This window comes from Streptomyces sp. NPDC052023 (genome assembly GCF_044548465.1).
Lineage (GTDB): Bacteria > Actinomycetota > Actinomycetes > Streptomycetales > Streptomycetaceae > Streptomyces.
In genome coordinates this window covers 171272-228068 of sequence record NZ_JBIUBW010000010.1, presented here as the reverse complement: position 1 = coordinate 228068, position 56797 = coordinate 171272, and the positions used below count along the sequence as shown (strand labels likewise).

The 56797-nt window shown below is 71.4% G+C and carries 51 protein-coding genes, 2 pseudogenes and 1 riboswitch (2 of these 54 cut by a window edge); of the genes and pseudogenes, 12 read left to right on the top strand and 41 right to left on the bottom strand.

Annotated elements, in window-relative coordinates:
- From ACIHCM_RS21735 to ACIHCM_RS21705, 7 genes are all read left to right on the top strand, one after another.
- Nucleotides 1-227, top strand: the end of a protein-coding gene (locus tag ACIHCM_RS21735; RefSeq protein WP_399898214.1) for an Lrp/AsnC family transcriptional regulator. The gene continues 322 nt to the left of window position 1, outside the view; 227 of the gene's 549 nt are visible here — the last part of the coding sequence; the start codon falls outside the window, past its left edge; the stop codon is at nt 225-227.
- Nucleotides 212-1594 carry an aspartate aminotransferase family protein gene (locus ACIHCM_RS21730; protein ID WP_399898212.1) on the top strand — a complete coding sequence of 461 codons (1383 nt, stop codon included), beginning with the start codon at nt 212-214 and terminating at the stop codon, nt 1592-1594. The genes ACIHCM_RS21735 and ACIHCM_RS21730 overlap by 16 nt, the downstream gene beginning before the upstream one ends.
- 216 nt (nt 1595-1810) lie before the next feature.
- Complete coding sequence (locus ACIHCM_RS21725) at nt 1811-2551, top strand: ABC transporter ATP-binding protein (protein WP_399898210.1); 741 nt, start codon at nt 1811-1813, stop codon at nt 2549-2551.
- Nucleotides 2533-3954, top strand: a complete 1422-nt coding sequence (locus tag ACIHCM_RS21720; protein WP_399898208.1) for a hypothetical protein — start codon at nt 2533-2535, stop codon at nt 3952-3954. The genes ACIHCM_RS21725 and ACIHCM_RS21720 overlap by 19 nt, the downstream gene beginning before the upstream one ends.
- A 120-nt stretch (nt 3955-4074) precedes the next feature.
- Nucleotides 4075-4482 (top strand): VOC family protein, encoded by a 408-nt coding sequence (locus ACIHCM_RS21715; protein WP_399898206.1) that lies wholly within the window; start codon nt 4075-4077, stop codon nt 4480-4482.
- 26 nt (nt 4483-4508) lie between these two features.
- Nucleotides 4509-5639, top strand: a complete 1131-nt coding sequence (locus ACIHCM_RS21710; protein ID WP_399898204.1) for an LOG family protein — start codon at nt 4509-4511, stop codon at nt 5637-5639.
- Nucleotides 5640-5800: 161 nt separating this feature from the next.
- Nucleotides 5801-6502 (top strand): LAETG motif-containing sortase-dependent surface protein, encoded by a 702-nt coding sequence (locus ACIHCM_RS21705; RefSeq protein WP_399898202.1) that lies wholly within the window; start codon nt 5801-5803, stop codon nt 6500-6502.
- 105 nt (nt 6503-6607) lie between these two features.
- Here ACIHCM_RS21705 and ACIHCM_RS21700 read toward each other — a convergent pair.
- The 13 genes and pseudogenes from ACIHCM_RS21700 to rpsB all read right to left on the bottom strand — a co-directional run bounded on the left by ACIHCM_RS21700 (nt 6608) and on the right by rpsB (nt 20022).
- Nucleotides 6608-7406: pseudogene (locus tag ACIHCM_RS21700) on the bottom strand (maleylpyruvate isomerase family mycothiol-dependent enzyme).
- Nucleotides 7407-7421: 15 nt separating this feature from the next.
- A complete protein-coding gene (locus ACIHCM_RS21695) occupies nt 7422-8453 on the bottom strand; it encodes an ABC transporter ATP-binding protein (protein ID WP_399898200.1) in 1032 nt (343 codons plus the stop codon).
- Nucleotides 8453-10117: an ABC transporter permease gene (locus ACIHCM_RS21690; RefSeq protein ID WP_399898198.1), complete on the bottom strand. Its 1665-nt coding sequence runs from the start codon at nt 10115-10117 to the stop codon at nt 8453-8455. Before ACIHCM_RS21690 ends, ACIHCM_RS21695 begins: the two co-directional genes overlap by 1 nt.
- Nucleotides 10093-11208: a thiamine ABC transporter substrate binding subunit gene (locus ACIHCM_RS21685; RefSeq protein WP_399898196.1), complete on the bottom strand. Its 1116-nt coding sequence runs from the start codon at nt 11206-11208 to the stop codon at nt 10093-10095. Before ACIHCM_RS21685 ends, ACIHCM_RS21690 begins: the two co-directional genes overlap by 25 nt.
- 78 nt (nt 11209-11286) lie before the next feature.
- Nucleotides 11287-11405, bottom strand: a riboswitch (TPP riboswitch).
- A gap of 21 nt (nt 11406-11426) precedes the next feature.
- Nucleotides 11427-12533 (bottom strand): 23S rRNA (adenine(2503)-C(2))-methyltransferase RlmN, encoded by a 1107-nt coding sequence (gene rlmN, locus ACIHCM_RS21680; protein ID WP_399898194.1) that lies wholly within the window; start codon nt 12531-12533, stop codon nt 11427-11429.
- Between the two features lie 209 nt (nt 12534-12742).
- Nucleotides 12743-13177 (bottom strand): VOC family protein, encoded by a 435-nt coding sequence (locus tag ACIHCM_RS21675; RefSeq protein ID WP_399898191.1) that lies wholly within the window; start codon nt 13175-13177, stop codon nt 12743-12745.
- A 254-nt stretch (nt 13178-13431) separates the two neighbouring features.
- Entirely contained in the window at nt 13432-13896 is a 465-nt protein-coding gene (locus tag ACIHCM_RS21670) for a pyridoxamine 5'-phosphate oxidase family protein (RefSeq protein ID WP_399898189.1), read from the bottom strand.
- 112 nt (nt 13897-14008) lie between these two features.
- Nucleotides 14009-15211, bottom strand: a pseudogene (locus ACIHCM_RS21665) (FAD-dependent monooxygenase); the annotation flags it as partial.
- 66 nt (nt 15212-15277) lie between these two features.
- Nucleotides 15278-16402 (bottom strand): phosphatidate cytidylyltransferase, encoded by a 1125-nt coding sequence (locus ACIHCM_RS21660; protein WP_399898187.1) that lies wholly within the window; start codon nt 16400-16402, stop codon nt 15278-15280.
- Entirely contained in the window at nt 16402-16959 is a 558-nt protein-coding gene (gene frr / locus ACIHCM_RS21655; protein ID WP_014675285.1) for a ribosome recycling factor, read from the bottom strand. The genes ACIHCM_RS21660 and frr overlap by 1 nt, the downstream gene beginning before the upstream one ends.
- A gap of 184 nt (nt 16960-17143) precedes the next feature.
- Nucleotides 17144-17902 carry a UMP kinase gene (gene pyrH, locus ACIHCM_RS21650; protein ID WP_399898185.1) on the bottom strand — a complete coding sequence of 253 codons (759 nt, stop codon included), beginning with the start codon at nt 17900-17902 and terminating at the stop codon, nt 17144-17146.
- Nucleotides 17903-18111: 209 nt separating this feature from the next.
- Nucleotides 18112-18948, bottom strand: coding sequence for a translation elongation factor Ts (tsf, locus tag ACIHCM_RS21645; RefSeq protein WP_399898183.1), 837 nt, complete (start codon nt 18946-18948; stop codon nt 18112-18114).
- A gap of 168 nt (nt 18949-19116) precedes the next feature.
- Complete coding sequence (gene rpsB / locus ACIHCM_RS21640) at nt 19117-20022, bottom strand: 30S ribosomal protein S2 (RefSeq protein WP_393105884.1); 906 nt, start codon at nt 20020-20022, stop codon at nt 19117-19119.
- Between the two features lie 272 nt (nt 20023-20294).
- On the opposite strand from rpsB, the gene ACIHCM_RS21635 reads away from it, so the two are divergent.
- On the top strand, nt 20295-20894 hold the full coding sequence (locus ACIHCM_RS21635; RefSeq protein ID WP_399898181.1) for a murein hydrolase activator EnvC family protein: 600 nt from the start codon (nt 20295-20297) through the stop codon (nt 20892-20894).
- Between the two features lie 366 nt (nt 20895-21260).
- On the opposite strand, the gene ACIHCM_RS21630 is transcribed toward ACIHCM_RS21635, so the two are convergent.
- The 17 genes from ACIHCM_RS21630 to ACIHCM_RS21550 all read right to left on the bottom strand — a co-directional run bounded on the left by ACIHCM_RS21630 (nt 21261) and on the right by ACIHCM_RS21550 (nt 34357).
- Nucleotides 21261-21815 carry a TetR/AcrR family transcriptional regulator gene (locus tag ACIHCM_RS21630; protein WP_399898285.1) on the bottom strand — a complete coding sequence of 185 codons (555 nt, stop codon included), beginning with the start codon at nt 21813-21815 and terminating at the stop codon, nt 21261-21263.
- Between the two features lie 94 nt (nt 21816-21909).
- Nucleotides 21910-22752, bottom strand: coding sequence for an RNA polymerase sigma factor WhiG (gene whiG, locus ACIHCM_RS21625; protein WP_189700809.1), 843 nt, complete (start codon nt 22750-22752; stop codon nt 21910-21912).
- 271 nt (nt 22753-23023) lie between these two features.
- A complete protein-coding gene (gene dprA, locus ACIHCM_RS21620; RefSeq protein ID WP_399898178.1) occupies nt 23024-24181 on the bottom strand; it encodes a DNA-processing protein DprA in 1158 nt (385 codons plus the stop codon).
- On the bottom strand, nt 24178-25803 hold the full coding sequence (locus tag ACIHCM_RS21615) for a YifB family Mg chelatase-like AAA ATPase (RefSeq protein ID WP_399898176.1): 1626 nt from the start codon (nt 25801-25803) through the stop codon (nt 24178-24180). Before ACIHCM_RS21615 ends, dprA begins: the two co-directional genes overlap by 4 nt.
- A gap of 1 nt (nt 25804) precedes the next feature.
- Nucleotides 25805-26167: a YraN family protein gene (locus ACIHCM_RS21610; RefSeq protein WP_399898174.1), complete on the bottom strand. Its 363-nt coding sequence runs from the start codon at nt 26165-26167 to the stop codon at nt 25805-25807.
- 169 nt (nt 26168-26336) lie between these two features.
- A complete protein-coding gene (locus ACIHCM_RS21605; RefSeq protein ID WP_003965949.1) occupies nt 26337-26645 on the bottom strand; it encodes a DUF2469 domain-containing protein in 309 nt (102 codons plus the stop codon).
- A gap of 56 nt (nt 26646-26701) precedes the next feature.
- Nucleotides 26702-27223: an NUDIX hydrolase gene (locus ACIHCM_RS21600; protein WP_399898172.1), complete on the bottom strand. Its 522-nt coding sequence runs from the start codon at nt 27221-27223 to the stop codon at nt 26702-26704.
- Nucleotides 27213-27980, bottom strand: coding sequence for a signal peptidase I (gene lepB, locus ACIHCM_RS21595; protein ID WP_399898170.1), 768 nt, complete (start codon nt 27978-27980; stop codon nt 27213-27215). The genes ACIHCM_RS21600 and lepB (ACIHCM_RS21595) overlap by 11 nt, the downstream gene beginning before the upstream one ends.
- Nucleotides 27981-28104: 124 nt before the next feature.
- Nucleotides 28105-29073: a signal peptidase I gene (gene lepB, locus ACIHCM_RS21590; protein WP_399898168.1), complete on the bottom strand. Its 969-nt coding sequence runs from the start codon at nt 29071-29073 to the stop codon at nt 28105-28107.
- Complete coding sequence (gene lepB, locus ACIHCM_RS21585; RefSeq protein WP_399898166.1) at nt 28961-30055, bottom strand: signal peptidase I; 1095 nt, start codon at nt 30053-30055, stop codon at nt 28961-28963. Before lepB (ACIHCM_RS21585) ends, lepB (ACIHCM_RS21590) begins: the two co-directional genes overlap by 113 nt.
- The gene (gene lepB, locus ACIHCM_RS21580; protein WP_399898164.1) at nt 30048-30764 is read right to left on the bottom strand and encodes a signal peptidase I; all 717 of its coding nucleotides are present in this window, start codon (nt 30762-30764) and stop codon (nt 30048-30050) included. The genes lepB (ACIHCM_RS21585) and lepB (ACIHCM_RS21580) overlap by 8 nt, the downstream gene beginning before the upstream one ends.
- A 45-nt stretch (nt 30765-30809) precedes the next feature.
- The gene (rplS, locus tag ACIHCM_RS21575) at nt 30810-31160 is read right to left on the bottom strand and encodes a 50S ribosomal protein L19 (RefSeq protein WP_393105904.1); all 351 of its coding nucleotides are present in this window, start codon (nt 31158-31160) and stop codon (nt 30810-30812) included.
- Nucleotides 31161-31295: 135 nt separating this feature from the next.
- A complete protein-coding gene (gene trmD / locus ACIHCM_RS21570; RefSeq protein ID WP_399898162.1) occupies nt 31296-32129 on the bottom strand; it encodes a tRNA (guanosine(37)-N1)-methyltransferase TrmD in 834 nt (277 codons plus the stop codon).
- The gene (gene rimM / locus ACIHCM_RS21565) at nt 32129-32671 is read right to left on the bottom strand and encodes a ribosome maturation factor RimM (protein WP_399898160.1); all 543 of its coding nucleotides are present in this window, start codon (nt 32669-32671) and stop codon (nt 32129-32131) included. The genes trmD and rimM overlap by 1 nt, the downstream gene beginning before the upstream one ends.
- Nucleotides 32672-32757: 86 nt before the next feature.
- Nucleotides 32758-32997 carry an RNA-binding protein gene (locus ACIHCM_RS21560; protein ID WP_003973401.1) on the bottom strand — a complete coding sequence of 80 codons (240 nt, stop codon included), beginning with the start codon at nt 32995-32997 and terminating at the stop codon, nt 32758-32760.
- Between the two features lie 2 nt (nt 32998-32999).
- Nucleotides 33000-33425, bottom strand: a complete 426-nt coding sequence (gene rpsP / locus ACIHCM_RS21555) for a 30S ribosomal protein S16 (RefSeq protein ID WP_393105911.1) — start codon at nt 33423-33425, stop codon at nt 33000-33002.
- A 335-nt stretch (nt 33426-33760) separates the two neighbouring features.
- Nucleotides 33761-34357 carry a hypothetical protein gene (locus ACIHCM_RS21550; protein ID WP_365458061.1) on the bottom strand — a complete coding sequence of 199 codons (597 nt, stop codon included), beginning with the start codon at nt 34355-34357 and terminating at the stop codon, nt 33761-33763.
- Between the two features lie 658 nt (nt 34358-35015).
- Here ACIHCM_RS21550 and ACIHCM_RS21545 point away from each other — a divergent pair.
- Complete coding sequence (locus ACIHCM_RS21545; protein WP_399898157.1) at nt 35016-35900, top strand: SAM-dependent methyltransferase; 885 nt, start codon at nt 35016-35018, stop codon at nt 35898-35900.
- Nucleotides 35901-36250: 350 nt separating this feature from the next.
- On the opposite strand, the gene ftsH is transcribed toward ACIHCM_RS21545, so the two are convergent.
- From ftsH to ACIHCM_RS21515, 6 genes are all read right to left on the bottom strand, one after another.
- Entirely contained in the window at nt 36251-38191 is a 1941-nt protein-coding gene (gene ftsH / locus ACIHCM_RS21540; RefSeq protein WP_399898155.1) for an ATP-dependent zinc metalloprotease FtsH, read from the bottom strand.
- Between the two features lie 91 nt (nt 38192-38282).
- On the bottom strand, nt 38283-39833 hold the full coding sequence (ffh, locus tag ACIHCM_RS21535) for a signal recognition particle protein (protein WP_399898153.1): 1551 nt from the start codon (nt 39831-39833) through the stop codon (nt 38283-38285).
- A 115-nt stretch (nt 39834-39948) separates the two neighbouring features.
- Entirely contained in the window at nt 39949-42390 is a 2442-nt protein-coding gene (locus tag ACIHCM_RS21530; protein ID WP_399898151.1) for a [protein-PII] uridylyltransferase, read from the bottom strand.
- A gap of 25 nt (nt 42391-42415) precedes the next feature.
- The gene (locus tag ACIHCM_RS21525; RefSeq protein ID WP_393105922.1) at nt 42416-42754 is read right to left on the bottom strand and encodes a P-II family nitrogen regulator; all 339 of its coding nucleotides are present in this window, start codon (nt 42752-42754) and stop codon (nt 42416-42418) included.
- Nucleotides 42751-44094, bottom strand: a complete 1344-nt coding sequence (locus ACIHCM_RS21520; protein ID WP_399898149.1) for an ammonium transporter — start codon at nt 44092-44094, stop codon at nt 42751-42753. Before ACIHCM_RS21520 ends, ACIHCM_RS21525 begins: the two co-directional genes overlap by 4 nt.
- Nucleotides 44095-44445: 351 nt before the next feature.
- Entirely contained in the window at nt 44446-45921 is a 1476-nt protein-coding gene (locus tag ACIHCM_RS21515) for a hypothetical protein (RefSeq protein ID WP_399898147.1), read from the bottom strand.
- 444 nt (nt 45922-46365) lie between these two features.
- Here ACIHCM_RS21515 and ACIHCM_RS21510 point away from each other — a divergent pair, with 444 nt between their 5' ends.
- Nucleotides 46366-47028, top strand: coding sequence for a bifunctional DNA primase/polymerase (locus ACIHCM_RS21510; RefSeq protein ID WP_399898145.1), 663 nt, complete (start codon nt 46366-46368; stop codon nt 47026-47028).
- Nucleotides 47029-47203: 175 nt separating this feature from the next.
- Here the strand turns inward: ACIHCM_RS21510 and ftsY are convergent, their stop codons facing one another.
- Entirely contained in the window at nt 47204-48412 is a 1209-nt protein-coding gene (gene ftsY / locus ACIHCM_RS21505) for a signal recognition particle-docking protein FtsY (RefSeq protein WP_399898143.1), read from the bottom strand.
- A gap of 162 nt (nt 48413-48574) precedes the next feature.
- On the opposite strand from ftsY, the gene ACIHCM_RS21500 reads away from it, so the two are divergent.
- Nucleotides 48575-49546, top strand: a complete 972-nt coding sequence (locus ACIHCM_RS21500; RefSeq protein WP_399898141.1) for an LLM class flavin-dependent oxidoreductase — start codon at nt 48575-48577, stop codon at nt 49544-49546.
- 89 nt (nt 49547-49635) lie between these two features.
- Here the strand turns inward: ACIHCM_RS21500 and ACIHCM_RS21495 are convergent, their stop codons facing one another.
- From ACIHCM_RS21495 to ACIHCM_RS21480, 4 genes are all read right to left on the bottom strand, one after another.
- On the bottom strand, nt 49636-51054 hold the full coding sequence (locus ACIHCM_RS21495) for a sugar porter family MFS transporter (protein ID WP_399898139.1): 1419 nt from the start codon (nt 51052-51054) through the stop codon (nt 49636-49638).
- A 227-nt stretch (nt 51055-51281) separates the two neighbouring features.
- Complete coding sequence (gene smc, locus ACIHCM_RS21490) at nt 51282-54905, bottom strand: chromosome segregation protein SMC (protein WP_399898137.1); 3624 nt, start codon at nt 54903-54905, stop codon at nt 51282-51284.
- Nucleotides 54906-55132: 227 nt separating this feature from the next.
- The gene (locus ACIHCM_RS21485; RefSeq protein WP_189700833.1) at nt 55133-55339 is read right to left on the bottom strand and encodes a hypothetical protein; all 207 of its coding nucleotides are present in this window, start codon (nt 55337-55339) and stop codon (nt 55133-55135) included.
- A 379-nt stretch (nt 55340-55718) separates the two neighbouring features.
- Nucleotides 55719-56000: an acylphosphatase gene (locus ACIHCM_RS21480; RefSeq protein ID WP_399898134.1), complete on the bottom strand. Its 282-nt coding sequence runs from the start codon at nt 55998-56000 to the stop codon at nt 55719-55721.
- A gap of 159 nt (nt 56001-56159) precedes the next feature.
- On the opposite strand from ACIHCM_RS21480, the gene ACIHCM_RS21475 reads away from it, so the two are divergent.
- Nucleotides 56160-56797, top strand: partial view of a CAP domain-containing protein gene (locus tag ACIHCM_RS21475; RefSeq protein WP_399898132.1) — the 5' portion only. The gene runs 535 nt beyond the window's last position; the window shows 638 of its 1173 coding nt (coding positions 1-638); its start codon is at nt 56160-56162; its stop codon lies off the right edge, out of view.

Below are 56797 nucleotides of genomic sequence, written 5' to 3'. Positions count from 1 at the left end.
GCGACACGGAGTCCGTGGCCGACGCGCTGACCGGCATGTCGGAAGTCGAGTACGTGGTGATGACCGCGGGCTCGTTCGACATCCTCGCCGAGATCGTCTGCGAGGACGACGACCAGCTGCTGGACGTCATCAACAAACGCATCCGGGCCCTGCCCGGCGTGCGCTCCACCGAGAGCTTCGTCTACCTCAAGCTCAAGAAGCAGACCTACATGTGGGGAACCCGATAACCGTGAGTACCAAGGACCTCAGCAAATCCGCGTACGACCACCTGTGGATGCACTTCACCCGGATGTCCTCGTACGAGAACTCTCCCGTTCCGACGATCGTGCGCGGTGAGGGCACCTACATCTACGACGACAAGGGCAAGCGCTACCTCGACGGTCTGGCGGGTCTGTTCGTGGTCCAGGCCGGTCACGGCCGCGTCGAGCTCGCCGAGACCGCCTTCAAGCAGGCCCAGGAGCTGGCGTTCTTCCCGGTCTGGTCCTACGCGCACCCCAAGGCCGTCGAGCTGGCCGAGCGCCTCGCCGACTACGCGCCGGGCGACCTGAACAAGGTCTTCTTCACCACCGGCGGCGGCGAGGCCGTCGAGACCGCCTGGAAGCTCGCCAAGCAGTACTGGAAGCTCCAGGGCCAGCCGACCAAGTACAAGGTCATCTCGCGTGCGGTCGCCTACCACGGCACCCCGCAGGGCGCCCTGTCCATCACCGGCCTGCCCGCCCTGAAGGCCCCCTTCGAGCCTCTCGTGCCGGGCGCGCACAAGGTCCCGAACACCAACATCTACCGCGCCCCGATCCACGGCGACGACCCCGAGGCCTTCGGCCGCTGGGCCGCCGACCAGATCGAGCAGCAGATCCTCTTCGAGGGCCCGGAGACGGTCGCCGCCGTCTTCCTGGAGCCGGTGCAGAACGCCGGCGGCTGCTTCCCGCCGCCGCCCGGCTACTTCCAGCGGGTGCGCGAGATCTGCGACCAGTACGACGTGCTGCTCGTCTCGGACGAGGTCATCTGTGCCTTCGGCCGCCTGGGCACGATGTTCGCCTGCGACAAGTTCGGCTACGTACCGGACATGATCACCTGCGCCAAGGGCATGACCTCGGGCTACTCCCCGATCGGCGCGTGCATCATCTCCGACCGTCTCGCCGAGCCGTTCTACAAGGGCGACAACACGTTCCTGCACGGCTACACCTTCGGCGGTCACCCGGTCTCCGCGGCCGTGGGCCTCGCCAACCTCGAGCTGTTCGAACGCGAGAACCTCACCCAGCACGTGCTCGACAACGAGGGCGCGTTCCTGCAGACCCTGCAGAAGCTGCACGACCTGCCGATCGTCGGCGACGTCCGCGGCAACGGCTTCTTCTACGGCATCGAGCTGGTGAAGGACAAGGCGACCAAGGAGTCCTTCAACGACGAGGAGACCGAGCGCGTCCTGTACGGCTTCCTGTCCAAGGCCCTGTTCGACAACGGCCTGTACTGCCGTGCCGACGACCGCGGCGACCCGGTCGTGCAGCTCGCCCCGCCGCTGATCTCCAACCAGGAGACCTTCGACGAGATCGAGCAGATCCTGCGGGCCACGCTGACGGAGGCGTGGACGAAGCTCTGACCGGCCGACGTGATGATCTTCCTTCGGGAAGATCGGGGTGATCGGCCACGGCCCCGGCGCCGTCCGTTCGAGTGAGAACGGCGGCCCGGGGCCGTGTGCTGTCCGGGAGCCCGGTGGCCGCTGCCTAGCGTGCCCAGTGACCGATCGGCCCAGCCTTCGTTCCCCCGCACGAGGGACCTGGCAGGCACATACGGATCCGAACTGAGGTGTACGCCCATGGTGGCTCCGCCGGACAACGACGTCCTCTGGGCACGCGCCCTGCACTTCCAGCACCGCGACGGCTCCCCCGGGCTCAGCGGTGTCTCGCTGGGCGTCCGGGAGGCGGAGATCCTCGCCGTCACCGGCCCGCGCGGCAGCGGCAAGAGCACGCTGCTGGGCTGTCTGTCGGGCCTGCTGCGCCCCCGGGACGGCGAGGTCTGGTTCAACAGCGTCCCCGTGCACACCATGGGCCCCGTCGCCCGCGAACGGCTGCGCCGCGACCGGTTCGGCTGGATCGACCCCGCCCCCGTCCTCGTACCGGAGCTGAACGTCTGGGAGAACGCCGCGCTGCCGCTGATGCTGCGCGGCACCAGCCGGCGCCGCGCCAAGACGGTCGCCCGGGAGTGGCTGGACCGGCTCGACGTCGGCGACTGCGCCCGCAAGCGCCCGCACCAGCTGCGTCAGGCGGAGCGGCAGCGGGTGTGCATCGCCCGCGCGCTGGCGCCCGCGCCGACGGTCCTGTTCGCCGACGAGCCCACCGCCCCGCTGCACCACGCCGACCGCGGGCACGTGCTGCGCACCCTCACCACGGCGGCCCGCTCGCACGGGATCACGGTGGTGCTGGCCACCCACGACCCGACGACCGCGGCCCTCGCCGACCGCACGGTCTCCCTCCTGGACGGGCGGTGCGTCACCACCGTGCACCTGCCGCCGGTCTCCGAGTCGGAAGGCCGGGCCGCGTGCTCGCTCTCCGCCTGACCCGCAGCGCCCACCCGGCCGTCCAGCTGCGCCGCCTGCTCGTCGCTGCGGCCTCGGCCGGCACCGGCTTGCTCCTGCTGTGCACCCTCGGCTACGCGCTGGGCCATCCGGACGACCCTCCCGCCGCCGTACTCCGCCTGGCCTGGTGCACGGTCCCGCTGGCCGCCACGGTCCAGTTCGCCGTCGCCGTCGCCCGCACCGACCCCGGTACCCGCCCCCGTCCCGGCCTGTCGGCGATCGGGCTGGGCCCGGCCCGCCTGATGACCATCTCGGCCACCACGACGGCCCTGTCCACGGCCCTCGGCTCGATGCTGGCCCTGCTCCTCTTCCTGCACCTGCGCGGCACCATCACGGGGATGCCCTTCGACGGAGCGGGAGCCCAGTTCCTGGCGGCGGACCGGCCCCTGCCGGTGCCGGCAGCCCTGACCCTGCTCTCCCTGGTCCCGGCCGCCGCGTCGCTGGCGGTGGCCCTGGTGCTGCGCCCGCGCGAGGCGCGGCCCGCGCGGGCGGACGGCGCGCGGAAGGCGTTCGGCCGCTTCGGGGCGTACGGGACCGGGGCGATGCGGGAGACGTTCGGCGCGTACGGGCGTTTCGGCGCCCATCTGCGCCGGACCGCGGGCCACGACGAGCAGCGGACGGACCCCGCACCGGCGGACGCCGCCCCGCAGGCCGCCGCCGAGCAGCGCCCCCGTACGGCCGGCGCTCCCGTGCCGCGCAGCGGCGACGCCCCGCAGGCGCCGGACAACCCGGCCGGTACCCCGGCCGCCACGCCCGGCATCGCCGCGTCGCCGGGCAAGCGGCCCAACCCCACCGCGGCCCTCCCCTGGGGTGTGTCCACCCTCGCCGCGGGCCTCGCCGTGGAGGCCTACGCGGGTCATGCCACGGCCACCACCGACATGCCCGGCGGCCTGACCAGCGGGCCCGTCGGCGTCCTCCTCGGCTGGCTGCTCACCGCCGCCGGACTCGCCCTGGCCGGGCCCGGGCTCACCCACATCTGCGGCCATCTCCTGCAGAGCGTCCGGCCCGGCGCCCTGCGCCTGCTCGCCGGCCGGGTCCTGATGGAGGAGTCCTCCCGCATCGGCCGTCCCCTGGGCATCGTCTGCGCGGTCGCGTCCGCCGCCTACGCCATGGCCGCCCTGCAGAACCCCCACGGCCCGACCTTCGGTCCCCTCACCACCCTCGGAGCGCTCCTCGTCGCCGGGTGCACCCTCGCCACCCTGCTCACCGCCGCCGTGGAGGCCAAGCACGCCCGCGCCGACACCACCGCCGCCCTGCTCCGTCTCGGTGCCCCCACGACCATGCTGCGCGCCGCAGCCGGCCTGCGCGCCGCCGCCCTGGTCACCATGTTCGCCCCGCTGACCCTGGCGGTCGCCGCGCTCGCCGCGCAGCCGCTGACCCGCTGAGACGGCCGCCGGGACGCTGCTGAAGATGCGTACGAGGAAAATCGCCGACCGGCGATGAGTTCCGCGGCGGCCCCCGGTCTACCCCACCGAACGGCACGACACCGATGGGAGAGACCACCGATGTACCAGCAGATGATCTTCGTGAACCTGCCCGTGAACGACCTCGACGCCTCGAGGAAGTTCTTCACCCGGCTCGGCTACTCGATCAACGCCCAGTTCAGCGACGACTCCACGGCCTCGGTCGTGATCAGCGACACGATCGTGGCCATGCTGCTCACCCGGCAGAAGTACGCGGAGTTCACGAAGAAGGAGATCGTGGACGCGACGAAGTCCAGCCAGGTGCTGCTGTGCCTGAGCGCGGAGAGCCGCGAGAAGGTCGACGAGCTGGTGGACAACGCGATCGCGGCCGGCGGCTCCGCCTCCGGGGAGCCCCAGGACCACGGCTTCATGTACGGGCGTGGCTTCGACGACCTGGACGGCCACACCTGGGAGGTCATGTGGATGGACCCGGCGGCCCTCGAGGGCTGAGCGACACGCGCCCCTAGCATGGGCGGGTGCACTCCACACCACCCGCCCACGCCACCCACACCGCCTCGCACGACCGTGAGATCGAGTCCCTGGCCGAGTTCGACGAGGTCGTCGCCGCCCAGGGCACGCTCGCCCGATTCCGCGTCCAGGCCGTCGATCTGACGTCCCGTACGGAGGCCCTGCTCTCCGTCGAGGTCACCGGCGCCGTCTTCCTCGGCTGCCCCATGGCCGACGCAGCGGCAGCCCGGATCGCCGCCGCCGGCGCCCTGGTCTTCCCGCCGATACCGGACCTGCCCTTCGACCCCTACCGCGGCTTCGTCTACACCCCTGACGAGCTGTTCGAGGGCCTGGCGAAGGGATACGAGGGGACCCCGGACGCCCTGTCCTACGCCTGGTTCCAGCAGACGAAGGCCGACGGCGACGTCTTCGCGTCGATGCTCCGCGCGGTGCACGACGACGCCGTCTCCGACGCGCTGGACGAACTCCTCGCCGGCGACCATGTGGTGGGGGTCATGGGCGGGCACGCGATGGCGCGCGGCACGGAGGCCTACGCCGGTGCCGCGCGCCTCGGTCGTGAGCTGGCGCGCGCCGGGTTCACCGTCGCCACCGGCGGCGGCCCCGGGGCCATGGAGGCGGCTAACCTCGGCGCGTACGCCGCCCCGCACCCCGACGTCATGCTCGACGGGGCGCTCCGACTTCTCGCGAAGACGCCGAAGTTCGTCCCGTCGATCACCGACTGGGCCCGCGCCGCGTTCGAGGTGCGCGAGCGCTGGCCGCACGGCGGGCTGTCGGTCGGCATCCCGACCTGGTTCTACGGCCATGAGCCGCCCAACGCCTTCGCCGCGCACATCGCCAAGTACTTCGCCAACGCCACCCGCGAGGACGGCCTGCTGGCCCGCTGCACCGCGGGCGTGGTGTTCCTGCCGGGCGCCGCCGGCACCGTACAGGAGATCTTCGACAACGCGACCCCGAACTACTACGAGTCCCGTGGCGAGCCCGCCCCCATGGTCCTGGTGAACCGCGAGCACTGGACGGAGCGGCTCCCGGCCTGGCCGCTGCTGCGGGCGCTGGCCCGGGAGCGGTCGATGGAGGTGCGCATCGCCCTGGTCGACCGGATCGAGGAGGCGCCGGCGGCGCTGAAACGTCTGGGTGGTTAATAAGAGCGCAAAGCCAACGGCCGGGACAGGCCGACGGATTGACACTGCTTGTCGCGCGCTAATAAACCTATGAGCCTCGTGGGGGCGGTGGGACCGGCTGGTGCCGGCGCCTCATCTCCCCCTCAACCCCCCGCAATTCGCGCATCCCATGAAGGACAAACGTGTCCATACATCACCGTAACGCACGCCGTTCCGTGCGCATCCTCGGTGTCACCGCCGCTTCCGCCGCGCTCGCGCTCGGCGCCGCGGGCAACGCGCTCGCCTGCCACATCAGTGAGTTCTCCGCCGCGGCGGAGTGCGACGGCACCAAGGGTGTCATCACGGTCATCGACAAGGACCCGTCCGGCACCCCGGCGACCGTGTCGGTCTACCTGGAGAACAAGGGCGCCGACGAGCGCCTCGTGGGCTCCCAGAAGGTCAAGGGCTCGCGCGCGGGCGTCACGATCACCTTCGCCGAGGACTGGAAGCCGAACGCGACGTACCGCGTCCACGTCAAGGCCGGCAACCAGGTCGACGACGACATCAAGCCGAACCTGGTCACCCCGGCCACGGCGTGCACCACCGAGGACACCTCGACGCCGGCCCCGGCCCCGTCGAAGACGGCGCCCGAGCCGTCGGGTGCCCCCTCGACCCCGGCCGAGTCCGGCACGCCCGCCCCGACGCCCTCCGAGGACGGCAGCACCCCGCCCGCGGACGCCCCGAGCAACGCCCCCTCCCCCGCCGTCGGCGACTCCAACCTCGCCGAGACCGGCGCCAACTCCAGCACCGGCATGATCGCCGGCATCGCGGCGGCCCTGGTCGTCGTCGGTGGCGGTGCCGTGTTCCTCGGCATGCGCCGCCGTGGGGCCAACAGCGACCGCTGACCCCGCACGCACGATCCGCACAACGGTGGCCCGTCCCCTTCACCAGGGGGCGGGCCTTCCGTTTCACCCGGGGCGGGCCGTCCGCCGTCGCACCGGGCCGGTCCCTCAGCCGAACGTCGCCCGTTCGAGCCAGAACTCCAGCAACTCCCGCTCCCCGAGGACCTCCACCTCCGCACTGTCCAGCGGCAGCCGCCGGTAGAAGGCCAGCAGCACCGAGGTGAGCGGCCCACGCAGCACCACCGTCGCCTTCTCATGGCCGCGCCGCCAGACGAGCACCTCCTCGGTGAGCTCGACGAGCCACTCGGCCCTCAGCTCCGGCGCGGTGTCGGTCGCGTGCAGATGGATGCTTCTCCCCGGCCCGCGCAGTTCCCGCGCCGAGTCCTGCGGCATCGTCCGCTGCACGAACGCCACGATCTGAAGCCATTCGTCGATCGCGTCGGCGGCCACCTCGGGCGCGACCGCGTAGGGCAGACCGGCGGCCAGTGCGGCGTCGGCCCGGTGGACGGTGATCTCGTGGGTCATCCGGCGGGCCCAGAACCCGGCGTCGGGCTGCCCTGCCCACCCCCACACGGGGGGCGTCCGGGCCCGCCTCGCGCAGCGTGTCCACCGCCATCCCGCCGCTCTCCGCCAGCCAGGCGTCCAGCGCGGCCGCGTCCCCTTCCGCCGCGGGCCCCTCGGCGCCCGGTACCTCGTCCTCCGGGATCTCCACCTCGGAGCCGGTGCGCACGAGCAGCTCCACCCAGCGCAGGGCCTGGCCCAGGTGCCGGACGAGCTGCTCCAGGGTCCAGTCGGGGCAGGTGGGCACGGTGGCCGCCAGATCGGCCCCTGAGGTCACGACGGACCGCAACAGACCTACCTGATGGGCGATTTCGTCGCAGTACCGGTCATGTGCGAGTCGCGTCATGCCCGCACCCTACGATCACCCGGAGCGCCCGAGCACCACGATTTCCGCCGCGTCGAACTCGACGCCCACGATCTCCCCCACCCCGGGCGCGTCCCGCAGCGCACACGCCGCCTCCAACCGCGGCGCCCCGTCCACCGGTTGCAGGTGTACGGCGACATGGCTGCCCTTGAACGTCCGCGCGGCCACTGTGCACCGCAGCCCGGCGTCCGGGGCGGCCAGGCGCACACCGGCCGGCCGTACGAGCACCGTCCGCGCCCCCTGCTCCGCGCCCTCGGGCACCGGCAGCTTCCCCCACGCGGTGTCCGCGGCCTGCGCGCTCACCGTAGCGTCGGTCACGTTGTCGAAGCCCAGGAAGCGCGCCACGAACGCGTCCGCGGGCCGCTGCCAGACCTGAAGCGGCGTACCGGACTGGGCGATCCGCCCGTCCCGCATGACCACCACACGGTCGGCCAGCGCGAAGGCCTCACCCTGGTCGTGCGTCACCGCGAGCACGGTCGTCCCCAACCGGCCGAACAGCTCCCGCAGTTCCACGACGAGCCGTTCGCGCAGCGACCGGTCCAGCTGTCCGAGCGGCTCGTCCAGCATCAGCAGCCGCGGCCGGGGCGCCAGCGCCCGGGCCAGCGCCACCCGTTGCTGCTCCCCGCCGGACAGGGCGGCCACCGCCCGGCGTGCGGCACCGGGCAGCCCGACCAGCTCCAGCAACTCCCGTACGCGTTCTTGCTGCTGTGCCTTCGGCGCCCCGCGCATCCGGAGCCCGAAGGCCACGTTGCCGCCCACGTCGCGCTGCGGGAAGAGCTGATGGTCCTGGAACATCAGCCCGACGCCCCGCCGGTGCGCGGGCACCCCGGCCTGGTCGCGTCCGTCGAGCAGCACCCGCCCGGTGTCGAGGGGTTGCAGCCCCGCCACGGCCCGCAGCAGCGTCGACTTACCGCTTCCGCTGGGGCCGAGCACGCACACCACCTCGTGCTCGGCGACCTCCAGGCCGACGCCGTCGAGGACGGGCCGCCCACCGAACCGTACGGTCGCGTTCTCCAGGCCGAGCAGCATCAGAACTCCCCCGTCCGGTCGGTCCTCAGCCGCTCCAGCACCAGCAGCGCCACCGCGCACACCACCATCAGAATCGTCGAAAGGGCCATCGCCTGCCCGTAGTTGAGATCGCCGGGCCGCGCCAGCAGCCGCGCCACGGCGACCGGCAGCGTGGGGTTGTCCGGCCGCGCGATGAAGACCGTCGCCCCGAACTCCCCGAGCGACACGGCGAAGGCGAACCCGGCCGCCACCAGCAGCGCCCGCCGCACCATCGGCAGGTCCACCTCACGCCAGGCCCGCCACGGCGACGCCCCGAGCACCGCCGCCGCCTCGCGCAGCCGTACGTCCACCGCCCGCAGCACCGGCAGCATGGTCCGCACGACGAACGGCACCCCGACCAGCGCCTGCGCCAGGGGTACGAGGATCCACGAGGCGCGCAGATCCAGCGGCGGCTCGTCGAGGGCGATCAGGAACCCGAAACCGACCGTCACCGCGGACACGCCCAGCGGCAGCATCAGCAGCGCGTCGAACCCGCGAACGAACCGCCCCGCGTCCCGCCGGGTCAGCGCCACCGCGGCGAGCCCGCCGACCAGCACGGCGATCGCGGTGGCGACCACGGCGTACGACAGCGAGTTGCCGATCGCGTCGATCGGCGGGACCAGGAAGGTGCCGCCGTCCTCGCTGGTCAGCGCCCGGTAGTAGCCGAACCCGGGGGCGTCGAGCGAGCGCTGCACCAGCACGGCCAGCGGCAGCAGGAGCAGCAGGGCGACCACGGCCAGGACACCGGCCAGCAGCGCCCACTGCCCGGCCCCGCGCGGCCGGCGTGCGGTCACGGACGCATCCACCAGCCGCAGCGCGGACTCCCGCCGCCGTACGGTCCAGGCGTGCACGGCGAGCACCGCGCCCACCGCGGCGAACTGGACCAGCGTCAGCACGGCGGCGGTGGCGAGGTCGAAGACCTCCGTGGTCTGCCGGTAGATCTCCACTTCGAGGGTGGAGAAGGTGGGTCCGCCGAGGATCTGCACCACGGCGAAGGAGGTGAAGGTGAACAGGAAGACCATCAGTGCGGCGGCGGCCACGGCAGGCCCCAGCGCGGGCAGGGTGACGCTCCGCCAGGCGCTCAGGCGGGACGCCCCGAGCATCCGCGCGGCCTCCTCCTGGCGTGGGTCGAGCTGCGCCCAGAGCCCGCCGACCGTCCGTACGACGACCGCGTAGTTGAAGAAGACGTGCGCGAGCAGGATCGCCCACACGGTGGTGTCCAGCCGGGCGCCCCAGAGGTCGTCCAGCAGCCCGCCCCGCCCGACCAGCGCCAGGAACGCCGTGCCGACCACGACGGTCGGCAGCACGAACGGCACGGTGACGACCGCCCGCAGCACCTGCTTGCCGGGGAAGTCGAAGCGGGCGAACACATACGCGCCGGGCAGCGCGATCAGCAGCGTCAGCGCGGTCGAGGCGAGCGCCTGCCAGGTGGTGAACCACAGGACGTGCCGGATGCCGGACTGGGCGAGAACGTCGGCGAGCAGCCCGAACTGCCAGCTCCCGTCGGCCTTCAGTCCACGGCCGACGATCGCGGCGACGGGGTAGGCGAAGAAGACGGCGAAGAACGCGACAGGCAGGGCGAGAAGCCCGAGCCGCGCCGCGTTCCCGCGTGCCCTGGCGGCTACTTGAGTACGAGCGACGTCCACGACTTGACCCACTCGTCACGGTTTTCGGCGATCTTCGCCGGGTCCATGGTCCCGGGGTCCTCGGCCTGCGGGCCGTACTTCACGAACTCCCCGGGCACCTGGGCGCCCTCGCGCACCGGGTAGACGAACATGTTCAGCGGCATGTCCTCCTGGAACTGCTTGGTGAGCATGAAGTCGAGCAGCGCCTTGCCGCCCTCCGGGTTCTTCGCGTTGTTCAGCAGGCCGGCGTACTCGACCTGCCGGAAGCAGGTGCCCATGGCCACACCGGTCGGGGCGGTCTTCGGCCTCGGGTCGGCGAAGACGACCTCGGCGGGGGGCGAGGAGGCGTACGACACGACCAGCGGCCGGTCGCCGCCCGCCTTCCGGCCGCTCGCGGAACCGGAGAACTCCTCGTTGTAGGCCTGCTCCCAGCCGTCCACGACCTTCACGCCGTTGGCCTTGAGCTTCTTCCAGTAGCCCTCCCAGCCTCCCCCACTCTCGGCTCCGCCCGAGCGGGAGGTGCCCCCATCGCCGTACTTCGCGGCCGTGCCGAGCAGGAAGCCGAGGCCGGGTGAGGAGGTGGCGGCGTTCTCGGTGACGAGGAGGTTCTTGTACGCCGGGTCGGCCAGGTCGTCGAGGGTCTTCGGCGGGTCCAGCTTGCGCTCGCTGAACCAGGCCTTGTCGTAGTTCACGCAGATGTCGGCGGTGTCGACGGGTGTGACGCGGTGCTGCTCCTGGTCGGCCCGGTACTCCGGCTTGACCAGGTCGGCGTCCTTCGCCTCGTACGGCTGGAAGAGACCGTTGTCGAGCGCGCGGGACAGCAGGGTGTTGTCGACGCCGAAGAGGACGTCGCCCTGGGGGTTGTCCTTGGTCAGGACGGCCTTGTTGACGACCTGGCCGGCGTCGCCGTCCTTGAGGACCTTGACCCGGTAGCCGGACTGCTTCTCGAAGGCGGCGATCACGCTCTTGGACACGACCCACGAGTCATGGCTGACGAGGGTGACCGTCTTGGAGTCCGAGCCTTCATCACCGGAACCCGAGGACCCGCACGCGGACAGCGTGACCATGCCCAGCCCGACGACGACGGCTGTGAACTTCTTGGTGTTGCTCACTGATTTCCTCCTGGGTGACCAGGAAGAGACGCGGCCCTGCCCGGGACCTGGAACGGGTTCCCGGGCAGGGCGCAACAGCTCGAGTGACGACCGATCTCCCTACCCAGAATGACCTGGGCGAGGTTCAGAGGGTCTGCGGCTCACCCAAGATATGGCTGCCGCACTCTCAGCGCTGTGGCGCTCCCCTGCCGGAATATGAAGATGTGTACGGCGTCAGACTACCGCTCGGTGGCCGCGAGCTGACCACACGCCCCGTCGATCTCCTGACCACGGGTGTCCCGGATCGTGACCGGTACACCATGGGCGGCGATGGCCTCCACGAACGCCTTCTCGTCCTCGGGACGGGACGCGGTCCACTTGGAGCCCGGAGTCGGGTTCAGCGGGATGAGATTGACGTGCACGGGCTTGCCCTTGAGCAGCCGGCCGAGCCGGTCACCGCGCCAGGCCTGGTCGTTGATGTCCCGGATCAGCGCGTACTCGATGGACAGCCGCCGCCCGGACTTCTGGACGTAGTCGAACCCGGCGTCCAGCACCTCGCGCACCTTCCAGCGCGTGTTCACGGGCACGAGGGTGTCGCGCAGCTCGTCGTCCGGGGCGTGCAGCGAGATCGCCAGCCGGCACTTGAAGCCCTCGTCGGCGAAGCGGTGGATCGCCGGCACCAGTCCGACGGTCGAGACGGTGATCCCGCGCTGCGAAAGCCCGAGCCCGTCCGGCTCCGGGTCGGTGAGCGCGCGGATGGCACCGACGACGCGCTTGTAGTTGGCCAGGGGCTCGCCCATGCCCATGAAGACGATGTTCGACAGCCGCGAGGGCCCGCCGGGCACCTCGCCGTCGCGCAGCGCCCGCATGCCGTCCACGATCTGGTGGACGATCTCGGCGGTGGACAGGTTGCGGTCGAGCCCGGCCTGCCCGGTGGCGCAGAACGGGCAGTTCATCCCGCAGCCCGCCTGCGAGCTGATGCACATCGTCACCCGGTCCGGGTAGCGCATCAGCACCGACTCGACGAGCGTCCCGTCGAACAGCCGCCACAGCGTCTTACGGGTGGTGCCCTCGTCCGTCGACAGATGCCGCACGACCGTCATCAGCTCCGGAAGCAACGCCTCCCGCAGCTTCCCGCGCGACCCGGCCGGGATGTCGGTCCACTGCTCCGGGTCGTGCGCGTACCGCGCGAAGTAGTGCTGCGACAGCTGCTTGGCACGAAACGGTTTCTCACCGATCTCGGCGACGGCTTCTTTGCGCTCGGCCGGCGTGAGATCGGCAAGATGCCGCGGCGGCTTCTTGGCTCCGCGGGGGGCGACGAATGTGAGTTCTCCGGGCTTAGGCATGGCTGTACCAGTGTCGCAGATCCACTTGGGTGACCTGGGGCTGCCGCTGCTACGACTGTCGGTAGTAGGCAGGGCCGCGACGGTGTTCGCACCGCCATGTTCGGCATCGCCCGGTGCACACCTCGCCCACATGGGGTAACGCCCTCCCCCGTGCGATCCCAGAGAGGCCCCATGGAGGCGGCTCCCCGCCTCCCCGGCTCGACGAGTGCTCAGTCGATACAGAACTCGTTGCCCTCGATGTCCAGCATCGGGATGCACGACTCGTTTTCCTCATCGGCATACAGGGTTCGCACGTGGGTCGCACCGAGCGCCACCAGCCGTGCGCACTCGGCTTCGAGCGTGGCGAGACGCTCGTCCCCCACGAGCCCGGTGCCGACCCGGACGTCGAGATGCACCCGATTCTTGACGATCTTGCCTTCAGGGACGCGCTGGAAGTAAAGGCGCGGGCCCACGCCTGACGGATCACTGCAGGCGAACCATGATCCCTGCTGCTCAGGAGGCAGGGTGCGGTTGAAATCGTCCCAGGTGGTGAACCCCTCCGGTGGCGGCGGTATGACGTACCCCAGCACCTCACACCAGAAGCGAGCGAGGCGCTCAGGTTCTGCGCAGTCGAAGGTGACTTGGAACTTCTTGATCGCTGACATCGGCGCACGGTACCGCGCACCAGGGGGACCCTGCCGCTCATTTCCCCAGGCGGATCCGCCCGTAGGCTGCCCAACAGTCGACGCTGCCATCGGCGTACACGCTGCCCATGTACCAGTCGTCGTCATCGACGCTCGTCGGCGATCTAGAACTGGCCGTGCAATGCCCGTATCCCCGCTCGACCTCCACCAGACGTCACTCCAGACAGCCTCACCCTGTGCGTCGATCCACGGCACATCGATCCATGGCCGAAGTGCTAGTGACCGAGCCACATCCCGTCACGCATGATCACTCTCCCGCGTAGTTCGGGCTCGCCGCGCCAGGCGCGCACAGTCCTCGGGGCCACCCGTATGTACAGAAAAGAACCCTCTTCCGCGCGTGGATCCCAGCCGAACTTCTCGGCGAACGCCTCCGCCGCGTCCCCCGGCACCTCCTGGTCCGGAAAGTACTCCGCCTCCCCCTGGAGGAGCACCACGTCGAAGGTGTCCGGTAGCGAGAGGCGCAAGCGCGGCTCTGCGCGGACGTTTCGCGCCGTCACGGAAGTGGCGCCGGTGCACATCCACACCGCTCGCCCGTCCCACGAGAACCACAGCGGCACCTGGTGCGGCCCGTGATCAGGGTGAGCCGTCGACACCCATACATCCCGCTCGGTGCCGAGCCGCTCCAGAGCGTCGCGCACACGCTCGGCAGTCCGGCGACGAACGATTCCTGTGGTCTCCATGAGGAGCGACCCTAACCAAGCAGGCGCGAGGCGCGCCTGAGGCGCAGGACCTACTCCTCGCGACCTATGTACCCCCTCGATCAGTTCCAGGCGTGCGCGCGGCCTGTACGAGTCAGGGCCCGAAGACCTGGGAAAGGTGAGCGGTCAGCTGCTCCGCCGACGCCGGGGTGACCCGCGCGCCGAGGTGACCGTCGGGGCGGACGAGGAGGGCTGTGGGGCCTTCGGCCCGGTAGCCGCCGCGGAACTCGCCCCGGCTGTCCCACAGCACCGGCAGCCCGGCCCGGCCGGCGTCCATCCCGCCGGCGAGCACCGCGTACGCCGCCATCTGGTCGTGACTCGCCGTACGCGCCTTGGCGGCCAGGTCCGCGAAGGTGTCCGCCTGCCCGTCCTCGTCCGCGTAGCGCGGCCGGACGTGATCGCGTTCGCGCAATACGTCGTACAGGCTTATCGGGTAGGCCGCGATGCTGTCGGTGAGGCCGCCGCAGTCGGGTGCCCGGTCCCCGGCATCGGGGCCGGTGAGGCCCGGCGTCCGGGGTCCTACGACAGGGCTGTCCGGGTAGGCGACCAGCAGCTGTGCCTCCCGCATCATGATCGTGGCGGGGTCGTCGGGGTCGTCGGGGTCGGCCTGGATGCCTTCCCGGGCGTGCCGGACCGTGCGGCCCACGACCTCCTCGCCGATCGGCCGCCGTTCGGCGTCGTAGCTGTCGAGCAGCCGCGGGTGCGCCGTTCCCCGCACGGCGAGGGCCAGCTTCCAGGCCAGGTTGCAGGCGTCCTGGATGCCGGTGTTCATGCCCTGCGCGCCGGTGGGCGGGTGGATGTGTGCGGCGTCGCCCGCGAGGAACACCCGGCCGTCGCCGTAGCGGTCCACCAGGCGGTGACTGATGCGGAAGATCGAGGACCAGCGCATGGCCGAGGCGGTGGTCGGTCGCGGGGAGAGCCGGTCGAGCACGGCCTGGATGTGTTCCAGTCCCGGCCGGCGGCCGCCTTCCAGTCCGTGCGTCACGTCGCCGGGCGTGTCCGTGCCGTGGCCGAGCCCCTGCGTGGCCTCGCCGAGCCCGTTCGTGGCCTTCTCGGCCCCGGGTTCGCGCCGGAGGTGTCCCGCTCGGGTCGACAGTTCGGGTGGGACGAGCATGGACATGCGGTAGCGGGAGCGCCCGGGCAGGGGGATGCAGACGAGGAGGTCGTCGAGCGCGCCGTCGCCGTAGTGCATGGCCCGTACGCCGTAGCCCTGAGGCAGGTCCCAGTCCACCTCGACGTCCGCGAGCACGTACTCCTCAGGGAACGCCCCGAACGCCCCGCCTCCGAAACCGATTCCGCACGGCGGCACGGAAAGAGCCCCCGCCCAGGGGAAGGGCAGGGGCTCCTCAGCACATACGACCGCTCAGCTGGATCCCACGAACAGCACCAGCAGCAGCCACACCACCGGAGCCGTGGGCAGCAGCGAGTCCAGCCGGTCCATGATCCCGCCGTGCCCCGGCAGCAGCGTGCCCATGTCCTTGATGCCGAGGTCGCGCTTGATCATCGACTCGCCCAGGTCGCCCAGAGTGGCGCTGGCGGCGACCGCGAGGCCCAGGAGCAGGCCCTGCCACCACGTGCCGTCGTCGATGAGGAACTGCATGCACAGCGCACCGGCCGCCATGGCGAAGCTGACCGCTCCCACCAGTCCCTCGCGGGTCTTGCCGGGGCTGATGCGCGGGGCGAGCTTGTGCCTCCCGAAGCGCCAGCCGACGGCGTACGCGCCGGTGTCGCTGACCACGGTGAGCAGCAGGAACATGAACACCCGCTGCGGCCCGTCCTGCGCGGTCAGCATCATCGCGACGAACGTCGCCAGGAACGGGACGTAAAAGGCGGCGAAGACGCCGGCCGTGACGTCCCTGAGGTAATCCTCCGGCGGTTCCGTCATCCGCCAGACCAGGACCGCCAGCGCGGTGAGCGCCATCGCCACCCATGCGCCCTCGGGTCCCCGCACATAACCGGCGACGACCATCCCGGCGCCGCCGACCGCGAGCGGCACCAGCGGCGCGTGAATGCCCTTGCGCTCCTCCAGCCGCTTGGTCAGCTCCCACAGGCCCACCACGACGGCCACCGCCACGACCCCGACGAACACCGCCTTGACGATGAACAGGGACGTGATGATCACCGCGCCGAGTCCGGCCCCGACCCCTATCGCCGCGCCCAGGTCACGGCCCGCACTCTTCTTCTGCGGTGCGGGTGCCGGCTGAGGGGCGTCGTGCATGGGCTCCGGATTCTGCGGCACCGCGCCGTAGGGCGGCGCCGACGGGCTCTCGTCACGGAACAAGGAGCCGCCCAGCCGAGCGGCCCCCCGGTCGTCATCCTGGCTTCCGCCGTGAGCGGATACGTCGGGCACGATGGGCATGGGGCGAGTCTGCTGCGCGTCTAGCGCATCGTACGTGGGACCCGCCGGGGCGGCCCCCTGGACAGGCCCCCGGTCGGACGGCCCCCAGTACCCGGCGTGGGGCGGCGCCCCCCAGGGAGAGTCGTTCATCAGACCTCGAGCAGCTCGGCTTCCTTGTGCTTGAGCAGCTCGTCCACCTGGGCGACGTACTTCGCCGTGGTGTCGTCGAGCTCCTTCTCCGCACGACGGCCCTCGTCCTCGCCGACCTCGCCGTCCTTGATGAGCTTGTCGATGGCGTCCTTGGCCTTGCGGCGGACGGAGCGGATGGACACCTTGGCGTCCTCGCCCTTGCCCTTGGCGACCTTGATGTACTCGCGCCGGCGCTCCTCGGTCAGCTCGGGGAACACCACCCGGATGATGTTGCCGTCGTTGCTCGGGTTGACGCCCAGGTCGGAGTCGCGGATCGCCTGCTCGATGTTGCGCAGCGCGCTCTTGTCGAACGGGGTGACGACCGCCATGCGCGGCTCCGGCACGGAGAACGAAGCCAGCTGGTTGATCGGCGTAGGCGCGCCGTAGTAGTCGGCCACGATCTTGTTGAACATGGCGGGGTGCGCACGGCCGGTGCGGATCGCGGCGAAGTCCTCCTTGGCGACCACGACGGCCTTCTCCATCTTCTCCTCGGCTTCGAGGAGGGTCTCTTCGATCACCACTTGCTCCTGCGTGTCTTGAGTAGGCCCGGCTGCGGTTCCTTGGCGGCGGCGGCCGGCTGCGTCGCGTCTTCTTCCTGCACGGTTCCCGACCGGCAGGACATTGTCCATCCCCCGGCCAGGGTCGTTCCCGCCCGTCCCCCGGACAGGTGGCGCTCCGGCGGACGACGTGGCTGAAACCGGGTCAGCCCCGGCTGCCCTGGTCACCCACCAGCGTGCCGATCTTCTCACCCTTGACGGCGCGGGCGATATTGCCCTCCTTCAGGAGTTCGAAGACCACGATCGGCAGCTTGTTGTCGCGGCACAACGTGATGGCGGTGGCGTCGGCCACCTTCAGGTCGCGGGTGATGACCTCGCCGTAGCCGAGCGAGTCGAACTTGACCGCGTCCGGGTTGGACTTCGGGTCGGAGTCGTAGACCCCGTCCACACCGTTCTTACCCATCAGCAGGGCCTCGGCGTCGATCTCCAGGGCGCGCTGGGCGGCGGTGGTGTCGGTGGAGAAGTACGGCATGCCCATACCGGCCCCGAAGATGACGACGCGGCCCTTCTCGAGGTGCCGCACGGCGCGCAGGGGGATGTACGGCTCGGCGACCTGCCCCATGGTGATGGCGGTCTGCACCCGGCACTGGATGCCCTCCTTCTCCAGGAAGTCCTGGAGGGCGAGGCAGTTCATCACGGTGCCGAGCATGCCCATGTAGTCCGAGCGGGCGCGGTCCATGCCGCGCTGCTGGAGCTCCGCTCCGCGGAAGAAGTTGCCGCCGCCGATCACGACCGCGATCTGCGCGCCGTCACGGACGACGGCCGCGATCTCACGCGCCATGGCGTGCACCACGTCCGGGTCGACGCCCAGGCCCCCGCCGCCGGAGAAGGCCTCTCCGGACAGCTTCAGCAGAAACCGGCCGCGTACTTTGCCGTCGTCGCTCTTCTGGGCCTTGGTGGTCATGGGGTTCTCGCCTCTTTTACGGGTTGCACATACGAAGAAGGCCATTGCCGGTGGTGGGTTTCTCTCCCCTACGCGGCAATGGCCTCCTCGTCAGATCTGCTGTCGTCCGTCGCGGGCGCCGACGCGCCGGCCGATACCGACGACGTGGACGACTGCGGTCGACCCTAGCGGCAATCCGCCCCGGGCCGCGCGTCGATCGCGGTACGGACTCAGATGCCGACCTTGATGCGCGTGAAGCGCTTCAGGGTGACACCGGCCTCGTCCAGGACCTTCTGGACCGACTTCTTGTTGTCGAGCGCGTACGGCTGGCCGAGCAGCGTGGCGTCCTTGAAGAAGCCGTTCACACGACCGTCGACGATCTTGGCGATCGCGGCCTCGGGCTTGCCCTCGGCGCGGGTGGTCTCCTCGGCGATCCGGCGCTCGGTCTCGACGACCTCGGCCGGGACGTCCTCCTTGGAGAGGTACTTCGGCGCGAAGGCGGCGATGTGCTGGGCGATGCCCTTGGCGACCTCGGCGTTCGGCTTGTCGAGCTCGACGAGGACACCGATCTGCGGGGGCAGGTCGGGCATCGTGCGGTGCATGTACGCGGTCACGAAGCCGTCGGAGAACTGCGCGAAGCGGTCCAGGACGATCTTCTCGCCGAGGTTGGCGTTGGCCTCGTCCACGTACGCCTGGACGGTCTTGCCGGCCTCGATCTCGGAGGCGAGCAGGGCCTCCAGGTCGGCCGGGGAGGTCTTGGCGACGTGCTCGGCGATGGCGCGGGCGACGGCCTGGAACTTCTCGCCCTTGGCGACGAAGTCCGTCTCGCACTTCAGCTCGACCAGGACACCGGAGGAGTTGTCGTCGGCGATGATGGAGACCACGGCGCCGTTCTCGGCGGAGCGGCCCTCACGCTTGGCGACGCCCTTCTGGCCCTTGATGCGCAGCGCCTCGACGGCCTTCTCGACGCTGCCGTCGGCCTCGTCCAGCGCCTTCTTGCAGTCCATCATGCCGGCGCCGGTGAGCTCGCGGAGCTTCTTGACGTCGGCGGCGGTGTAGTTCGCCATGAGTCTGTGAATCTTTCTCGAAGTCTGGAAGATCGAAGATCTACGGGTTTCCACGTCTGCGGGTTCTACGGTCTACATGTAGATGCAGACCCTCGACGCACCCGTGACCTACGGGTGAACGGCGGGAGCGGACTGCGTGTCACCGCTCCCGCCGTCAGCACCGACGGGTCAGGCCTGCTCGGCGTCCGCAGCCGGCGCCTCGGGGGCGGCCTCGGCGGCCGGCGCCTCGGGGGCAGCCTCGGCGGCCGGCGCCTCGGGGGCGGCCTCGGCAGCCGGAGCCGCTTCCTCGGAGTCGGCCTTCTTCTCACCCTCGAGCAGGTCGCGCTCCCACTCGGCGAGCGGCTCACCCTCGGCCTTCTCGCCCTTGCCCTCACCGGCACCGCCGGAGCGGGCGATCAGGCCCTCGGCCACGGCGTCGGCGATCACGCGGGTGAGCAGGGTGACGGAGCGGATCGCGTCGTCGTTGCCCGGGATCTTGTAGTCGACCTCGTCCGGGTCACAGTTGGTGTCGAGGATGGCGACGACCGGGATGTTCAGCTTCCGGGCCTCGCCGACCGCGATGTGCTCCTTCTTGGTGTCCACGATCCAGACGGCGCTGGGCACCTTCTGCATCTCGCGGATACCGCCGAGAGTCTTCTCCAGCTTGGCCTTCTCGCGGGAGAGGACCAGCAGCTCCTTCTTGGTCAGACCGGAGGACGCGACGTCCTCGAAGTCGATCTGCTCAAGCTCCTTCAGGCGCTGCAGACGCTTGTAGACGGTCGAGAAGTTGGTGAGCATGCCGCCCAGCCAGCGCTGGTTGACGAAGGGCATGCCGACGCGGGTGGCCTGCTCGGCGATGGCCTCCTGCGCCTGCTTCTTCGTGCCGACGAACATGACCGTGCCGCCGTGGGCGACGGTCTCCTTGACGAACTCGTAGGCGCGGTCGATGTACGACAGCGACTGGAGCAGGTCGATGATGTAGATGCCGTTGCGCTCGGTGAAGATGAAGCGCTTCATCTTCGGGTTCCAGCGACGGGTCTGGTGACCGAAGTGGACGCCGCTTTCCAGCAGCTCCCGCATCGTGACGACGGCCATGGCCGTTCTCCTTGTGTTTCTCGGTTGTGCCGCGAGGGCCGGACTGCTCCCGCGCCTGACGCCCACATGCGCCGTGCCACAAGGGACCGAGGGGCGCTGATACGGACCGTTGCCGGCCCTGGTATCGGGGCGTGCGAAGTCGACCCGGTGACCCGGATCGCCACCAGAAGTGTACGGGACCGCCGACCCCCCGGGTGACGCCGCTGTCCACAACCCGTGAGTACTCCACAGGCCAGGGCCCGGACGGTGGCCGATACGGCACGGTTCCCGTCATGCGAGCGAAGCGATGCGCACGAGCGACCTGGGCGCTGCTACTGGCCCTCACTGCAGCCGCACCGGCCGACGCGGCCGACCCGCCGCCGGCGGCCCCGGCCGGCCCCGAGGCCCCGGGCCCCGGCCCGGAGGGCTCGGTTCCGGCGATCGGCCGCACCTGGCCGGTGGGCGTCCGCCCACCGGTCGTCCGCGGCTGGGAACCGCCGGCGACGCGTTACGGCCGCGGTCACCGAGGCGTGGATCTTCCAGCCTCACCCGGAACACCAGTTCGAGTCGTCGCACCGGGCCGGGTCTCCTACTCGGGCCGGGTGGCCGGAAAGGGCGTGGTCTCCGTGGAGCTCACGGGAACCGGGGACCCACCCCTGCGTACGACCTACCAGCCGGTCCTCGCCGCGGTGCGCAAGGGTGACGAGGTCGCCGCCGGAGAGGTCGTCGGCACGGCCGAACCCTCCGGCTCCCACTGCTCCACGCCCTGCCTCCACTGGGGCCTGCGGAGGGGTGACGCGTACCTGGACCCCCTGTCGCTGCTCCCGTCGTGGCTGCTGCGGAGGGGACCGTCACGCCTGCTGCCGGTGCTGGGAGTACCCCTCCCGCCGTAGCCGAGCCCACGACAAACACTCGACCGGCCGACCCGACTGGGCGCGCGCCTCATGCCCGCCCCGATCCGATCGGGGGCATTGACGCCGCGAGGCGGAACGGGCGAGTGCAAACGCCGCAGCCCGCTCCGCAGCCGGCATTCGTGCGACCAGGGCGGCGCAGGGTGCGTTCGAGGTCCTCCCACCGGCAAGCGCCGGGACCCGCGGTCCGGGCAGGCGCCTCGGCGCAGCGGCGCTACCGGTAGGAGTGACGCCGACCGTCGCGGCGTCCCCTCCGGCCCGCACGAGCAACGGGAATCCCGCAGGCGCCAGTCCCACAAGGGGTACGCACGCCGGGCCCAGCCCAGCCGGCCCCGGCGCCATCGCACCTCAGCCGCGCACGCCCCCACGCACCATCGACACCGCGGCCTCGGCCACGACCGACGGGTCCTCCACGCCCAGCTCGATCCGCCGCACGGCCGAGTCGACGACCCCCTGGACCAGCATCGCCGCCAGCCGGGGCTCCGCGTGCCCCATGTCCCGCAGTGCCTCCACGATCATCGCCACGAGCCCCCCGTGCGCCGCGCGGATCTTCTCGCGCGCCCCGGCGTCCAGCTCACTGGCGGAGATGGCCACCACGGCCCGGTGCCGCCGGTCCCCCACCAGCGCGAGCTGCGCGCGCACATAGGCCTCGACCTGGGCCTCGGCGCCGTCCACCGCGGCCATCGCCGCCTCGACCTCCGCCGCCCAGACCGGGAAGTCGACCTCGCACAGTTCCTCGACCACGGCGGCCCGGGACCGGAAGTACTCGTACACGGACGACCGCGCGAGCCCCGTCCGCTCGGCGAGGGCCGGGAAGGTCAGCGCCTCCGTCCCGCCCTCGGACAGCAGGGAACGAGCCGCGTCCAGCAGGGCGGCTCGCTGCATCGACCGGTGCTCGGCCACGGAGGCCGCTCGAATCCTTGGCACGTCGTCCACTTTACGGACGCGCCACCCCGCACGGGAGTGCAGCACACCACGCCGCCCGCATCAGGCCAGGTCAGCGCCCGAAGCCGGCCAGTTTCGCGCGGAGCTGGAGCACGGATTTGGTGTGGATCTGACTCACCCGGCTCTCGGTGACACCGAGCACGTTGCCGATCTCGGCGAGCGTCAGGCCCTCGTAGTAGTACAGCGTGACCACGGTCTTCTCCCGCTCGGGGAGCGTGTTGATCGCCCGCGCCAGGAACCGCCGCAGCTCCCGGTCCTCCGCCACCTCCACCGGATTGTCCGCGGCGGTGTCCTCCAGCGTGTCCATCAGGCTCAGCCGGTCGCCGCCCTCGCCCCCGACGTGCAGCAGCTCCTCCAGCGCCACGACGTTGGCCAGCGACAACTGGCTGAAAACCGCGTGCAGTTCATCCACCGGGATGCCCAGCTCGGCGGCCACCTCCCCCTCGCTCGGCGTCCGCCGCAGCCGCGCTTCCAGCGTCGCGTACGCCCGCTCCACGTTCCGCGCCTTCTGCCGCACCGATCTCGGGATCCAGTCCAGCGCCCGCAGCTCGTCGATCATCGCGCCCCGGATCCGCGTGATCGCGTACGTCTCGAACTTGATCTCCCGGTCGATGTCGAACTTCTCGATCGCGTCGATCAGCCCGAACACCCCGGACGACACGAAGTCCGCCTGCTCGACATTGGGCGGCAGCCCCACGCTCACCCGTCCCGCCACGTATTTCACCAGCGGCGAGTAGTGCAGAATCAGCTGCTCCCGCAGCCGCTCGTCCCCCGTCTCCTTGTACGACCGCCAGAGCTCGTCGAGGGTCGAGGGAGCGGGCGGCCGATCGCTGCCACCGTCGCGGGCGGCTGGGGGGATCGCCGCCCGGTCGGACCCGGAGGTGTGCTGGGGCATTCGTCGCCTTGTGCCGTTCTGCCGTGAAGGGTGGTACGTGGGTGAGCTGTCGCTCTGGTGTCGAGTTGCCGGACTGTGTCTGGATCCTCGTGAGCGTAGCGTGACTGAAGAGTCGCGGTGCGCGAAGGACGGGGCGGGCGCCGTGCGCAGAAACGTTCCCCGGGGCGCTCCACCGGGGCATGACGGTAGCTCTCAGTGACCATCGCGAGCTGCTCAACTGCCTGATTTCCCAAGGGCATCGGGATTCCCCCGGACGGCCGAACACGCTCGGTCAACATACGTCCCGCCGACCGCGAAGGGAGATCATCGCCTGGCGTGTCAACTTCCAGCCATCGCCGTGTCGTTCGACGTAACCAAGTGCTCTGAGTTCGTACAGCCTCGCGATCGCGTCGTCCGCCGTCGTGGGAACCCCTCCGGCGATGTCCTGCGCCGTGGCCTCCCCGTGTCCGGGCAGCGCGGCCAGGACGCGACGGGCGGCGGGTGGCAGCAGGTCGCGCGGGAGCACCGGCCCGCGCCGGGCCGGCGCCAGCTCCCCCATGTCCCCGACCAGCTCCACGACCTCGGCCGCGTCGGTGACCAGCGTCGCCTCCCCGCGCAGCAGCTCGTGCACCCCCGCCGACTGCGCGCTGGTGGCCGGGCCGGGCACGCCCATGGTGTGCCGGCCCAGCCGCTGCGCCGCCCGCGCGGTGACCAGTGAACCGCTGCGGAGGGCGGCCTCGACGACCACGGTCCCCCTGGTCAGCGCGGCGATCACGCGGTTGCGCACGATGAAGCGGCTGGGCGTCGGATGGTCCCCCGGCGGCAGCTCGCCCACCACCAGCCCCTGCTCGGCGATCCTGCCGAGCAGCCGGGCGTGCCCGGGGGGATAGGGCCGGTCGACGCCGCAGGCCAGCACGGCGACGGTGGCACCCCCGGCGCCGAGTGCACCCCGGTGGGCGGCGCCGTCGACCCCGTAGGCGCCGCCGGAGACGACCACCCAGCCGCGTTCGGCGAGGCCGGCGGCGAGCGTGACGGCCATATGGGCGCCGTACTCGGTGCAGGCCCGGGCGCCCACGACGGCGACGGACCGGAGCGCCCACATGCGCAGGCCGGCCGGCCCCCGCACCCAGAGCCCCAGCGGCCGGCCGTCCCCGAGGTCGTCGAGCTGACCGGGCCATTCGGCCTCCCCCGGGCACACGAACCGCACCCCGGCCGCCCGGGCCACCTCGAGATCCCGCTCCGGCTCGGCCCGTCCGGCCCGCGTCCGCAGCCCCTCCCAGCGCCTGGCGCTCACCCCCGTCAAGGGCGCCCCCGCACCACGGAGCCGCCGGACCACTTCACCGGCCCCCAGCTCCCTCACCCACCGTCCGGCGACCTCGTCCCCGGGCTCCAGCACCCGGGTGAGAAGGACCCGCCCGAGCACCTCGTCGTCCGCAGCGCCGCAGGTCATGTCAGCGCTCCGATGGCCATCGGCACACCGCGCGGGACGCCGGTGCGCAACTGAAGCGCCAGGGCCACGTCCGTCGCGCCGGGCCGGTCGTGCCCCACGAGGTCGGCCACGGTCCAGGCGACCCGCAGGACGCGGTCCAGACCGCGAGCCGTGAGCGCGCCCCGCTCCAAGCTGCGTTCGGCCTCGTCCATCGCGCCGGTCCCGGCGTACCAGCGGCTGCGCAGCTCCCGGCCGGGCACCTCGCTGTTCGTCCGCCACGGGGTGCCCGCGAGACGGACGGCCGCCCGTTCCCGGGCCGCGCGCACCCGTTCGGCGACCGCGGCGGTGGACTCGCCGCGGGCCCCCCGGTCGGCGAGCTCGGCCCGCGTGACCCGGTCGACCTCGACGCGGAGGTCGACCCGGTCCAGCAGCGGCCCCGACAGCCGGGCCTGGTAGCGCCGGATCGCGGAGGGCGGGCACTCGCACAGGTCGTCCCGCCGGGAGAAGCGCCCGCACGGGCACGGGTTGGCGGCGAGGACCATCAGGAAGTTGGCCGGGAAGCGCACCACCCCCGCGCTGCGGGCGATCACGACATGCCCCGCCTCCAGGGGCTGCCGCAGGGCGTCGAGGGCCTGGCCGCTGAACTCCGGCGTCTCGTCGAGGAACAGCACCCCGCGATGGGACAGCGACACGGCGCCGGGCCGGGCGACGCCCGCGCCGCCGCCGACGAGCGCCTGCATGGTGGCCGAGTGGTGCGGAGCGCAGTAGGGGGCGACGTCGATGAGCGGCTTGCCGGGCGGCAGCAGCCCGGCCACCGAGTGCACCGCCGTCACCTCCAGCGACTCCTCGCGGGTGAGCCGGGGCAGAATCCCCGGCAGCCGCTCGGCGAGCATCGTCTTCCCGGCACCGGGCGGGCCCTCGAGGAACAGGTGATGTCCGCCGGCCGCGGCGACCTCCACCGCCGTACGCGCCGAGGTCTGGCCCACGACGTCGGCGAGGTCGTGCCCGTGGTCGTGCTGGGTGGCTCCGACGCTGTGCATGCCGGTCGCCGAACCGGTGCCGGGAACGCGCAGGCCCGCGAGCAGCGGATCCGGCCGGCCGTGTGCGTCGGGCTCCTCGTCCGGCACGGGCTCGTCCGCCAGGACGGCGATCAGCTGACGCAGGCTGCGGACGCCCAGCACGGACACCCCCGGGACCAGGGCCGCCTCGGCGGCCGCGCACTCGGGTACGACCACCTGCTCGTAGCCCGCGTCCGCCGCGGCCAGCACGGCCGGCAGGATGCCGCGCACCGGCCGCACCCGTCCGTCCAGGCCGAGCTCCCCGATCATCACGATGTCGGCGAGCACCCGTGGATCGATCCGCTCGCTCGCGCCCAGCACCGCGCAGGCGACGGCCAGGTCGAACCCGCTGCCGGCCTTCGGGACGGAGGCCGGGCTGAGCCCGACCGTGAGCTTCTTCTGCGGCCACTCGGCGCCGGAATTGACCATCGCCGCCCGCACCCTGTCCCGGCTCTCCGTGAGGCTCTTGTCCGGCAGCCCCACGAGTGTGAACGCGGCGACACCCGGCTCCAGGTCTGCCTGGACCTCCACCACAACGCCCTCGACGCCGACGAGGGCGACGGAGCACGTACGCGCGAAGCCCATCTCAGGCCACCCCTCGCGCGTGTTCGAGCACGGGCGCGCCGCGGTCGGGCAGGACGACGCCGATCAGGTCGATGCGGACGCCTCCCGGTGGTGCCCCGCCATGGGCGTGGAGCCACTGCTCGGCGAGGCCGCGCAGCCGCTCGGCCTTCTCCCGCCGGACGGCGGCCATCGGGTGCTGGAAGCGGCCGCCCCGGCGTGTCTTCACCTCGCAGACCACCAGGACGTCCCCGTCCCGCGCCAGGATGTCGATCTCGCCGGTCCTGCCGCAGCGCCAGTTGCGCTCCAGGACCGTCATACCGGTCGCCACCAGCCGTCGGGCGGCCAGTTCCTCGCCGTACCTGCCGAGTGCGTCTCGTGCGTTCATGTCGGCACCTCCTTGGGCGCCAACGCTCACGCATACCGCACCGCACAGTGGATCTTGGTGCGCTACTCAGCGGTTGTGGACAACTTCGTCACTCACACGGGCGACAAGAGGCAGGACAAGAGGGCAGCTCGAGAAGGCAGGACAAAAGGCCGGCGGGCCTGGCCGTTCATCACCCGCCCGGCAGTTCGAGGTCGCTCTTGTTCAGCTCCTCGATGTTCACATCCTTGAAGGTGAGGACACGCACCTGCTTCACGAACCGGGCCGGCCGGTACATGTCCCAGACCCAGGCGTCCGCCATGGACACCTCGAAGAACACCTCACCCTGGACCGAGTGCACCTGCATCTCGTAGTCGTTGGTCAGGTAGAAGCGCCGCTCGGTCTCGATCACGTATTTGAACAGACCGACGACATCGCGGTACTCCCGGTAGAGCTTGAGCTCCATCTCGGTCTCGTACTTTTCGAGGTCCTCGGCGCTCATGGCATGTTCCCCTTCAGCCGTGCGATCCCACCATTGTGCGCCAGTCCCGGGAGCCCCTAGACGATTTCCGTGTCAAGGTTCTCCGGCTTGGCGGGGGGACCCTCGTCGAGCAGCCTGCGCAGCAGCTCGGCGAGTCTGGTCGGATACACCGTCTCATGAGCCCGGGTCAGTTCCTCACAGGTCCACCACCGGGCCCCCACGACACTGCGTCGCTCCAGCTCGGTGAGGGCGACCGCCTGCGTCGCCGTCTGGGTGGTGCGGGCCAGGTAGTACCACTCGTCCTGGTCCCAGCGCCGCCCGGCGAACGGGAACGAGCACAGCCGCCGCCACAGCACCGGACCGAGCTGGACCTGCGTGATTCCGGTCTCCTCCGCGAGTTCCCGCAGAGCGGCCTCCTCACGGGTCTCCTCGCCCTCCAGTCCGCCGCCCGGCGTGAACCACCAGTCGTCCGCCGGATCGTCCGGTTCGTGGCCGTGCAGCAGCAGGATCCGGTCGTCGGGGTCAAGCAGCACGACCCGGGCCACCTTGCGCGCACGGGCGCCGTCGAGCTCGTACCCCTCCGTCGCCTCAGCGGGCACCGGCGGGCTCCGTCCTGGAGCGGGACCCCAGTCGCTTCGCGACCGGCCCGTACGCCCCGCCACCGAGCACCAGCACGGCTCCCGCCACGATCATGGCGGTGATCGTCCGCAGCGGGCCGGGCGAGGACAGGCCGCCGAGTGCCTCGAAGCCGGTGGGGCGCGGCAGCATGCCGTTCATCGGCCAGACGACGGCGTCCACCCGGGCGGAGACGTCCTCGCGAGCCACGGTGCCCCTCGCGGCGTCCGTGAGGTGGGCGGTCGAGTCGAGGGAGCCGTGCCGCTCGTCGCCGAGCAGGAAGAGCCGGCCGCCGGGCACCGTCACCGAGAAGTTCATGTCCACGGCCCGCTTGTCCTCGGAGGAGAGGTACGGCTCCTCGATCGCCTTGTCGTTCACGGTCAGCTTGCCGTCCCGGCAGCAGGCGACCCGGTCCCCGCCGACGGCCACCACGCGCTTGATCAACGGTGCGTCGCCCCAGGTCGCGTCCTTGAACACGACGACGTCACCGCGGCGGACCTCGGCACCGTCGACACGCTGCGCCAGCACCCGGTCACCCGGGTCGATGGTCGGCGTCATGGAGGAGGTGGGCACCGTGTACGGCAGATAGGCCACCGCTCCCCAGCCGAAGCCGCCCAGGAACAGCACAAGGCCCAGCGCGACCGCCAGCCCGGACAACCGCTGTCCGAGCCTGCCGCCCGCCGGGCCTCTGCTCGTTCCCCCGCTGTGCGGGGCCGTACGTGTCGCGCTCTCGCCGCCCATGGATCCGCACCCTACCCGGCGGTACCAGACCTGGTCAGCCCTTCGTCCCGCCCTGCCGGGCGACTCCACGAGGACTTCACGGAGGCCGGGCCTCGGGGGCGAGGGCCAGGAGGCGGGAGCTGGATCAGGCCGCCGGCCTGCGGCGGCGCCACAGGGCCACCGGCACGACACCGGCGAGGGCCAGCGCGTTCGGGGCGGTGGTCAGGGCCGCGGCGGCGGACGACCGGTCGTTCAGGCCGGGCTGGTCGAAGGTGTCCGGAACCGGCAGGGTGCCCCAGCGGTTGATCGGCCAGGCCTTCACGATGGCGCGCCCGACGACCTTGTCGACCGGGACCATGCCCTTGTGGGCGTCGCCCTGGTTGTAGCGCGAGTCCCGGGAGTTCTGCCGGTGGTCGCCCATGACCCAGATGAAGCCCTCGGGGATCTTCACCTTGAACTGGCCGCCCTGGTCGTCCTGGCTGCACGGCGTGTTGCCCGGGTAGACGTACGGCTCGTCCAGCGGCTTGCCGTTGACCTTCAGCGGCCCGGTGCCGTTGCACTCGACGGTGTCGCCGCCGACGCCGACGGCGCGCTTGATGAGGTCCTTCTCCTCGGCGGACGGCATCAGGCCGATCCAGCTGAGGAACGTCTGCAGGGCGTTCGGATCCGTCGTCGGCTCGCCCGCGAGCCAGTTGTCCGGGTCGTGGAAGACGACGACCTCACCGCGCTCGGGCTCGGAGCCGAACCACGGGGTCAGCTTGTCGACCAGGACCCGGTCGCCCTCCTGCAGGGTGTTCTGCATCGAGTCGGAGGGGATCGAGAACGCCTGTACCAGGAACGTCTTGATCAGCAGCGCCAGCACCAGCGCGATACCGATCAGGATCGGCAGCTCCTTCCAGAAGGAGCGGTGCTTCTTCTGGTGGGGGGTGGAGCCTGTCGGGCCCTGGTCCCCGGTCTGGCTCTGTTCGTCCGTCACCGTGCCGTCCTCGGCCTTCCGGCCATCATTCCCGGAGTTCACGGCGCGGCCCGCGGCTTGGGGGCCCGCTTCCACGGGGCGTCCGCGGTGCTCCTCGCCGTCGTGTCCGGACCGTGCGCCAACCGCCACATCCCCCACGCCAACTCCTCACTCTGTGCCGCCGCCTGCCCCACACACGACGCAGGCCCACCACTCCCATAACGAGCGGGAGTTCCGCAGGGGTCGGGAGGTGGATCGTTCCGTTCGGATCGTCGGAGGCAACCCTATGCGACGGCTGGGGGGCCGCGGTCGACCCGGCTGCCGCGTCGGACACGGAAGCAAAGGTTTTCGGTTCGTTCAGCGTGGTCCAGTGGCCCAGCGGCCAGGCGATGACGACGGCCCGGCCGACCACCTCGTCCTCGGAGACGGTGCCGCCGTAGGCGGTGTCCTGGTGGGAGCGGGAGTCCGCGGAGTTGGAGCGGTGGTCGCCCATCACCCACAGCCGGCCCTGCGGCACGGTGATGTCGAACGGCGTCGCGGACGGCTCGTTGCCCGGGTACAGGTAGTCCTCGTTCAGGGGAACACCGTTGACCGTGACCCGCCCCTGGGTGTCGCAGCACTGCACGCGGTCACCGCCGACGCCGACGACCCGCTTGATCAGGTCCTTCTCGTCCTCGGACGGCAGCAGGCCGATGAAGGTGAGGCCCTGCTTGACCTGCTTGACGACGACGGGGTCGTCCTGCTTCCGCGTGGGTTGCTCGTTCTGGAGCCAGCCACCGGGGTCCTTGAAGACCACGACGTCGCCGCGTTCCGGCTCGGTGCCGAACCACGGGGTGAGCTTGTCCACCAGGACCCGGTCGCCGATCTGGATCGTCTGCTCCATGGAACCCGACGGGATCACGAACGCCTGGACCAGGAACGTCTTCAGGACGAGGGCTATCAGCACGGCGACGCCGACGAGCAGCGGTATCTCCTTGACGGCCGACCGGCGCCGGCGCCGCTTGACCTTCCGCTGGAGCTTGCGACGCTCGGCGCGGCTGCGCCCGCCACCGGCCGGGGCGCTGGCGCGCCGGGTGCCGGTCGGGAGCAGGTTCTCGGCGGCGCTGACGGGCGCGCCGCGCGGCTTTCCGCGGTTACCCATGTCCACCGTCCGCCGCGGGCACGCGCGCGTAGGCGCCGGTTCGGTCCAGGTGGGTGGCATGGCCGAGGGGCCAGACGATCCAGTCGGCCCGCCCGATCACGTCCTCGACCGGGATCATTCCGCCGCCCGGAGAGCCGAGGTGGTCGCGGGAGTCGCTGGAGGCGCTGCGGTGGTCGCCGAGGACGAACAGGGTGCCCTCGGGCACGACGACGTCGAAGGGCACCGTGGAGGCGCTGTCGCCGGGGTACAGGAACGTCGACTCGTCGACGGACCGGCCGTTCACCTGGAGCCTCCCTTCCCTGTCGCAGCAGACCACGTGGTCTCCACCCACACCGGCGACGCGTTTGACGTAGTCGGCGTTCCCGAAGTATCCGGTGCCGTCGAACACGACCACGTCGCCCCGTCGCGGCTGAGCACCGAAACGGTACGCCAACTTATTTACGAGGACGCGGTCGCCGATCCTCAATTCCCGCTCCATGGATCCGCTCGGAATCCGGAACGGCTGTACCACGAAGGTGTTGAGCAGCAGCGCGAACACCAGGCAGACCAGCACGGACAGGGTGACCCGCCCGCCCGGGACCCACTCGGCGACCCGCGCCGCCAACGCGGAACGCGACCGGTCCTCCGGCCCCCCTGTGTCCGAGGTCTCCTCGGTTCGGGAAGGGCGGGAGGAGCGGTCGCGCTCCGTCGGCTGTGCTTCGGTGTCCATCGGGGCCAGATGCTATCCGGACCCGCCAGGAACTCCGGGAGGCGCTCAGTTCTCGCGCTTCTCCTTGATCTTCGCCGCCTTGCCGCGCAGGTCGCGCAGGTAGTACAGCTTGGCGCGGCGGACGTCACCCTTGGTGACGAGCTCGATCTTCTCCACGATCGGGGTGTGCACCGGGAAGGTGCGCTCGACGCCGACGGAGAAGGAGACCTTGCGGACCGTGAAGGTCTCGCGCACGCCGGCACCCTGGCGGCGGATCACCACGCCCTTGAACTGCTGCACACGGGAGCGGTTGCCCTCGATGACGCGGACGTGCACGTTGACGGTGTCACCCGGGCGGAAGGCGGGGACGTCGCTGCGCAGCGACGCGGAGTCGACGGTGTCGAGCAGGTGAGACATTGCGTCTGCTTTCCTCGCTGATGCCACAGGTCATCAACGGAAACTAGGTTTCTGGTTCGAGAGCCGTGCGGGTCGGGGCGGGCGTCGTGTCCCCCTGTGGCAGGGGCGCACGCCGGACGGGCGCACAACAGCGGCCTATTCTTCCACGCCCTCGGTCCTGCGCCAAAATCGTCCGTACGGCTCCCCCGCGGGGTCCGGTGCCCAGCCCAGGATGGAGAGCATCTCGCGGTCCTTCTTGTCGAAGGCCTTGGGATCGCAACTCTCGATCAGATCCGGACGGTTGGCCGTCGTGCGCCGCAGTGCCTCGTCGCGCCGCCAGCGGGCGATCTTGCCGTGGTGCCCGCTGAGGAGCACGTCCGGGATCCCGCGGTCCCGCCACTCGGGCGGCTTGGTGTAGACGGGCCCCTCCAGGAGGCCTGCCATGGCACCGGGCGCGAAGGAGTCGTCCCGGTGCGACTCGGCGTTGCCGAGGACGCCGGGCAGCAGCCGCGCCACGGCCTCGGTGACAACCAGTACGGCCGCCTCGCCGCCGGCGAGCACGTAGTCGCCGATGGACACCTCGTACACCGGCATCCGGGTGGCGTACTCGTCGACGACCCGCCGGTCGATGCCCTCGTACCGGGCCGGGGTGAAGATCAGCCAGGGGCGCTCGGAGAGCTCGACGGCGAGTTCCTGCGTGAAGGGGCGGCCGCTGGGCGTGGGGACGATCAGGGCCGGGCCGTGCGAGCCCGTCTCGTACCCGTCGGCGAGGACGGAGTCGAGGGCGTCGCCCCAGGGCCCGGTCTTCATGACCATGCCGGGTCCGCCGCCGTACGGCGTGTCGTCGACCGTGTGGTGACGGTCGTAGGTCCAGGTGCGCAGATCGTGCACGTGCACCTTCAGCTGCCCACGCGCGCGGGCCTTGCCGACCAGGGAGACGTTCAGCGGGTCGAGGTACTCGGGGAAGATCGTGACGACGTCGAGCCGCATCAGGACTCGTCCCTGGACGAGGCGATCTCCGCGCGGTCGTCGATGAGGCCGGGCGGCGGGTCGACGACGGCCCGCTGTTCCTCGAGGTCGATCTCGGTGACGATCTCCGCGACGAACGGGATCATGACCTCGCTGCCGTCCGGGCGCTCCACGATGAAGAGGTCCTGCGAGGGCAGGTGCGAGATCTCGGTGATCCGGCCGACCTCCACCCCGTCCGTCGTCACGACGTCGAGGTCCATCAGCTGGTGGTCGTAGTACTCGTCCTCGCCCTCGGGGAGTTCCTCCGGGTCGATCTCGGCGATCAGGAGCGTGTTGCGCAGGGCCTCGGCGGCGGAGCGGTCGCCCACGCCCTCGAATCGCAGCAGCAGACGGCCGCTGTGCACGCGGCCCGTCTCGATGGTCAGCGGCCCGGTGGAGGCCGGGTCGGTGGCCAGTACGGCGCCGGGGGCGAGCCTGAGTTCCGGCTCGTCGGTACGTACCTCGACGGTGACCTCGCCCTTGATGCCGTGGGCACGGCCGATCCGTGCGACTACCAGCTGCACTGTGCTTGTTCTCCTGTCGTACGACTACGGGCCGGGGACGGCCCGAGGGCCCTCCCCGGCCCGAGCCGGTGCTGCGCTGCCTTGTGTCAGCGGACGTGGTCCACGTCGACGAGGTCGACACGGACGCCGCGGCCGCCGATGGCGCCCACGACGGTGCGCAGGGCGCGTGCGGTGCGGCCGTTGCGGCCGATCACCTTTCCGAGGTCGTCGGGGTGCACCCGGACCTCCAGCACCCGCCCGCGGCGCAGGTTGCGCGAGGCGACCTGCACATCGTCAGGGTTGTCGACGATGCCCTTCACGAGGTGCTCGAGAGCCTCCTCGAGCATGCTCAGGCCTCGGTGGACTCAGCCGCGGACTCGGCCGGGGCCTCGTCCTTCTTGTCGGCCTTCTTCTTCTGGGTGATGGCCTCACCCTTGCCCTCGTCGTCACCGCCGAGAGCCTCGAAGGACGGACGCGCGGCCTTGGGCTCGGCGACGAGCAGCGGCGCCGGGGCGGGCTCGCCCTTGAACTTCTGCCAGTCGCCGGTCTTCTTCAGGATGGCGAGCACGGGCTCGGTCGGCTGGGCGCCGACACGGAGCCAGTACGCCACGCGCTCGGCGTCGACCTCGATCACCGACGGGTTGTACGTCGGGTGGTACTTGCCGATCTCCTCGATCGCACGGCCGTCACGGCGGGTGCGGGAGTCGGCGACGACGATGCGGTAGTGAGGCGAACGGATCTTGCCCAGACGCTTCAGCTTGATCTTGACTGCCACGGGAGTGGGTTCTCCTGGATTTGACGTGGTTGGGCACGGCGAGAAATGCCGCGTGGGGTTGCGGTACCCGAGTGCCCGATGGACGCGTCAGCCGGAGGAGAGAGGGGTCCTGTGCGGCTGTCGAGTACAGCTGACCATTCTGCCACACGCCGCCGGGCGCTTCGGACCAGGGTGCGCCAGGGCACACCGGAGCGGCACCCGGCGTTGCCACGACCGACGCCGGGTGCGTGACCCGCGGCACCACGTCCTGCCCGCCAGGCGTCGCGGGGCAGGGGGAAATGTGCCGGACAGGCGCTAAGGCTGGTGCCGCACGGCTGCCACGAACAGCCGTGCGCTCACCGTGCCCCCGCGCCCACCACTTCCGGGATCCGGAACGGCTTGCCGCAACCGCCGCACATGATCGGCGCCTGGGCCAGAACGGACGGGACGACCCGTACGTTGCGGCCGCAGTCGCACACCGCCTTGACCCGGACGCCGCCGCCGGAGGAGCCATGGCGGGCGGCCGGGCCGCGGAAGCTGCGGCTGGTGTCGGTGGTGGTGGCGGCGGTGTGTGCCTTCAGGGCGCGCTGGAGGCGCTCGATCGTCGGGCGGTACCGCCGCTTCGCCTCGGGGTTGAGCGTGACCAGCGAGAAGCCGCTGCTGGGATGCGGCTCCTCGGGGTGGTCCAGGCCCAGCTCCTCGGCGATCGCGAGGAATCTGCGGTTGTGGTATCGGCCGGCGCGGGAGGTGTCGCGGATTCCGCGCGCGGCGGCGATGCCGTGGACTGCCTCGTGAAGCAGCCGCTCGAAGGAGAGTTCGTGTCCGCAGGCGGACGACGACTCCCCGATCAGGGACTCGGGCGCGGCAAGGTCCGGCAGCTCGGGGTGGTACCGCTGAATGTCGGCCCACGCCTGTGCCAGCTCTGCGGCGAGAACAGGTGGTGTCGTGCTCACGTAATGAGAACGAGCCTGAGCCCCGCTGTGTTCCTATTCCGGGGCATCCCAAATAATTTGCACGTACCCGTCAGTTGCCGCTGATGCGTCCTGAGGAGGGCGGGTGCGCTGATCTGCGGAGAAGCCACACACCTCACTACAAGGTGGTACGTAGTCATACGTACGACCCGGCACGTAGAGCGCCACCGCCGTGACGGGGTACATGCGTCCGCGGGTGCGCAAGAGGCGTTTCGGCCGCCTCGTGTCCCGGCCCGGCCGGCGCGCGGTACGACCGCGACCCTACCCGGTGCGCCCCCCGGGTCCGCCACCGCCCCGTCCTTCCGCAACGGGACGGTGACCGGGCGGCGACCGGCGCTGTCGACCTTGGCCGGAACCCGGCGACCGCCCCGGCCCGCGACCCACGGTCATCGCCCACGGCAGGATCGCGCCACTCCCCGGTCCCCCGGACGGAGCAATTCCGTCGTGAGGAGGGACAGCAGCGTTGCCGGAATGTGAATTCTCGCCACTCACGGGGGCACGTCACAAGCGGGCCGCCGAGACCCCTGGACGCGGTCGCGGGCTCGGAGTTACCTGGCATACGGGGGGAGGCTGGGCGTACGCGACGGGGGCGACGAAAAACGGGTACAGCGGCAACTCGCTGCGGATTGGGGCGCTTTCGATGACACCTACGCTCGTGCGGCAGCACCTGCCTCACGCGGGACCCGCACCCCGCGTGGACCTGTGTGCACGCGCGCGTGACTGGTCGGAGATCCAGGAGCGGATGCTCGTACCGCTCTACGAGGCCGTCTACGAGCGACTGGACGTGGGACCCGGCACCCGGCTGCTGGGCCTCGGCTGCGGTTCGGGGCTCGCACTGCTGCTGGCGGCCGCCCGGGGCGCCGCCGTCACGGGTGTCGAGTCCTCCTCGCCCGAGAGACTGGCCCTGGCACGCGAGCGCCTGCTGCCCTCGGGGGCGGAGGCACCCCGCACGCGCGCGCGTACGGCGGATGCACGGCTCGTCGAGGGCGCCCCGGAGGACGCCGGCCCCGAGCAGGACGACGCCGCGCGGTCCACGGCGTACACGGTCGTCACCGCCTTCGAGCCCATCGGATGTCTCGCGGGTGACGCCGAGGGCCTCGGTGAGCTGCTCGCCGCGGCGACCCCGCTCGCCGCACGGGACGCTCCGGTCGTGCTGGCCGGATGGGGACCACCGGAGCGCTGCGCCACGTCCTCGGTGCTGCGGGTGGCGACCAAGCTCGCGGATCCGCTGCGGGGCGGCGGCAGCTGGCGCCCGGCGCTCCGCGACGACCTGGAGGAGGTCGCCCAGCGGGCCGGGCTGAGGCCGGACGGCTCGGGCCGGGTCGCCTGCCCGTTCGGGTACGCCGACGTGGACAGCGCGGCGCGCGGCCTGCTGTCGACCGGGCTGTTCGACGCGGCGCTCGCGGCGACCGATCAGGAGCAGGTGGGCAAGGAACTGGCCGAGGCACTGCACCAGCACCGCCGGCCGGACGGCACGGTGTGGATGCCGAACGTGTTCCGCTACCTGATCGCCCGCGTCCCCTGAGCGGGGCCGGGCACGCGGGCGGAGCCCGAGGACCGCGCCGGTGGCACCGGCGGCGCGGCGGCGGGTTCCAGGACCTGCCGTTGGGATCACACCGCGGCCGCGTGGTCACAGACACCCCTCACCGCCCGGCGACCCGGCCAAGACCGAGGACGCCGGTCTCCCGCACCCCTCACCGCCCTCGGCGCCCGGCGACCCGACCACAACCGAGGACGCCAGGTCTCCCACACCCCTCACCGCCCTCGGCGCCCGGCGACCCGACCACACCACGGGACCCCCGGCCACCCCCACCCCTCACCACGCTCGGCCCTCACCACGCTCGGCCCCGGCGCCCCGGCCCGGACGACAGACCCCTATGCCACCGTGTCGTCCTTGTCCAGCCGGGTGACCCCGGCGATCCGGTAGGCCTCCGTCTCCTCCAGCGTCTCCCGTTCCAGCAGCGCCTCCGTCAGCGCGTCCAGCCGGTGGCGGTTGTCGCGGAGTTTGCGGCAGGCCTCCTCGTAGCAGTCGTCGACGATCCGGCGCATCTCGGAGTCGATCACGTCGAGGGTCTGCGGGGCGGCGGAGAGGCCGTACGCCTGCTGGGCGTCGCTGGGCAGGGCGGACAGCCGGCCGACGCGCTCGCTCATCCCCCAGCGGGCCACCATCCCTCGCGCGATGCTCGTCACCTGTTCGAGGTCGCTCTCCGCGCCCGTGGTGACGACGCCGTAGACGACCTCCTCCGCCGCCATGCCGCCGAGGGCGCCGATGATGCGGCCGCGCAGATACTGCTCCGAGTGCGCGTACCGCTCGACCTCCGGGGTCGACATGGTCACGCCCAGGGCCCGGCCGCGCGGCACGATGGTGATCTTGCGGACGGGGTCGGCACCGGGCTGAAGCATGCCGAGGAGGGCGTGCCCACTCTCGTGGCAGGCGGTGCGACGGCGGTCCTCCTCGGGCATCACGAGAGTCCGTTCGGCTCCCAGCTGGACCTTCTCCAGCGCCTCGGACAGGTCCGCGGACGTCACCTGGTCCTGCTTGCGCTTGACCGCGAGCAGCGCACCCTCATTGGCGAGGTTGGCCAGATCCGCACCTGTCATGCCCGGTGTCGTACGGGCCAGCCGGGCCAGGTCCACGTCGTCGGCCAGAGGGATGTCGCGGGTGTGGATCCGCAGGATCGCCTCGCGTCCGGCGCGATCCGGCGGGGCGACGTTGACCACGCGGTCGAACCGGCCGGGCCGGGTCAGCGCGGGGTCCAGGATGTCGGCCCGGTTCGTGGCCGCTATGACGACCACGCCCTCCGAGCCGGAGAAGCCGTCCATCTCCGTCAGGATCTGGTTCAGGGTCTGCTCGCGCTCGTCGTGACCGCTCACCGACGCACCGGCGCCGCGCACCCGTCCGATGGTGTCGATCTCGTCGATGAAGATGATCGAGGGAGCCACCTTGCGGGCCTCGGCGAACAGCTCCCGGACGCGCGAGGCGCCGACACCGACGATCATCTCGATGAACTCGGACGCCGAGGCGGAGAAGAACGGCACGCCCGCCTCACCGGCCACAGCACGCGCCAGCAGGGTCTTTCCGGTGCCGGGCGAGCCCGCGAGCAGCACACCGCGCGGCATCTTCGCGCCCATGCTGCGGTAGGCGTCGGGGTGTTCCAGGAAGTCGACGACGTCGTCCAGCTCGCCCTTGACCTCGTCGATCCCGGCCACGTCGGCGAAGGTCGTACGGTGCCTGCCGGGCAGCAGCTCGACCGGCTTGGGCGGGGGCTTGCGTCCGAACATGCCGCCCATGCCGCCGCCCCGGCCGGAACCGAACCGCCGGACGATGAAGATCCACACGGCGACGATGACCACGATCGGGGCCAGCGAGATCAGCAGATTGGTGAGGAGGCTGCGCTGCACCACGACCGGCTGCGCGGTCACCGTGACGTTGCGGCTGCTCAGCTCCTGCCACAGGTCGTCCTCGGCGAAGGCGGGCCGCTGGGTCATGAACTTGGTGTAGTCGCCGCCGCCCTCGGGGTTGTCCCTGGCGCTCTTGAGCTCGCCCTGGATCGTGTCGCCCTTGGAGTAGATCCGCGAGACGTTGCCGGCGTCGACCTGGCGGCTGAACTCGGTGTAGGAGATCGTCGGCTCGCTGCCGGCGCCCAGGTAGTTCAGTCCCACGTAGGCCAGCAGGAACACGATCACCGCGGTGAGGAGCAGGCCCCACCACCGGCCGCGTATCCGGCGGCCGTCGGGCCGCTTGGGCGGCTCGTCCGGGGTGCCCTCGGTGCGCCACGGCTGGTCAGCCTTGCGTGGTGGCGCGGCATTGCTCATATCTGGACGTTACGGCACACAGCGGGCTACGGCATGCTCAGAGGGCGCCCCTTGCGGCGAAGGGGCGCCCTCTGCGTCGTACGGAACGGGCTCAGCCCATGAACTTCTTGAACTCGTCGGGAAGTTCGAAGTCCTGCGCGCCCTGCTGCGGGACCCCGAAGGCGTTGCCGCCCTGGGCGGCGGCCGCGCGGCGGGCGGCGGCCTCCTGCTCCTGCTGCTTGCGCTTCATCGGGTTCCCCGAGCGCTGCTTGCCCTTGGCCTTCTTCTGCTGCTTCTTCGCCCGGCCGGGGCCGCCGCCCATGCCCGGCATCCCCGGCATGCCCGGCATGCCGCCGCCCTGGGCCATCCGGGACATCATCTTGCGGGCCTCGAAGAACCGCTCGACCAGGTTCTTCACCGCGCTGACGTCGACACCGGAACCGCGGGCGATACGGGCGCGGCGCGAGCCGTTGATGATCGTCGGGTCCTGGCGCTCGCCCGGGGTCATCGACTTGATGATCGCGGCCGTGCGGTCGACGTCCCGCTCGTCGAGGTTCTGGATCTGGTCCTTGATCTGGCCCATACCGGGCAGCATGCCGAGCAGCTTGGAGATGCTGCCCATCTTCCTGACCTGCTCCATCTGGGCCAGGAAGTCGTCCAGGGTGAAGTCCTGGCCCTTCTTGGACGCCAGCTTGGAGGCCATCTTCTCGGCCTCTTCCTGGCTGAACGTCTTCTCCGCCTGCTCGATCAGGGTGAGCAGGTCACCCATGTCGAGGATGCGGGAAGCCATCCGGTCGGGGTGGAAGGCGTCGAAGTCGTCGAGCTTCTCGCCGTTCGAGGCGAACATGATCGGCTTGCCGGTGATCTGCCGGATCGACAGCGCCGCACCACCGCGGGCGTCACCGTCGAGCTTGGAGAGCACCACGCCGTCGAAGCCGACGCCGTCGCGGAACGCCTCGGCGGTGTTGACCGCGTCCTGACCGATCATCGCGTCGACGACGAACAGGATCTCGTCCGGCGAGACCGCGTCCCGGATGTCCGCGGCCTGCTGCATCATCTCCTGGTCGATGCCCAGGCGGCCGGCGGTGTCCACGATGACGATGTCGTGGACCTTGGACTTCGCGAAGTCGATGGAGTCCTTGGCGACCTTGACCGGGTCGCCGACGCCGTTGCCCGGCTCCGGCGCGTAGACGGCCACGCCCGCGCGCTCGGCGACGACGCTCAGCTGGTTCACGGCGTTCGGGCGCTGGAGGTCGGCGGCGACCAGCAGCGGCGAGTGGCCCTGCTCCTTGAGCCACCGGCCGAGCTTGCCCGCGAGGGTGGTCTTACCGGCACCCTGCAGACCCGCCAGCATGATCACGGTGGGCGGCTGCTTGGCGAAGCGCAGCCGCCGGGTCTCGCCGCCGAGGATCGTGACGAGCTCGTCGTTGACGATCTTCAGGACCTGCTGGGCCGGGTTCAGCGCCTTGGAGACCTCGGCGCCGAGCGCGCGCTCCTTGACGTTCTTGATGAAGCTCCGGACGACCGGCAGCGCCACGTCCGCTTCGAGGAGCGCGATCCGGATCTCGCGAGCCGTGGCGTCGATGTCCGCTTCACTGAGTCGCCCCTTGCCCCTGAGGGACTTGAAGGTGGCTGAGAGGCGGTCGGAAAGGGTATCGAACACGGCGGCGTCGGTCCTCGGCAGTAGGCGACAGTAGGGATCGCCCTCCAGGGTATCTGGCCCGCCAAGGGAATCGTCCTCGTCCAGCACATGAAGAGCACCACGAGCTACGCGGCGCTCACCCCCGCAGCATCTCCTCCAGCTTCCGTGCCACCGCCACCGCCTCCTCGCCCGGCAGGGGCGTGCCCTGCGGGCCTGTGACGTAGAACGCGTCGACCGCGTTCGCGCCCAGCGTCGACACGTGCGCGCTACGTACCCGCACGCCCGCGTCCTCCAGGGCCCGCCCGATACGGAACAGGAGCCCCGGCGCGTCCTGGGCGCGCACCTCGATCACCGTGGCGAGGCGGGACCCGGCCGAGGCGACGGTCACGCGCGGGGGCGGCGCGACGACGCCCCGGCGGCGCGGGTACGCGGCGTCGCGCTCGGCCAGGCGGCCGGCGATGTCGAGGGTTCCGTCCAGGGCGCGCACCAGGTCCGCACGCAGCCGGGCGGCCTGCGGCAGCGAGCCGTATTCGGCGGCCACCCGCCAGTCCAGCAGCAGCACCGAGCCCTCGACGCCGTCCGGCAGCCGAAGGGCCCGCAGCTCGGCCGTGCGCACGGCCAGCCGGTGCATCGCGAGGACACCGGAGACCGCGGGCAGCACCCCGGGCTGGTCCGGTACGGCGACGAGGAGCTCCACACCGAGCGGCTCCGGCCCGGACGCCTCCTCCGTGGGCGCCTCGGTCTGCGCCCGCAGCGCCAGCACGGGGCTGCCCGTGGCGACCGCCTCGATGGCGAGCCGCTCCTGCTCGGCGGTGGGCGCGGCGGCCTCCGGGTCGGCCGGGGTGTCCCCGGCGAGCACGGCCGAGACCCGCTTCACCAGGTCGGCGACGAGCGAACCGCGCCAGGACGACCAGGCGGCCGGCCCGGTGGCCAGCGCGTCGGCCTCGGTGAGCGCGTGCAGCAGCTCCAGCGTGCCCTGCGAGCCGACCGCCTCGGCGACGGAGCGCACGGTGGCCGGGTCGTCCAGGTCACGCCGGGTGGCGGTCTCGACGAGCAGCAGGTGATGGCGTACGAGCGTGGCGAGGACGGCCACGTCCGCGCGGTCGAAGCCGATCCGGCCCGCCACGTCGCGGGCGATGGTCTCGCCCGCCACCGAGTGGTCGCCCGGCCAGCCCTTGCCGATGTCGTGGAGCAGCGCGGCGACCAGCAGCAGGTCGGGGCGGTGGACACGGCGGGTGAACTCGGAGGCGCGGACGGCGGTCTCGATGAGGTGCCGGTCCACGGTCCAGAGGTGCACGGCGTTGCGCTGCGGCCGGCAGCGCACCCGCTCCCAGTCGGGGATGAGCCGGGTGATCATGCCCTCGGCCTCCAGCGCCTCCCAGACCTCGACGGTCGGGCGCCCGGAGCCGAGCAGCGTCACCAGCTGCTCGCGCGCCTCGGCGGGCCAGGGCATGGGCAGTGGGCGGGCACCGGCCGCCATGCGCCGTACGGCGTGCAGGGAGAGCGGCAGTCCGGCCTGCGCGGCGGCGGCCGCGGCGCGCAACGGGAGCACGGGGTCGCGGTCGGGACGGGCGGCTCGGGCGAGGACCACCTCGCCGTCCTGTTCCACCACGCCCTCGGCCAGCGGCGAACGCTCGGTGATCTGCTTCCCCCCGCCCAGCATGGAACGCAGCCGGGGCCGCACGGCCCGCGACCTCAGTACGCGCCCCACCTCACGCCAGGTGACATCGCTGGCGTACGAGACGAGCCGCGCCGCCTCGTACACCTGCCGCAGCAGGGTGTCGGCGTCGAGCAGCCCCAGCTCGGCCGCGACCTGGTCCTGTTCCTGCAGGGCGAGCCGGTCGGTGGCGCGGCCGGTGGCGAGATGCAGGGCGTCCCGGACGTCGAGCAGCCGGCGCCGGGCGTCGTCGAGGCCCTCACGCGGGGCGTCGGCCAGCCATGAGGCGGCGACGGCGCGCAGGGCGGTGGCGTCCCGCAGGCCACCGCGTGCCTCCTTGAGGTCGGGCTCCAGCAGGTACTGCAGCTCGCCCTGCCGTTCGGCGCGTTCGGCGCAGAGCTCCCGGAGCGCGGGGAGGCGTTTGGGCGCCTGGTTGCGCCAGTCGGCGAGGACCGCCGTCCGCAGGCCGGCGGTCAGGCCCAGGTCGCCCGCGATGTGGCGGGCGTCCAGCAGGCCGAGCTGGACCTTGAGGTCGTCCCCGGCCGCCTTGCGCGCCTCGGCCGGTGTGCGCACGGAGTGGTCGAGGGCCAGGCCCAGGTCCCAGACCGGGTACCAGAGGCGGTCGGCGAGGGCGGCGATCCCCGCGGGGTCGCCGCCGTCATGCAGCAGCAGGAGGTCCAGGTCGCTGCGCGGGGACAGCTCACCGCGGCCGTAACCGCCGACCGCGACGAGCGACACCCCTCGCAGTCCTCCGGCTCCCGCCTCGAACAGCCCTGTCAGCCAGTCGTCGGTGAGCTCGGCCAGGGCCGCACGGCGCGGCGGCCCGGACCGCGCCCCCTGAGTGAGGAGGCGCAGCCGGGCCGCCGCGTAGCCGCTGGGTCCCGACTCCTCCACGTCCGCATGTACGTCCGTACCCGTCACCCAGCGACTCCTGTTCTTCCGCGTGTCAGAGCGCGTCCGGGCCGCGCTCGCCGGTGCGCACCCGTACGGCGGTCTCGACCGGTACCGACCAGACCTTGCCGTCACCGATCTTGCCGGTGCGGGCCGCCTTCACCAGGACGTCGATGAGCTGCTCCGCGTCGTCGTCCTCGGCCAGCACCTCGATACGGATCTTGGGGACCAGGTCGACGGTGTACTCGGCACCCCGGTAGACCTCGGTGTGGCCCCGCTGGCGACCGTAGCCGCTCGCCTCGGTGACGGTCAGGCCGTGTACGCCGAACGCCTGGAGGGCTTCCTTGATCTCGTCGAGCCGGTGCGGCTTGACGACCGCGGTGATGAGCTTCATGCGTCCACCTTCTTGCTGGCAGTGTCGGCGACCGGGGCGGGGGCGGAGGCGGCGATGCGGGTGCCACCGCCGGCACCGCTGAAGTCGTATGCGGTCTCGGCGTGCTCGGCCTGGTCGATGCCGGCCACCTCGTCGTCCTCGGAGACCCGCATGCCGATCGTCTTGTCGATCAGGAAGGCGAGGACCGCGGAGACGACCAGAGAGTAGGCGAGGACCGCGAAGACACCGGCACACTGCTTCCAGAACTGGTCCAGGCCACCGCCGTAGAACAGCCCCTCGACCTCGGACTGGCCCTTGCCGCTGGCGAAGAAGCCGATCAGCAGGGAGCCGGCGACACCGCCGACCAGGTGGACGCCGACGACGTCCAGGGAGTCGTCGTAGCCGAACTTGTACTTCAGGCCGACGGCCATGGCGCACAGCAGACCGGCGATGGCGCCGACCGCGATCGCGCCGAGCGGGTCGACCGCGCCTCCGGCCGGGGTGATGGCGACCAGACCGGCGACCGCGCCGGAGGCCGCGCCCAGCGTGGTGAAGGCGCCGTGCCGCAGCTTCTCGTAGATCAGCCAGGCCAGCATGGCGGCGGCGGTGGCGATCTGGGTGTTGACGAACATCAGCGCGCCGACGCCGTCGTCGTTGCCGAGCCAGGAACCGGCGTTGAAGCCGAACCAGCCGAACCACAGCAGGCCGGCGCCCAGCATCACCAGGGGCAGGCTGTGCGGACGCATCGGGTCCCGCTTGAATCCGATGCGCTTGCCGATCACCAGGATGACGCCGAGGGCCGCGGCACCGGCGTTGATGTGGACCGCCGTACCGCCGGCGAAGTCGATCACACCCAGCTCGAAGGCCCAGCCGCCGGCACCCCAGACCCAGTGGGCGACGGGGAAGTACACGACCGTGGCCCACAGGGTGATGAACAGCGCCCATGCCGTGAACTTCACGCGGTCCGCGAGGGCGCCGCTGATCAGCGCGGGCGTGATGATCGCGAACATCAGCTGGAAGACGGCGAAGACGTAGACCGGGATGGTGTAGCCGTCCCACAGGTCGCCGATGCCGATCCCCGTGAAGCCGACGTAGTCGGAGCTCCAGCCGATGATGCTGCCGGAATCCGTACCGAACGCCATGGAGAAGCCGTACAGCACCCACAGGATGGTAACGATTCCCAGGCTGATGAAGCTCATCATCAGCATGTTCAGGGTGCTTTTGACGCGGACCATGCCTCCGTAGAAGAAGGCCAGGGCCGGGGTCATGAGCATCACCAGGGCGGAACAGATGAGCATGAAGCCTGTGTTCGCGGACGACAGCGTGGGTGCGTCCGCCGCAAGCGTGATGGCTGGAGCCATCGGCGTCTCCTCGTCGTTGGATACGGCCCCGTGCGGGCGAAGCCTTGAGCGGGCATGAGGGGTGGGCCGGTTATGCGCCACGACATTGGCGCAGTGCCGTTTCGGTCGAGGCCCCTCGTTGTTTCGCCGGGGTGACGAAGGCGCCGGGCGTGTTACGCGTCGATGAACTGCCTGCTACCGGGCCGCGCGATCGTTATCGTGGCGCAACCTTCCCCGGTGCTTTTCCCACGGGGAGAGGACGGGGGAAAAGGACCGGCCGCGGCGGCCTTCCGATGACCTGGCATGGGGGAGCCGAGTCGGGCAGTTCGGGAGGGCCGGCCGCGGCCGGGGTCAGGGGTTACGGCGCTGTGCTCAGACCGCCTCGGCGGTCTCCCGCAGCTCGATCGCGAGCTTGTCGGTGAGGTCCACGACCTCGGCGACATCGCCGAAGTCACGGGCCGCGGTGTCGACGGTCTTTCGGATACGAGTGTTGACACGCTCGGAACGGACGTTCTTGGCCACCGTCATCGCCTGGCCGGCCAGGGCGGCGCTCTGTTCGGGCTCCCGCTGGAGCAGATGCACGGAGGCCATACCGATGAGGTTGAGCGCGTACGACCGCTGGTGCTCGGTGTCCTGCGCGAACAGCTCCACGGCCCGCCGCATCAGCGGCTCGGCCATGGAGGCGTAGGCAGGGCTGCGGCCGGCGACGTAGGCGAGGTCCCGGAACGAGTGACTGTTCTCGGCGAACAGCTCGGCCTCGGAAAAGAAGCGGATCCAGTCCGGATCCGGCTCGTCCCAGTCCTCGGCGTCGGTGAAGGTGTCCTCGGCCATCCGCACGGCCCGCTTGCACTTGCCGGGCTGGCCCATGTTGGCGTACGCGCGGGCCTCCATCGCATACAGCATCGCCTGGGTGCGCGGGCTCGCGCAGTCCCTGCTGCCGTACTGCGCCAGGTGGATCAGCTCCAGCGCGTCGTCGGGCCGCCCCAGGTGGATCATCTGACGGCTCATGCTGGACAGGACGTACGAGCCGAGGGGCCGGTCGCCGGCCTCCTTGGCGGCGTGCAGCGCGAGCACGAAGTACTTCTGCGCGGTGGGCTGGAGCCCCACGTCGTACGACATCCAGCCGGCCAGCTCGGCCAGTTCGGCGGCGACCTTGAACAACTTCCGGGTGGTGGCCTCGGGCTGGGGCTCCTGGAGCAGGTCGGTGACCTCGTGCAGCTGTCCGACGACCGCCTTGCGGCGCAGACCGCCGCCGCACTGTGCGTCCCACTGCCGGAACATCACCGTGGTGGACTCCAGCAGGTCCAGCTCCGGCTTGGACAGCCGCCCCCGCGACCGGGTGGACGGCACCGAGGAGGGCTCAGGACGGGGGGAGGGCGGCGCGGGGACGAGCCAGCGCTGCATCGGCTCGATCAGGGCCGGCCCGGCGGACAGGGCCAGCGAGGTGCCGAGGAAGCCCCGGCGGGCGAGCATCAGGTCGCTGCGCGAGAACTCGCCGAGCAGCGCCACCGTTTGAGGGCCCGTCCAGGGCAGGTCCACGCCGTGGGCGGAGGGCGACTGGCGGGCGGCGCGCAGACCGAGGTCCTCGATGGAGACGACGCAGCCGAAGCGCTCGGAGAACAGCTCCGACAGGATCCTGGGGATCGGCTCGCGCGGGTTCTCGCCGTCCAGCCAGCGGCGGACGCGTGAGGTGTCGGTGGAGATGTGGTTGGCGCCCAACTGGCGCGCCCTGCGGTTCACTTGGCGCGCAAGCTCGCCCTTCGACCAGCCGCTGCGCACGAACCACGAGCCCAACAGCTCGTTCGGGCGCTTCTCAGCGTTCGTCCCGTCTCCGCCGTTGTCGCCCACTGGAACGCCCCCAACCCTCGGATCGCCTGCCACCAACTGCGCCAAGCCCTATCAGAATGCCCGTCAGTCCGGGCGCCCGTCCGGCAGTTCCCACTCTTCGGACGAGTCACCCGCTTGCCTCCGGCATACCCACCGGTGCATGTGCCCCGGTTGCCGTGCACACACGGTAATCCTACGATCACCCGCCCGGCCACGGCGATCCCGGAAACGCCACCATTCGCCACCCCTTCGAATGAACTACCGGTCGCCTGCGCGCGATTCACTTGACATAGGCCGGACGGAAGTGGGCGGACGGATGCACGCAGGGGCGTGCACACCAGAACACACCACCCGGCGCGCTTCCGGAAGCCGTCTGGACCGCACGGCAACGGGAAGCCGGAAACGGAGAGTCACGTTCTGATTCCGTCTCGTAACCACCGGTGCGTCGGACCCGTTGGAGGGGGCATGGGCTTCACGATCGGCAGCAGCCGGAGCATGCGCGACATCCGGTCCGGCTCGCGCCGCCGCGGCCGCACGTCGGAGTGCACCGCCGTGGCCGAGTACACCGGACTCTGGGGCTGGGACGTCGTCCCGGGCGCACGGGCCGCCGCGGGCGCCTGCTCCTGCGGGCGCGGCGACTGCCGGGCGCCGGGCGCGCATCCGCTGGACTTCGCGCCGGAGGTGCCGGCCGGGGCGACGCTGGACGAGGTGTCCGACTCCTGGGCGGAGTTCCCGGGCGCGGCGGTGATGCTGCCGGTCGGACGGGCGTTCGACGTGATCGAGGTGGCCGAGCCCGCGGGGCGGCGCGCCCTGGTCCGGCTCGAACGCATGGGCCTCCCCCTCGGCCCGGTCACCGCCACCCCCGACGGCCGCGCCCACTTCCTCGTCGCCCCCGGCTCCGCGCCCGAGCTGCCCGCGCTGCTGTACCGCATGGGCTGGGACGACCCGCATCTCGACCTGCGCGGCCTCGGCCCCGGTACGCACATCACGGCCCCGCCCTCCGACCGCGCCGGCCTCGGCCCGGTCCGCTGGCTGCGCCCGCCCGACCTGGACTCCGCCCGGAAGCCGCCGGCGGCCCGGTTGCTGCTGGGGACGCTGGCCTACGTGGCGCACCGGTCACGGGCGTAGCCGCAGACGGCGGTCCGGCGGGCAGCCCCCGTACCCGGCGGCCGCGCACGGCACCCCGGCGACGGCGGTACCCCTGCGCGACGCCCGGACGGACAGCACCCGTGCACGACGAAGCGCCCGCCCCCGGTGACAGCTCGGGGCGGGCGCTTCCTGGTGTACGGATGTCCGGGGGTGCTCACTCTCCGATAAGCGCATCCACGAACGCCTCCGGCTCGAACGGCGCCAGATCGTCGGCGCCCTCGCCGAGACCGATCAGCTTGACCGGGACCCCGAGCTCACGCTGCACGGCGACGACGATGCCGCCCTTGGCGGTGCCGTCCAGCTTGGTGAGGACGATGCCGGTGATGTCGACGACCTCGGCGAAGACCCGGGCCTGGACGAGGCCGTTCTGGCCGGTGGTGGCGTCCAGGACGAGCAGCACCTCGTCCAGCGGCGCGTGCTTCTCGACGACGCGCTTGACCTTGCCGAGCTCGTCCATGAGGCCGGTCTTCGTGTGCAGCCGTCCGGCGGTGTCGATGAGCACCACGTCGGCGCCCATCTCCTTGCCCTCCTTGACGGCGTCGAACGCGACGGAGGCGGGGTCGCCGCCCTCCGGACCGCGCACGGTGTACGCGCCGACCCGCTCGCCCCAGGTCTGGAGCTGGTCCGCGGCAGCGGCACGGAAGGTGTCGGCGGCGCCCAGCACGACGCTGCGGCCGTCGGCCACCAGGACGCGGGCGAGCTTGCCGGTGGTGGTGGTCTTGCCGGTGCCGTTGACGCCGACGACCATCACGATGCCGGGCTTGGTGGTCTCGGGCTCGGTCTTCACGACCCGGTCGAAGTCGGTGCCGACCAGGGTGAGCAGTTCCTCGCGCAGCAGGCCGCGCAGCTCCGCGGGGGTGCGGGTGCCGAGCACCTTCACCCGCTCGCGCAGCCGTTCGACCAGCTCCTGGGTGGGCTGCACACCGACGTCGGCGGTGAGCAGGGTGTCCTCGATCTCCTCCCAGGTCTCCTCGTCGAGGTGCTCGCGCGACAGCAGCGTGAGCAGCCCCTTGCCGAGGGCGTTCTGGGAGCGGGACAGACGGGTGCGGAGGCGGACGAGCCGCCCCGCGGTGGGCTCCGGGATCTCGATCTCGGTCGGGGGGAGCTCGACGACGGGCGGCTCCTCGACGGCGACCGGGGCCGAGCCGTCCGGGAGATCCACCTCCTCTATCGTGCGGCGCGGCTCGTCCCGCGGCGTCTCGGCCTCGTCGCCGACGTGCGGCTCGGCCGGAGGTGCGGTGATGTCGGGCGTCGTGGGCGGCGGCGGGGGCAGCGGCTTCCTGCGCCGGCTGCCGATGACGAGCCCGCCGATCGCGCCGATCACGACCACGGCGATGACTACAGCAAGGATGACGATTTCCATAACCCGTCCAGTATCAGCCATGGGGCTCCTGCGGCCCAGTTTGTGCGTTCGTCCAAATGACCGATGGCCCCGGTGGCCGCGCCGGGCCCCCTGCATCTGGTGACCTGACGTCCCGTCAGCTACCGTCCCTCCTCCACACCCGCCCCGGCGAAGGGGGTCCCCATGCCCGTCTCGGTCGTCCGTTTCAACCTCGTCGAACCCGGCGCCACCCCCGCCTCCCTGCACGCCCGCTACCGGACGGCCCTGGAGATGGCCGCGTACGCCGACGACCAGGGGATCGCCACCGTCCAGACGGAGGAGCACCACGGGGTGCCGGACAACTGGCTGCCCTCGCCGTTCACGTTCGCCGGAGCGGTGCTCGGGGCCACCCGCCGGCTCGCGGTGACCGTCTCGGCGGTCATCGGGCCGCTGCACGACCCGCTGCGGCTGGCCGAGGACATCGCCGTACTGGACCTGCTGAGCGGGGGGCGGCTGGTGACGGTCGCCGGGATCGGCTACCGGCCGCAGGAGTACGAGCTGTTCGGCGTGGACTGGGCGCGGCGCGGGCGGTTGCAGGACGAACTGCTGGAGACGGTACTGAGGGCCTGGACCGGGGAGGAGTTCACCTACCGGGGGCGGACGGTGCGGGTCACGCCGCGCCCGTACTCCGACCCGCATCCGCTTCTCCTGGTCGGCGGCTCCTCCCGGGCCGCGGCCCGCCGGGCGGCCCGTCTCGGCCTGCCCTTCTTCCCCAGCGCGCACCTGCCCGAGCTGGAGGCGTACTACAAGGAGCGCCTGGTGGAGTACGGCACCGAGGGCTGGACCATGATGCCCGCAGCCGAGACCCCACTGCTGCACCTCGCCGAGGATCCGGACCGGACGTGGGCGCGGTACGGCGGGCACTTCCTGCACGAGGCGCGTACGTACGCCTCCTGGCAGACGGCCGGCATCCGCTCAGCGGTACGGTCGGCGGCCACGACGGTGGAGGAGCTGCGCGCCGAGGGCGTCTACCGGGTGCTCACGCCGGACGAGTGCGTGGCGCAGGGCCTCGGCAACCTCGTACTGCATCCGCTGGCCGGCGGGATGCCGCTGGAGGAGGGCTGGCGCAGCCTGCGGCTGTTCTGCGAAAACGTGCTGCCCCGGCTCAAGGACTGAGCCGGGGCGGCACGTCTCTCACGAGACGAGGAGAAGGGCAGCGGGGACTTGGCCCGTCTCCTCGGGATCGAGGGCCTCGGGGGTGAGGCTCAGCCCATCTCCTCCAGCGACTTGCCCTTCGTCTCCTTCACGAACTTCAGGACGAACGGGATGGAGAGCGCCGCGAAGACGGTGTAGATCACGTAGGTCGCGGAGAGGTTCCAGTCGGCCAGCGACGGGAAGCTCGCGGTGATGGCCCAGTTGGCGATCCACTGCGCGGCGGCGGCCACGCCCAGGGCGGCGGCGCGGATCCGGTTGGGGAACATCTCACCGAGCATGACCCAGACGACCACACCCCACGACAGGGCGAAGAAGAGGACGAACACGTGGGCGGCGATCAGCGCGACCCAGCCCTGGGTCTCGGGGAGCCGTCCGTCGACGAGGTCGAAGGAGAACGCCCAGGCCTCCAGCGCGAGACCGATCACCATGCCGACCGAGCCGATGATCGCGAGCGGCCGGCGGCCGATGCGGTCGACGAAGATCATCGCGATGACGGTGCCGACGATGTTGATGATCGACGTCGTGAAGGAGTAGAAGAACGAGTCCGCCGGGTCCACGCCGACCGACTGCCACAGCGTCGAGGAGTAGTAGAAGGCGACGTTGATGCCGACGAACTGCTGGAAGACCGACAGGCCGATACCGATCCAGACGATCGGCTTGAAGAAGAAGCTGCCGCCGAGCAGGTCCTTGAAGGACGACTTGTGCTCGCTCTTCATCGCCTGCTCGATCTCGGCGACGCGATCGTCGAGGTCGATCTCGCGGCCCTCGACCTCGGCGAGGATCGCTCGGGCGCGCTCGCGCTTGCCGACGGAGAGCAGGTAGCGCGGGGACTCGGGGATGGCGAAGGAGAGCAGGCCGTAGAGGACGGCCGGGACGACCATGACGCCGAGCATCAGCTGCCAGGCCTCCAGACCCAGCAGCTCACCGCGCTGGTCGCCGTCGGCGGCGTTCAGGATGCCCCAGTTGACCAGCTGCGAGACGGCGATGCCGACCACGATCGCGGCCTGCTGGAAGGAGCCGAGGCGGCCGCGGTACGCCGGCGGGGCGACCTCGGCGATGTAGGCCGGGCCGATCACGGAGGCCATGCCGATGGCGAAGCCGCCGATGACGCGCCAGAAGGCGAGGTCGTACAGCGAGAAGGGCAGCGCGGAGCCGACGGCGCTCACGGTGAACAGCACCGCGGCGATCTGCATGCACCGGATACGGCCGATGCGGTCGGCGATCCGGCCCGCCGTCGCGGCGCCGACGGCACAGCCGATCAGCGCGACGGCGATGACCTGCGCCAGCGCCGCCGAGCCGATGTCGTAGCGGTCCCGGATGGCCTCGACGGCGCCGTTGATCACGGAGCTGTCGTAGCCGAAGAGGAAGCCACCCATCGCGGCGGCCGCCGCGATGAAGATGACGTGCCCGAGGTGTTCGGGCTGAGCCGTCCTGGCTCCTGACGGGGGTGCCTGCGGTGTGCTGGTCACGTGTACTCCTCGGGCCACCGGCAGCGCTGCCGGAGTGGGGGGGTAGCCCTCGCAGGTGGCGAAACCTGAAGGTAAAAACAACGTTGCAGAGACTATGCCTTCAAGTTTCGAAGTCAATAGGGTGATGTTAAGAAATCTCACCGCGCGAGTGGAGACCTTGTGTTCAGAACTTGAACGAGGGCAGCAGCTGAGCAGGCAGGAACCGAGGGGGGAGGGGGGTTCACCGCTCAGCGCAGCCGCTGGCTGATGACCTTCGACACACCGTCGCCCTGCATGGAGACCCCGTACAGCGCGTCGGCGACCTCCATCGTCCGCTTCTGGTGCGTGATGACGATGAGCTGCGAGGCCTCCTGGAGCTCCTGCATGATCCGGATCAGCCGCTGCAGGTTGGTGTCGTCGAGCGCGGCCTCGACCTCGTCCATCACATAGAACGGGCTCGGCCGGGCCTTGAAGATCGACACGAGCAGCGCCACGGCGGTCAGCGACCGCTCGCCGCCGGAGAGCAGGCTGAGCCGCTTGACCTTCTTGCCCGGGGGCCGCGCCTCCACATCGACACCGGTGGTGAGCATGTTGTCGGGATCGGTCAGCACCAGCCGCCCCTCACCGCCCGGGAAGAGCCTGCTGAAGACGCCCTCGAACTCCCGGGCGGTGTCCCAGTAGGCCTCGGTGAACACCTGCTCGACCCGCTGGTCGACCTCCTTGACCACCTGGAGCAGATCGGCGCGGGTCTTCTTCAGGTCCTCCAGCTGCTCACTGAGGAACTTGTGGCGTTCCTCCAGCGCCGCGAACTCCTCCAGGGCCAGCGGGTTGACCTTGCCGAGCTGCTGGTAGGCCCGCTCCGCCGACTTCAGCCGCTTCTCCTGTTCCGCCCGCACGAAGGGCTTCGGCTGGTTGCGCGGGTCCTCGGGATCCTCCGGCAGCTCCTCCCCCTCGGCGGGCGGGGAGGGCGGTACGAGCTGACGCGGGCCGTACTCCGCGATCAGCCCCGCCGGTTCGACGCCCAGCTCCTCCAGCGCCTTGCTCTCCAGCTGCTCGATCCGCAGCCGCTTCTCGGCGCCGAGCACCTCACCGCGGTGCACCGAGTCGGTGAGCTTGTCGAGTTCGGCCTTCAGGTCACGGCCCTCGGTGCGGGCCGCGGCGAGTTCCCGCTCACGCAGCGCCTTGGCGGCCTCGGCGGCGGCGCGCTCCTGCTCGGCACGGCCGACGGAGACCTCCACGTGGGCGAGCAGCCCGCGGGCGCCCGAGGCGACGGCTTCCGCGACGGCCGCCTCGTGCCTGAGGCGCGCCTTGCGCTGCTCGGCACGCGCGCGTGCCTCGCGTTCGGCGCGGGCTGCGCGGTCGAGCGAGTCGGCGCGTCCGGCCAGCCCCTTGACCCGCTCCTCATGGGTACGGACCTGGAGGCGGGCCTCCATCTCGGTCTGGCGGGCGTTGGCGCCGTCGGCGGCGAGCCGGTCCCGGACGGAGGTGTCCGGCTCCTCCTCGATCGGCATCTCCTCGGCGACGGCGAGCCGTTCGGCGAGCTCCTCCACGTCCATCAGGGCCTTGTCGAGCGCCTCCTGCGCCCGCGCGGCCGCGGCCACACTCCGCTCGGCCTCCCCGGCGGCGGCCCTGGCCTGCCCGGCGAGCCGTCCGAGCTGCTGCGCCACGGACGACTTCTCCCGGTCGGCGGCCCGGCGCCGCTCCCCCAGCTCCTCGACGAGCGAGGCGGTCTCCTTGCGACGCTCACCGGCCGCCCGCTGCACCTCGGCGAGCTCCTCGCACCGCACGGCCAGCTCGTCGAGCTCGGCGGCGGCCTCGTCCACGGAGGCCTGCACCTCCAGCAGGCTCGGCGCACCGGCGGAACCGCCCTGCGCGAAGTGCGCGCCGAGCAGGTCCCCTTCGGCGGTGACGGCCGTGAGGTCCGGTCGCGCGTAGACGAGGTCCTCGGCGTCCTCCAGGGTGCCGACGACGACGATGTTCCGCAGCAGCCGCCGTACGGCGGGCATCAGCTCGGCCGGCCCCCGGACCAGCTCGGCGGCGAAGGGCTGCGAAGAGGGCCCCGTGGGAGACCGCCGGTCGGGCGCGGGCCCGTCGTGGCCGTGCGCCCCGGCGTTAGCCAGCGGCGTTCCGGGCACCGGCGGCGGCTCCTCCGGAGCGCCCGCCAGCAGCAGGGCCGCGCGGCCGCCGTCCTGCTTGCGCAGCAGGCGGATCGCCTCGGCGGCCGAGGCGGGGGTCGTCGCGGCGATCGCGTCGGCCGCCGCCCCGAAGGCCGCGGCGAGCGGTACCTCGTAGCCCGGTGTCACCGAGAGCAGCTCCGCCGCCGGGCCCAGGACTCCGGTGAGCCGGTCGCGCGCTCCGAGCAGTATGCCGGTGCCGTCCTTGCGCCGCAGGCCCATGGCGAGGGCGTCGTGGCGGGCCTGCGTCGCGGCCCGGCTGCGTTCGGCCGCTGTGGCCGCCTCCCGGGCCGCGGCGAGCGCGGACTCCGCCTCGGTCAGCTGCCGCTTGGCCGCCTCGTGCCGCTCGGCGAGTTCGGCGTCGCCGGCGTCCAGGCCGTCGACCTCGGCCTTGAGCGCCTCGTACTCCTCCTGCGCGGCGACCGCGCGCTCCTGCGCCTCGTCGCGGGAGGCGGCGAGCCGGTCGATCTCGGCCTGGGCGGAGGCCGCGCGTGAACGGGCCGCGCCGACCTGGCCGTTCAGCCGGGCCAGCCCCTCGCGGCGGTCGGCGATGGCGCGGGCCGCGTCCTTCAGGCGGCGTTCCTCGGACGCCAGCTCGCGCTCCAGCTCGGCGCGGTGGGCGACCGTGTCGTCGAGGGCGCGCTGGGCCGCCTCCAGGGCGGCCTCCAGCTCGGCCTCCTGCTCGCGGATGCGGTGGGCCTCGCGCTCCATGTCCTCGGGGTCGCGGCCACGCCGCTCCTCGGGCGGGGCGGAGGTCGCGCTCTTCACGCGCGCCTCGGCCAGGGAGATGGTGCCGCGCACCCGTTCGGCGAGCTGGGAGAGTTCGTACCAGGTCTGCTGCGCCCGCTGCAGACGCGGCGTGAGGCGGCGGACCTCGTCCTCCAGGAGCGTTTCCCGCTGGAGCGCCCTGCGCAGTTCCTGCTCGGCGGCCTCCTTGCGCTCCTTCAGCGCGGCCTCGTCGGCGACCTCGGCCTGGAGCGCCTCCCGCAGCCGCACAAGGTCGTCGGCCAGCAGCCGGAGCCGGGCGTCGCGCAGATCGGCCTGGATGACGGCGGCCCGGCGCGCGACGGCGGCCTGCCGGCCCAGTGGCTTCAGCTGGCGCCGCAGCTCGTCGGTCAGGTCCTGCACCCGCGCGAGGTTGGCCTGCATCGCGTCCAGCTTCCGCAGCGCCTTCTCCTTGCGCTTGCGGTGCTTCAGGACGCCGGCGGCCTCCTCGATGAAGGCGCGGCGGCCCATCGGGTCGGCGTGCAGCACGGAGTCGAGCTGGCCCTGGCCGACGATGACGTGCATCTCGCGGCCGATGCCGGAGTCGGAGAGCAGTTCCTGGATGTCGAGCAGCCGGCAGGTGTCGCCGTTGATCTGGTACTCGCTGCCGCCGTTGCGGAACATGATCCGCGTGATGGTGACCTCGGCGTACTCGATGGGCAGTGCCCCGTCGGAGTTGTCGATGGTCAGCGACACCTCGGCCCGGCCGAGCGGGGGACGCCCGGTGGTGCCGGCGAAGATGACGTCCTCCATCTTGCCGCCGCGCAGCGACTTGGCGCCCTGCTCACCCATGACCCAGCTGAGCGCGTCCACGACGTTGGACTTGCCCGAGCCGTTCGGTCCGACGACACATGTGATGCCCGGCTCGAACCGGAGCGTGGTCGCCGAGGCGAACGACTTGAACCCTCGGAGGGTCAGGGCCTTGAGGTGCACGCCGCCGGACTCTACCTGCCGGGCTGGTCTCACTCCATGAACCCGCGGTTTCGCCCCTGAACGCGCAGGGCACACCAAACGTTAAAGACGCTGAAAGGATGCGCTGGACAAGAAAGCGCCCCGGGGGCAAGAAAGAAGGGACGCCGGAGGCGTCCCTTGCAACTTCTGACAACTTAGCGGTTGATATAGGCCGCCCAACCACTGCGTGTCGTCGTGCGATGCAGTGATCAGGTGAGCGCAGGCTCCGCCTGGTGTGCGTCGACGCTCTCCATGATCCTGTCGTGGTGAGAAGCGGCAGCCGTCAGCGCCTCGTTCTCGGCCTGGATCCGTACCAGCTCGGATTCCAGGTCCTGTACGCGCTGCTGGAGCCGTCGCATCTCGGCGAGGAGTCGAGGGTCGGAGCCGCCGACGTAACCGAGAAGCGCCTTTGCCATGATGGATGGTCCTCCACACTGAGTGACCGACCGATGCGGTGTGGGTCGTGAGGGATTCGCACCCGCGGCCGCTTGGCACTGTGGAGTTGTGCTGCCGTTCATACATGCCAAACAGCTAAGGTGCGCGGGGCTTTCAGCGTCTCACCAAAAAGTTTGACGGTCAACACGATCACGCCCTGTATTGGGGGGCGACCCGCTGGCGCGCGGCCGGACACGGCGGCGCGGCGACTTCCGCGAGGCCCTCAGGGCGTGGCGATCATCCTTGCGTGTGGAGCCCGCCAAGGCAAGCGGTTCTCGGCAATCACCTGCTCGTTTCCGCTCCGGACGGCCGCCGCCGGCGCGTCCGGACCCCGCCGCGAGCGCCCCTGTCCGCGCGAGGTCAGCGAATGGCGAAGCCGTCGTAGCCGCCGCGAGGTGTGTCCCAGATCTCGGTGACGCCGTCCACATGCCCGGGCGTGTCGTCGCCTTGGAGCCAGTCCAGCAGCCCTTGGCAGCCCTGCCGCGGGCCCTCGGCGACCACCTGGACGCGACCGTCGGCCAAATTGAGAGCAAAACCACTCAGGTCTCCGATCTCCAGGGCCTTGGCCCGCGTGAACCAGCGGAAACCCACACCTTGGACGCGTCCACGCACCCAGGCGACAAGTCGCACATCCTCACTCATGGCTGCAACCTAACCGGCCAATGTCACTCGGGACACTTCCTCCTCCGGCGCCATGCGGTACGGTCCAGCCCCAATGAATCTCATATGAAACTCACTCGATCGAGTGGGTTTGGTTGACCGATGAGGCGAGTCGACCGCGAGGACGAGGAAGGCCATCACATGGGACGCCACCGACGCTCCGCCGCCGGCCGCGCCGCCACGGGCCGCGCCACGGGGGACCACGAGACGCACGGCTCCGCCGTGGGGGGCCACGACCCGCGGAACTCGCAGGAGGGCAACCCCGTACGGGGCATCGCACCGTATCTGAACCCCGAGGCGTACGCCGAGACGGTCTCGAAGAGCGAGGCCTACCTCTTCGCCCCCGACGACCCGCACGCCCCGGCCGGTAGCGGCGGCACCCCGGACGACGGCACCGCGGCCTTCCCGACCGCGGACGGGTACGGCTCGGGCGGCTACGGCGGGTACGGCCCCGACGGCGAGTCCCGGCCCGGCCGCTCGCACCGCCGCAGGAAGAAGGGGATGACGCCCGTCCGCACCGGTCTGCTGGGGGTCTCCGCGGCGGTCGCCCTCGGAACGGTCGCGGTCGCCACCGGCGTCCTTCCCGGCGGTGACAGCTACACGCTCGGCGGGGGCGGCGCCGAGAAGGTGCAGGCGAGTGACACGCCCACCACCACCGAGTCCCAGCAGGGCGGCACGTCCGGCACCGCCGAGGCAGGCCGCGGCACCGGCAGCCCGTCGGCCGGCCGCGACACCGAGCGCCGCACGCCTCCCTCACCGTCGCACTCGACCTCGCCGGC

What these genes read in the sequence shown, in the direction of transcription:
- ftsY (WP_399898143.1), bottom strand. Translation starts at nt 48,412, where the DNA reads ATGGAAATCGTCATCCTTGCTGTAGTCATCGCCGTGGTCGTGATCGGC.
- ACIHCM_RS21660 (WP_399898187.1), bottom strand. Translation starts at nt 16,402, where the DNA reads ATGAACGACTCTCCCTGGGGGGCGCCGCCCCACGCCGGGTACTGGGGG.
- ACIHCM_RS21725 (WP_399898210.1), top strand. Translation starts at nt 1,811, where the DNA reads ATGGTGGCTCCGCCGGACAACGACGTCCTCTGGGCACGCGCCCTGCAC.
- rlmN (WP_399898194.1), bottom strand. Translation starts at nt 12,533, where the DNA reads ATGCCTAAGCCCGGAGAACTCACATTCGTCGCCCCCCGCGGAGCCAAG.
- whiG (WP_189700809.1), bottom strand. Translation starts at nt 22,752, where the DNA reads ATGCCCCAGCACACCTCCGGGTCCGACCGGGCGGCGATCCCCCCAGCC.
- lepB (WP_399898164.1), bottom strand. Translation starts at nt 30,764, where the DNA reads ATGGACACCGAAGCACAGCCGACGGAGCGCGACCGCTCCTCCCGCCCT.
- ACIHCM_RS21675 (WP_399898191.1), bottom strand. Translation starts at nt 13,177, where the DNA reads ATGTCAGCGATCAAGAAGTTCCAAGTCACCTTCGACTGCGCAGAACCT.
- ACIHCM_RS21670 (WP_399898189.1), bottom strand. Translation starts at nt 13,896, where the DNA reads ATGGAGACCACAGGAATCGTTCGTCGCCGGACTGCCGAGCGTGTGCGC.
- ACIHCM_RS21610 (WP_399898174.1), bottom strand. Translation starts at nt 26,167, where the DNA reads ATGAACGCACGAGACGCACTCGGCAGGTACGGCGAGGAACTGGCCGCC.
- rplS (WP_393105904.1), bottom strand. Translation starts at nt 31,160, where the DNA reads ATGTCTCACCTGCTCGACACCGTCGACTCCGCGTCGCTGCGCAGCGAC.
- trmD (WP_399898162.1), bottom strand. Translation starts at nt 32,129, where the DNA reads ATGCGGCTCGACGTCGTCACGATCTTCCCCGAGTACCTCGACCCGCTG.
- ACIHCM_RS21485 (WP_189700833.1), bottom strand. Translation starts at nt 55,339, where the DNA reads ATGGCAAAGGCGCTTCTCGGTTACGTCGGCGGCTCCGACCCTCGACTC.
- ACIHCM_RS21715 (WP_399898206.1), top strand. Translation starts at nt 4,075, where the DNA reads ATGTACCAGCAGATGATCTTCGTGAACCTGCCCGTGAACGACCTCGAC.
- ACIHCM_RS21545 (WP_399898157.1), top strand. Translation starts at nt 35,016, where the DNA reads ATGACACCTACGCTCGTGCGGCAGCACCTGCCTCACGCGGGACCCGCA.
- ACIHCM_RS21695 (WP_399898200.1), bottom strand. Translation starts at nt 8,453, where the DNA reads ATGCTGCTCGGCCTGGAGAACGCGACCGTACGGTTCGGTGGGCGGCCC.
- ACIHCM_RS21525 (WP_393105922.1), bottom strand. Translation starts at nt 42,754, where the DNA reads ATGAAGCTCATCACCGCGGTCGTCAAGCCGCACCGGCTCGACGAGATC.
- ACIHCM_RS21520 (WP_399898149.1), bottom strand. Translation starts at nt 44,094, where the DNA reads ATGGCTCCAGCCATCACGCTTGCGGCGGACGCACCCACGCTGTCGTCC.
- ACIHCM_RS21480 (WP_399898134.1), bottom strand. Translation starts at nt 56,000, where the DNA reads ATGAGTGAGGATGTGCGACTTGTCGCCTGGGTGCGTGGACGCGTCCAA.
- lepB (WP_399898166.1), bottom strand. Translation starts at nt 30,055, where the DNA reads ATGGGTAACCGCGGAAAGCCGCGCGGCGCGCCCGTCAGCGCCGCCGAG.
- dprA (WP_399898178.1), bottom strand. Translation starts at nt 24,181, where the DNA reads ATGACCTGCGGCGCTGCGGACGACGAGGTGCTCGGGCGGGTCCTTCTC.
- lepB (WP_399898170.1), bottom strand. Translation starts at nt 27,980, where the DNA reads ATGGGCGGCGAGAGCGCGACACGTACGGCCCCGCACAGCGGGGGAACG.
- ACIHCM_RS21615 (WP_399898176.1), bottom strand. Translation starts at nt 25,803, where the DNA reads ATGGGCTTCGCGCGTACGTGCTCCGTCGCCCTCGTCGGCGTCGAGGGC.
- ftsH (WP_399898155.1), bottom strand. Translation starts at nt 38,191, where the DNA reads ATGAGCAATGCCGCGCCACCACGCAAGGCTGACCAGCCGTGGCGCACC.
- rpsB (WP_393105884.1), bottom strand. Translation starts at nt 20,022, where the DNA reads ATGGCCGTCGTCACGATGCGGGAGCTGCTGGAAAGCGGCGTCCACTTC.
- ACIHCM_RS21500 (WP_399898141.1), top strand. Translation starts at nt 48,575, where the DNA reads ATGCCCGTCTCGGTCGTCCGTTTCAACCTCGTCGAACCCGGCGCCACC.
- ACIHCM_RS21635 (WP_399898181.1), top strand. Translation starts at nt 20,295, where the DNA reads ATGCGAGCGAAGCGATGCGCACGAGCGACCTGGGCGCTGCTACTGGCC.
- pyrH (WP_399898185.1), bottom strand. Translation starts at nt 17,902, where the DNA reads ATGACCACCAAGGCCCAGAAGAGCGACGACGGCAAAGTACGCGGCCGG.
- tsf (WP_399898183.1), bottom strand. Translation starts at nt 18,948, where the DNA reads ATGGCGAACTACACCGCCGCCGACGTCAAGAAGCTCCGCGAGCTCACC.
- ACIHCM_RS21560 (WP_003973401.1), bottom strand. Translation starts at nt 32,997, where the DNA reads ATGCTCGAGGAGGCTCTCGAGCACCTCGTGAAGGGCATCGTCGACAAC.
- ACIHCM_RS21510 (WP_399898145.1), top strand. Translation starts at nt 46,366, where the DNA reads ATGGGCTTCACGATCGGCAGCAGCCGGAGCATGCGCGACATCCGGTCC.
- ACIHCM_RS21605 (WP_003965949.1), bottom strand. Translation starts at nt 26,645, where the DNA reads ATGAGCGCCGAGGACCTCGAAAAGTACGAGACCGAGATGGAGCTCAAG.